This window comes from Brachybacterium tyrofermentans, from assembly GCF_014897585.1.
Lineage (GTDB): Bacteria > Actinomycetota > Actinomycetes > Actinomycetales > Dermabacteraceae > Brachybacterium > Brachybacterium tyrofermentans.
In genome coordinates, this window is the sequence record NZ_JABUXW010000001.1 from 1 (window position 1) to 57,671 (window position 57,671).

The following is a 57,671-nucleotide window of genomic DNA, read 5'->3' on the forward strand; positions in this document are numbered from 1 at the left end:
TCTAAACCCAGCTCGCGTACCGCTTTAATGGGCGAACAGCCCAACCCTTGGGACCAACTCCAGCCCCAGGATGCGACGAGCCGACATCGAGGTGCCAAACCATGCCGTCGATATGAGCTCTTGGGCAAGATCAGCCTGTTATCCCCGGGGTACCTTTTATCCGTTGAGCGACACCCATTCCACAATGGAGTGCCGGATCACTAGTTCCTGCTTTCGCACCTGCCCGACATGTCTGTCTCGCAGTCAAGCTCCCTTGTGCACTTACACTCAACACCTGATTGCCAACCAGGCTGAGGGAACCTTTGAGCGCCTCCGTTACTCTTTAGGAGGCAACCGCCCCAGTTAAACTACCCATCAGACACTGTCCCTGATCCGGATCACGGACCGAGGTTAGGAATCCAGAACGACCAGAGTGGTATTTCAACAATGACTCCACACTCACTGGCGTGAATGCTTCCAAGTCTCCCACCTATCCTACACAAGCCGTCCCGAACACCAATATCAAACTATAGTAAAGGTCCCGGGGTCTTTCCGTCCTGCTGCGCGTAACGAGCATCTTTACTCGTAATGCAATTTCGCCGAGTTCGCGGTTGAGACAGTGGAGAAGTCGTTACGCCATTCGTGCAGGTCGGAACTTACCCGACAAGGAATTTCGCTACCTTAGGATGGTTATAGTTACCACCGCCGTTTACTGGGGCTTAAATTCTCAGCTTCGATCCGAAGATCTAACCGGTCCTCTTAACCTTCCAGCACCGGGCAGGCGTCAGTCCGTATACAGCGTCTTACGACTTCGCACGGACCTGTGTTTTTAGTAAACAGTCGCTTCTCCCTGGTCTCTGCGGCCCTCGGAGCTCTCACTCCTCGGGCCCCCCTTCTCCCGAAGTTACGGGGGCATTTTGCCGAGTTCCTTAACCACGATTCTCTCGAACGCCTTGGTATTCTCTACCTGATCACCTGAGTCGGTTTAGGGTACGGGCGACCGTATTCGTCACGCTGGAACTTTTCTTGGCAGTACAGGATCACTCACCTACGCCCATACGGGATCCCCATCACGTCTCACCCAATACGGCACAGCATTACCTGTGCTCGGGCTGCTCGCTTAGACGGACTATTCCATTAAGTCCGCGGAAGCTACCTCTCTGCGTCATTCCTCGCGCTGACCTACTACAACCTTGGTTCCCAGCCTCACCAACCTCCACACCCCGAAGGGTATGGGGAAAGCTCGGGTGGTTAGCATCGACTGCCTCGGTATGGGTCCTCCTACGATCGGTTCGGGAATATCAACCCGATGTCCATCGACTACGCCTGTCGGCCTCGCCTTAGGTCCCGACTAACCCAGGGCGGATAAACCTAGCCCTGGAACCCTTGATCAATCGGCGGACGGGTTTCTCACCCGTCTTTCGCTACTCATGCCTGCATTCTCACTCGTACAGCCTCCACCACTGGGTTCCCCCGCGGCTTCGCTGGCTGCACGACGCTCCCCTACCCATCCAGACACAAGGTCTGAATGACACAGCTTCGGCGGTGTGCTTGAGCCCCGCTAAATTGTCGGCGCAAAATCACTTGACCAGTGAGCTATTACGCACTCTTTCAAGGGTGGCTGCTTCTAAGCCAACCTCCTGGTTGTCTCAGCAACTTCACATCCTTTTCCACTTAGCACACGCTTAGGGGCCTTAGCTGATGTTCTGGGCTGTTTCCCTCTCGACCATGAAGCTTATCCCCCACAGTCTCACTGCTGCGCTCTCACGTACCGGCATTCGGAGTTTGGCTAAGGTCAGTAACCCGGTGGGGCCCATCGCCTATCCAGTGCTCTACCTCCGGAACGAAACACGCAACGCTGCACCTAAATGCATTTCGGGGAGAACCAGCTATCACGAAGTTTGATTGGCCTTTCACCCCTATCCACAGGTCATCCCCTCCATTTTCAACTGAAGTGGGTTCGCGCCTCCACGCGGTCTTACCCGCGCTTCACACTGCCCATGGATAGATCACTTCGCTTCGGGTCTAGAGCCGGCGACTGAACGCCCCGTTCAGACTCGCTTTCGCTACGGCTACCCCACACGGGTTAACCTCGCCACCGACCACTAACTCGCAGGCTCATTCTTCAAAAGGCACGCCGTCACCCCTCAAGGCTCCGACGGATTGTAAGCGCACGGTTTCAGGTACTATTTCACTCCCCTCCCGGGGTGCTTTTCACCTTTCCCTCACGGTACTTGTCCGCTATCGGTCAAGAAGTAGTATTTAGGCTTACCAGGTGGTCCTGGCAGATTCACACCAGATTTCACGGGTCCGGTGTTACTCGGGAACAGCGTCACGCCGCATGTCAGTTTCGTCTACGGGGGTCACACCCTCTACGCCGTCGCACTCAACACGACTTCGACTACCAACACACGTACACGTCGAACCGCCGGCAGACGGTTCAGACACGTCCCACAACCCCCAACCTGCAACCCCTGCCGGGTATCACACAGATCAGGTTTAGCCTCATCCGATTTCGCTCGCCACTACTCACGGAATCACTATTTGTTTTCTCTTCCTGAGGGTACTGAGATGTTTCACTTCCCCTCGTTCCCTCCACACCACCTATACATTCAGTGGCGGGTACCGCGACATGACTCGCGGTGGGTTTCCCCATTCGGACATCCTCGGATCACAGCTCTGTTGTCAACTCCCCGAGGCTTTTCGCAGACTCACACGTCCTTCGTCGGCTCTTCTTGCCAAGGCATCCACCGTGCGCCCTTTAAAACTTAGGCAACACACAAAGACACAAAATCTTTAAAATTGCTTACAATGATGCTCGCGTCCACTATGTAGTTCTCAAGAAACAACCCCACACCAACCACCCAGCCGCATAAGCAGCCCAGATGACCAGGGAGGACCAGCCACACACCCCACAACACCCCTCACCAAAGCAAGGAACCCGTAGGGACTGCGTGCAGCCTCATAACCCAATAGCGTGTTTCCACCTCAAACCCTCCAGCACACCCCTCGTTCCAGACACCCACAAGGGACGTCGTACTAGAGAGCCATACCGGCTGATGAAGTGCCTATTCGTTGATGTTCCACCCTTGAGCAACCATCCCCACCACACTCGGGCAGGAAAATGGCAACCATAATGGTTATGCTCCTTAGAAAGGAGGTGATCCAGCCGCACCTTCCGGTACGGCTACCTTGTTACGACTTAGTCCCAATCACCAATCCCACCTTAGACAGCTCCCTCACGAGGATGGGCCACTGGCTTCGGGTGTTACCGACTTTCGTGACTTGACGGGCGGTGTGTACAAGGCCCGGGAACGTATTCACCGCAGCGTTGCTGATCTGCGATTACTAGCGACTCCGACTTCATGGGGTCGAGTTGCAGACCCCAATCCGAACTGAGGCCGGCTTTTTGGGATTCGCTCCACCTCACAGTTTCGCAACCCATTGTACCGACCATTGTAGCATGCTTGAAGCCCAAGACATAAGGGGCATGATGATTTGACGTCGTCCCCACCTTCCTCCGAGTTGACCCCGGCAGTCTCCTATGAGTCCCCGCCATAACGCGCTGGCAACATAGAACGAGGGTTGCGCTCGTTGCGGGACTTAACCCAACATCTCACGACACGAGCTGACGACAACCATGCACCACCTGTGAACCAGTCCGAAGAAAGCCACATTTCTGCAGCCGTCCGGTCCATGTCAAGCCTTGGTAAGGTTCTTCGCGTTGCATCGAATTAATCAGCATGCTCCGCCGCTTGTGCGGGCCCCCGTCAATTCCTTTGAGTTTTAGCCTTGCGGCCGTACTCCCCAGGCGGGGCACTTAATGCGTTAGCTACGACGCGGAAAACGTGGAATGTCCCCCACATCTAGTGCCCAACGTTTACGGCATGGACTACCAGGGTATCTAATCCTGTTCGCTACCCATGCTTTCGCTTCTCAGTGTCAGTAATGGCCCAGAGACCTGCCTTCGCCATCGGTGTTCTTCCTGATATCTGCGCATTTCACCGCTACACCAGGAGTTCCAGTCTCCCCTACCACACTCTAGCCTGCCCGTACCCACCGCACGCCCGAGGTTGAGCCTCGGGTTTTCACGGCAGACGCGACAAGCCACCTACAAGCTCTTTACGCCCAATAATTCCGGATAACGCTTGCGCCCTACGTATTACCGCGGCTGCTGGCACGTAGTTAGCCGGCGCTTCTTCTGCAGGTACCGTCACTTTCGCTTCTTCCCTACTGAAAGAGGTTTACAACCCGAAGGCAGTCATCCCCCACGCTGCGTCGCTGCATCAGGCTTTCGCCCATTGTGCAATATTCCCCACTGCTGCCTCCCGTAGGAGTCTGGGCCGTGTCTCAGTCCCAGTGTGGCCGGTCGCCCTCTCAGGCCGGCTACCCGTCATCGTCTTGGTGAGCCATTACCTCACCAACAAACTGATAGGCCGCGAGTCCATCCCTCACCGAAAAACTTTCCAACAACCACCATGCGGCGGAAGTTCATATCCGGTATTAGCCACAATTTCTCGAGGTTATCCCGAAGTGAGGGGCAGGTTACTCACGTGTTACTCACCCGTTCGCCACTAATCAGACCAGGCAAGCCCGGTCGTCATCGTTCGACTTGCATGTGTTAAGCACGCAGCCAGCGTTCATCCTGAGCCAGGATCAAACTCTCCATGAAAATACATAGAAAAATCCTGACAAAAAAACAAACAACTAGCATTTTACTGCTATATCATCCGTTAAAATTTGCCATCAAAATAATGGCATCAACAAATAAACACGCTATTGAGATATCAAACAACACGCGCACTCGGACTTCCAAGCCGTTAAGCTCTTCGCTCCGGGGCAACTCGTATAACTTAACAAGTTCCGGTTCTTCGTGTCAACTCGGTGCGATGTGACCTGCACCGTATTGAATTTTGAAGAGACCTGCTGTGCGCCTTTAGTTCGGGTTTTCCGGGCTGGCCTTCCGGCCTTTCCGTTTTCCCGTTCTCCTGGGCACAAGGAAGAACATTACGCAGATCCGAAGGTGTCGTCAAGCCAGAACGGGCCCTCTGGAGGGTGACCGTCCCGACACTCTCTCGATTGGGTGGATCGGCCCTGTGTCTGGTAGGCGAAACCTGCGTGTATCCGCTAGTCAGCGCGCTCTTCCGGGGCCCGTCGACTGAGCCGGCGCAGGGGCACAGACGACCCTGCTCCCGGGGAGCGTGGGTGAGCATGCGCTTCGAGGTGCCGGGAGCAATGGAGCTCGCGGGCGGCGGGGCCGCGCGATCCCACGGCGGCGGCGTCTGAGCACGGGGTGGAGAAGCCTCGTCGAGTGAGTATCTGGTCGACACGTGGCTCAGTGCACCGGTGCGGTCTGAGGAGGAGTACCGCGGCGCCGCCTCCGCACCACCTGTACACCTCACCGTTGGGGGAGGTGCTCGGGCGGGCGCGTGCGTGCACGGCGCAGCACTCGGGAAGAGGGGCGTACAGGAAGGGCTCATCAGAAGAGGCGGCGCAGGAGGAGCTCACCAGAGGATGGGCGCGTCACGGGAGGAGCTCTTCCATGGGTGGCCCTGCATGCAGAGGTCGCAAACCCGAGGGCCCGCGGCCTCCGGTGCTCACACGGCTCACACGGCTCACAGTGCTCACAGTGCTCACAGTGCTCACAGTGCTCACAGTGCTCACAGCCCATTGCCGCGCGACCCACCTGTCCGGTCTTCAGCAGTCACTCCCCTGCTGTCCGGTCCCCCGCTGCCTCGTGCCTGCTGTCCGGTCCCCGTTCGCCGGCCTTCTCATCGGGCCGGTCCGCCAACGACGTCCGGGTCGCACGAGGCTTCCACCCCGGCGACCGCATCCAGCATCCCTGGCTGGAGACTCGCGTCGTCGCAGGGGCCCTGCCTTCACTGAGCCCATGCCACGGGAGCTGAGGCGCCACCCGTTCGCGCCTCGGCATGACGAAGGCCCCCACCGGAACCGGTGGGGGCCTTCGTGGACCTGGACGATCTCCAGGTCGAGGGCGGTAGCGGCGGGATTTGAACCCGCGGTGGCTATTAACCACACATCATTTCGAGTGATGCACCTTCGGCCGCTCGGACACGCTACCGCCGAACAGCTTAGCGGGCTGGCAGCCCATGGTTCAAACCTGAGGGGCGCAGACGCGAGTCAGGTCACTCGTCGGAGGGCCGTCGCACCACCGCGATGTTCCCCGTGGCGTGCAGAACCGTGGCGTGCGCGGTGGATCCGAACGCCCCTCGGGTGAGGCCACGATGGCCCATGACCAGGATGCGGGCCCCTGCTGCCGCGGTGAGCAGCCCGTCCGCCGCGGACCGACCCTCCAGCATCCTCGTCTCGACCGTGAGCCCGTCGTGCGCTGTTCGGGCACGCTCGGCGGCCTCATCGAGCAGTCCCCGGGATCGGGCACCCCCGTTCCAGGCCTCTGCGACCTGGTCGTACGGCGCATGCTCGTCGTCGCGCACATGCACGATGCGCAGCCTCGAGTCCCAGGTTCCGGCCAGATCAGCGGCTACATCGACGGCCTCGCCGGCAGCCTCGGAACCGTCGTACGCCACCAGGACCGGCCCGCCGACGTGGTGCTCCGACCGGATCACCGCCACGGGACAGCCCGCATCATGCAGGATCCCGCGGCTGACGGAGCCGAGCAGAGCGCCCATCACCGGCCCGAGGCCCCGGGTGCCGACCACGACGAGCTCCGCGGTCTGCGAGAGATCGTCCAGGACGTCCCGCGCGGTGCCGGGGATGAGGTCGGTCTGCACGGTGATCTCGGGGACCAGGAGGGAGACCGTCGCGGCCGCATCCTCCAGCAGCCGTGTCGCCTGGTTGCGTGGTCCCGCGGAGTCCGCCACCGGAAGGCCCGCCAGGCCGCTGCTCAGCAACGGCCAGCTCCAGGCATGCACGATCCGGAGGCCCGTGCCCGAACTCCGGGCGAGATGCGCGGCCCACCGAACGGCCGCGGCGGAGGCCATGGTGTCGTCGTACCCCACGACGATGTTCCTCGTGAAGTCCATGGAACACACCTCCCCGTGCATTCTGCTCGGCGCGACCTGCTCGGTGCCTCCAGACTACGCCGCCCCACCGCGCCTGGCGAGGGCGGCATCTTCCCTCCTGGCGAGGGTGCCGTCACCGCGCCTGGCGAGGGCGGCGTCCCCTCAGCGCGAGGGGCCGGAGAGCGACCCGCGGGCCGTCACGGACGGGGTGTCCTCGACGCGTCGCAGCCGGTCGTGGCGGCCGGCGAGCACCTCGATCGCCACCTCGCCCAGGCTGATCCCCAGCTGATGTGCGCGGTGGCCGAGCACCGCGAGCGGCGGGTCGTGGGTCTGGCAGGCGAGCGAGTCGTCCCAGGACACCAGGGACACGTCCCGCGGGATCTCCAGGCCGAGCTCGGTCATGAGGTCCGCTGCGCCGATGGCCATCGCATCGTTGTCGAACACGAGAACGGTGGGCGGCTGCTCCAGTGAGAGCAGGGAGCGCGCCGCCCGGGCGCCGCTGGCCGCGCTGTAGTCCCCTTCGCCCTGCAGAGAGGGGAGCCCGTGCTGCGCCACGAAGTCCTCATAAGCCTCCAGGCGCCACTGCGAGTGCAGCAGTCGGGCCGGCCCACCGATATGGCCGATCCGCTCGTGACCGCGCGCCCTCAGATCTGTCAGCACGCTCCGCATCGACCCTGCGTTGTCCGTGAGCACGGCGGCGGCTGCGTGGGACTGCCGGAGATCTCCGGCCAGCACATAGGGCAGGCCGACGGCCTGGAGCAGGGGTGGGCGCGGGTCGTCACGGCGGAGATCCTTGAGGATCACCACGTCCACCAGGCGCTGACGTGCCCAGGTGCGGATCACCTCGAGCTCCGCCTCGAGGGTGGCCACCGTCTGGCTGAGCACGGAGCATCCCGCCGGCACCGCGGCCTCCTCGACGCCGCGCAGCACCAGCGTATGGAACTGCTCGAAGCCGGCGGACCACATCGACCGCGGAGCGGGCATCCCGATCCGGCCCGCGGTCATCACCCCACCTGCTCGGCGGCATCGTGCGTGGCACGGCCAGGACCCCGGTCACGGTTCGGGGCGCGATCCCGTGCCCGCGCCACCAGATCGTTCGCGCTCATCAGCACGGTGTTCGCGAGATAGTCCTCCGGAGATCCCTGCCCCGAGGTGCGCACGTGGATCGTGGCGGTCTCTCCGGGCAGCAGCGTCAGCAGCTGCGTCTCCGCGACCGCGTCGGGATCGACCTTGTCGGCGAGCACGCAGAGGTCGCGCACGGTGCTGAGCGCACGGACGGAGATCTCGACCCCGCCCTCGACCTGGGTGGCCGTGGCGGAGTAGGCGTCGTCGGCCAGATCCGAGGCCAGATCCTCGGCGACGAAGTGCACGTGGCGGCCCAGGCTCCCCTCGGCGCCGTCGTGCGCTTCCACGACGAGCACCTGGTCACGGCAGTCAGCGGGCGCGAGCAGGGCCTCCGGCAGCTGGACGGTCGCGGCGGAACGGGCATCCACCTGCAGCGGGAGGGCCTCGACGGCCACGACCGTCCCTGCCAGATCCTGTCGGCGCACCCGGAGCTCCCCGACGAGCGGGGTCGCGCTGTCGTTGACCACGCTCACCACAGGACCGCTCTCCCGGGGCTGGACCGTGATCAGCAGCGGCGCGTAGAGGTCGCGCAGCGCGTACCAGAGCAGCTTGCGACGCCGGTCCCCGTCGACCGCGGCCCAGGAGGTGACCGGCCAGCAGTCGTTGAGCTGCCACACGATCGTGCCGCCGCATCGCGGCCAGTACGACAGGTAGTGCCCGATCCCGCAGATCAGGGCACGGGCCTGATTCAACTGGGTCGCGAAGTGGAAATCGTCGTACCCCTGGACCGCAGGCAGGTGCGGGGCCATGCCGCGGCGGAGCTTGTCCTGCCCGCCCACCGCCTTCTGGTGGGACAGCATCGTCGCGGAGTCCGCCTGCAGCGGGCGCTCGGTGACGGCCCGGGCCACGGTCGCCCAGTTCGCGGGCCCTTGGTACCCGAACTCGGCGGAGAAGCGCGGGATCGTGTCGCGATAGCGCTCGTAGTCGTTGTCCTCCTCCGAGGCCCAGGCCACCCAGTTGTGGATGCTCCCGTGGTCGGGATGGCGGGGCTGGTCCAGCAGCGGCCGCGAGTAGGGGCTGGACGGCGTGAAGCTGCGCGCGGGATCGAGCTCCGCGAGCAGTGCCGGGAAGATCTCCGTGTAATAGGCGTTCCCCCACCCCTGGTCCTCCGGCAGCGTCTCCTTCCAGCCCCAGTGGTAGTAGCCCTCGACGTTCTCGTTGCTGCCGTTCCAGTGCACGAGCGCGGGATGCCAGGCCAGGCGCACGATGTGCTCGCGGGCCTCGGCGATCACCTCGGAGCGCAGCGGCTCCAGCTCCGAGTAGGCGGCGCAGGCCATCGCGAAGTCCTGCCACACCATGATCCCGAGCTCGTTGCACTGGGCGTAGAGCTCCTCGGAGGCGTAGAGCCCGCCGCCCCAGATCCGCAGGATGTTCATGCCGGCGTCGACCGCGTCCGCCACGGCCGCCCGGTAGTCCTCGGCGGTCAGGCGCGAGGGGAAGCAGTCGTCGGGGATCCAGTTGGCGCCCTTGGCGAGGATCGGGGTGCCGTTGACGGTGACGGTGAAGGAAGTGCCGATCTCGTCGGGCAGCTCCACCACTCCGGCCGTGCGGAAGCCGATCCGATGCTCCCGGGCGTCGAGCACGGCTCCGGCGGCATCACGCAGCTCCACGAGCAGGTCATACAGCGGCTGCTCGCCGTAGCCGCGCGGCCACCACAGCTGCGCCTGCTGCACCGCGACCTCCGCGTGAGCGGCGCCCGACGCGACCGGCGCGGAGATCTCCGCCGCGGTGCTGCCGTCCGGCGCGGTCACCTGCAGGCGCACGGTGCAGCCCACGGGGTCGTCTGCCGGAGGGGCCGACGAGCCCGCTGGGGTCGTGCCCGCTGCGGTCTCACCCGTGGCGATCTCGCTCGCCGCGGTGTCCCTCGCGGCAGTGCCTCCCGCCGCGGTGCCTGCCGCCATCTCCAACAGGGCCTCCACGGACACCCGTCCGGTCGTCCCCTCGACGGTGATCTGCGGCCGGGTCTCCCCCAGCCGGGCTCCCGACCACTCCTCCAGCCCGATCGGGCCCGAGATGCCGCTGGTGACCAGCACGGGACCCCAGTCCCAGCCGAAGTTGCAGGCCATCTTGCGGATCGCGTTGTAGGGCAGGTCGTTGCCCACCACGGGGAGCTCGCCGAGCACCTCGATGTTCTCGCGGGCCGTGCGCAGCGGCGAGGCGAAGCGGATCTCGAGCGAGTTCACGCCGTCCCGCAGGGCAGCGGTGACGTCGAAGCGCCAGGAGCGGTGCTGGTTCTGCACCGTGGCGACGACCTCGTCGTTCAGCACCACGGTCGCCGCGGTGTCGAGCTCGGCGGCCACCAGATCCACCCTGTGGGCGCCGCTCGGGGACCAGGTGAACGAGGTCCGGTAGGAGAGGTCGACCTCCCCGGACCAGGCCAGCTCGTGCTCGTTCCGATCCAGGTAGGGATCCGGGATCAGTCCGGCGGCGAGCAGGTCCGTGAGGAAGGTGCCGGGAACGGTTGCCGGCACCTCGGCGACCGCGAAGGGCGCCGGCCCGTCGGTCACGGACAGCGACCACCCCTCATGCAGGTCGCGGCGGGAAATCGACTGGGGCGAAGCGGTCACGTGGTCTCCTCCAGGGCGGCGAGATGATCGGGCATCGGCACTCCGCGACGCGTCGCCTCGGCGAGGAATCGCGGGTTCGTGCCGGGTTCGGGGGCGGCCACCAGCAGCTGCTTGGTGAACTCCGCCTGCGGGTTCAGGATCACGTCGTCGGAGGGCCCCTGCTCCACCACGTCCCCGCGGTACATCACCAGGATCTCATCGGAGAAATGGCGCGCGGTCGCCAGATCGTGGGTGATGTACAGCAGGGCCAGGTTCTCCTCGCGCTGCAGGGTCGCCAGCAGGTTCAACACCCCCAGGCGAACCGAGACATCCAGCATCGACACGGGCTCGTCGGCCACCAGCACGCTGGGTTCCGGTGCGAGGGCGCGGGCGATCGCGACCCGTTGGCGCTGGCCGCCGGAGAGCTCATGCGGCTTGCGGTCGATGAACGACTCCGCCGGGGAGAGGTTCACCCGCTCCAGGAGCGCCAGCGCCTTCTCGCGCACATCGGCCTTGGTGGCCTTGCCGTGCAGCAGCAGGGGCCGCTCGAGGTGGTGACCGATGCTGTGGAAGGGGTTCAGCGAGGCGAAGGGGTCCTGGAAGACCATCTGGACCTCGTCCCGGTACGCCGCCAGCGCCCTGCCGCGCCGGCCCACGGGCTTCCCGTTCAGCGTGATCGTGCCGGAGGTCGGCGTCTCGAGCTGGGCGATCAGCTTCGCGATCGTCGACTTCCCGGAGCCCGACTGGCCCACCAGGGCGACCGTGCGCCCTGGGGTCAGCTCGAAGTCCACGCTCTTGACCGCCTCGAGTCGGCTGAAGCGCAGCCCGTCCCGCAGCAGGTACGTCTTGGTCAGGTCCTTGACGACCAGGGTGCTCATCGGCCCTCCTCCGTATCGAATCCGGCCCGCACGAAGTCGCCGGCTTCCCCCGTGAGGGAGGGGAAGGAGCCCAGCAGCTTGCGGGTATAGGGGTCGCGGGGCTCGAAGTAGAGGTTCTCCGCGGTGTCGATCTCGACGATCCTCCCCTTCCGCATCACGGCGATGCGGTCGGAGATCTCCAGCAGCATCGGAAGGTCATGGGTGATGAAGATGACCGCGAAGCCGAGCTCCTGCCGCAGGCGCAGTATCTCCTGCAGGATCTCCCGCTGGACCACCACGTCCAGCGCCGTCGTCGGCTCGTCCATGATCATCAGCTGCGGGTCCAGGGCGAGGGCCATCGCGATCATGACCCGCTGGCGCATGCCGCCGGAGAGCTCATGGGCATAGGCGTTGATGCGGGAGGGGTCCACTCCCACCAGGTCCAGCAGCTCCTTGGACCTGCTCAGTCGCTCGGCGGCATCCATGTGGGGCCGATGCGTGGTGAACACGTCGCCGAGCTGGGTGCGAATGCTCAGCACCGGGTTCAAGGAGTTCATCGCCCCCTGGAACACCATGGCGACCTTCGACCAGCGGAAGGCGCGCAGCGACTCCCCCTCCAGGGCGAGCACGTCGACATCGCCGCCATCGCGGTCGTGGAAGGTGACGGATCCCGAGGTGATCCGGGCCGGCGGGCGGTGCAGCTGGTTCAGGCCGTAGGCGAGGGTGGTCTTGCCGCAGCCGGATTCCCCGGCTAGGCCCAGAATCTCCCCGCGCCGCAGGGAGAAGGCGGCGTCCTGGACGGCGTGGACCGGGGATTCCACCTCATAGACGACGTTGAGGTTCTCGACGGTGAGGACGGGCTCGCCGAGCTCCGAGCTGCCGCCGCCCCTGCGGTCCTCCTCGAGCGTGGTGCTCAGTGCGGGATCGCTCATGCCATGACCTCTTCCTGCTCTGCCGAGTCGTCGGCCTTGTCGACCTGCTCTGCCTTCTCGGCCTTCTTGACCTGCTTCGGGGCGGTGCGCAGACGGGGATTGATGATGCCGTCGATCGAGAAGTTGATCAGCGACAGGCCGCAGCCGAGCAGCGCGATCATCAGGCCCGGCGGCACGAACCACCACCAGGCGCCGAGGGTGAGGGCCTGCCCGTTCTGGGCGTAGAAGAGCATGGAGCCCCAGGTCTGGGTGCCCACCACACCGATGCCGATGAAGCTCAGACCGGCCTCCCCGAGGATCGCCGTGATCAGCGCGAACACGAAGCCGCTGGACATCACCGGCAGCAGGTTCGGCAGGATCTCCACGGCGATGATGCGGTGCGCCTTCTCGCCGGCGATCCGGGCGGCCTGCACGTAGTCGCGGTTGCGGATGGACAGGGTCTGCGAGCGCAGCACCCGTGCGGCGGCCGCCCACGAGGTGATCGCGAGGATGATCGAGATCAGCAGCAGGCCGCGCTGCTGCACATAGGAGCCGATGACGATCATCAGCGGGAGCCCGGGCAGGATCAGCACCACGTTGGTGAACAGGGAGAACACCTCGTCGAGCCAGCCGCCCAGGTAGCCGCCGAGGATTCCGAAGAACGCGGAGAGGAACAGCGCCAGGACCGCGACGATCACGCCCACCATCAGCGAGCCGCGGGTGGCCCAGGCGAGCTGCGCGAGCACGTCCTGGCCGGTCTGGGTGGTGCCGAGGACGTTCTGCGCCGTCGGCCCGTGCATGCCGGCGTTGTCGACCGCGAGCGGATCCGCGACGAAGAAGGGGGCGATCAGCCCGAACAGGGTGATCACGATGACCAGGCCCGCGCCGATCACGAAGGTCGGCGTCAGGAGGCGTCGGAGGCCGGCGAGGCGGCCGGAGGATGTCTGTGCCATGTCTGCTCCTCAGCCCCGTGCCCGGGTGCGGGGGTCGATGATGCCGTACAGCAGGTCCACCACGAGGTTCGCCGCCAGCACCGAGACGGTGATGACCAGGAACAGGCCCTGCATGAGCGAGTAGTCGTTGTTGTTGACCGCCTGGAGCATCGTGTAGCCGATGCCGGGGTACGAGAACACGGTCTCGACGACGATGGAGCCGGAGACCACGAAGCCCAGCGAGATCGCGAAGCCGGAGACGCTGGGCAGCATCGCATTGCGAGCGGCGTACATGACCATGATCCGGCGGGGGTTGAGACCCTTCGCCTCGGCGGTGAGGATGTAGTCCTCGCTGAGGGTGGAGACCATCATGTTGCGCATCCCCAGCAGCCAGCCGCCCAGGGAGGACAGCACGATCGTCAGCGCCGGCAGGAAGCCGTAGTAGACCGCGTTGGACACGAACGGGTAGTCGAAGGCCGGGCGCACCAGCGAGGGGTCGTAGCCGCCGGAGATCGGGAACAGGTCCATGTTCACCGAGAGCACGTAGATGAACAGCAGCGCGAGCCAGAAGTAGGGCACGGCCTGCATGATCGTGGTGGCCGGGATCAACGAGTCCAGCCAGCTCCCGCGCTTCCAGCCGGCGATGGTGCCCAGCACCATGCCGATCACGAAGGTGATCGTCGTGGCCAGACCCACCAGCACCAGGGTCCATGGCAGCGACTGACCGATGATCTGGGTGACGGGCATCGGGAAGTACGTGACCGAGATGCCGAGGTCGCCGGAGAACAGGCTGCCCAGATACGAGAAGTACTCCTGGAGCAGCGGTTTGTCGTCGTCGGCCCCGAGCATGATCTCGATGGAGCGCCGGGTCCCCGGATCCACCGGGCCGCGCAGGGCGAGCTTGGCCAGCACGGCGTCGACCGGGCTGCCCGGGAGCATCCGGGGGATGAAGAAGTTGAGGGTCACCGCGGCCCAGAGGGCCACCAGGTAGAACCCGAGCTTGCGCAGGATATGCACCGTCGTCGGTCCTTTCGTCGTCTCCGGGAGGGACAGGGCGGGGTCGCGCCGCCGGAGCAGCGGCACGACCCCGCACGGTCACTCGACGGGGGTGACGGTCTTCAGGACGATCGAGTTGTCCGGTGCGGACCAGGACATCGGGTAGGCGTACAGATCATCCGCCGTGGGCCAGCCCGTGGCCCGGGAGGTGTTGTACTCGGTGAGGCTCGAGCCGATGAGCAGGGGGATCGCCGGCATCACCTCGACCAGACGCTTCTGGATGAGGAAGTAGTGCTCCTTCTTCACCTCCGGGTCATCGGTCGCCGCGGCGGCATCGAGGGCGGCGTCCACGTCCGGATCGGAGAACCGGGTGATGTTCTGGTACGGGTTCCCGTTCTCGCCCACGGGCACCGTGCTCTCGGTCGAGAACTGGTTGCGGTACGGGTAGTACGGGTCCGGCGCAGGGCCCTGGCCGACGGAGTCGATGACCAGCTGGAACGTGCCCTTGGCCTTCGCGTCGTTCCATTCGTTGACGCTGACCTGCTGCGGGATCAGCTCGATCCCGATCTCCTTGAACTGCTGGGCGAGGGTGTCCAGCGCGGTGACGAAGTCGGACCAGCCGGTGGGGCACGAGACGGTCATGGAGACCCGCACATCGCCCTTGGCGTAGATGCCGTCGGACCCCAGCGCATAGCCGGCCTCCTCGAGCACCTTCTTCGCCTCCTCGGGCTGGGCGTTCCAGGGGGCCAGCTCGATCGACGGGTCGATGAAGTCGGCATCGCGCTCGGGCAGGGCGAAGGACGGAGAGATGTCGGTGCCGAGGTCGAAGAAGGCGAGCTTGGACAGCTGCTCGCGGTCCATCCCGTAGTAGAGGGCCTTGCGCACCGCGACATCCGTCTGCGGGCCCTCGCATCCCAGCTCCGTGTTCGAGGCGGCGAACAGCGCCGCCTGCGAGATGCCGGTGTTGGTGTAGGCGAGGTCGGGATTCTTCTCGACGTGCCCCTCGAGGTTCGGGATCGCGGCGGACATGTAGTCGATGTCCCCGGCCAGCCATTGGTCGGTCGCGGACTGGTTGCCCGACGTGGTGATCGCGCGGAGGCCGTCGATCCCGGGCCGGCCCTCCTCCCAGTAGTTCGGGTTCGCGAGCAGCAGGTAGGACTCCGGGGTGAAGTCGTCGAGCTGGAAGGCCCCGGTGCCGATCGGATCCTCGTTGGCGTAGGTGGCGAGGTCCTCGACGTCGGTGAAGAGGTGCTCCGGGATGATCCAGGTGCGCGCCAGGGCGTTGGGGCCCTCGAGGTAGGAGGACTCGGCGTAGGTGATGACCACGGTCGCGTCATCGGTGGCCTCGGCCGTGGGGGCAGTGCCGCCGTCGTTCAGCGCGTCGGTCTCGCTGACCCTGTTGAAGGTGAAGGCCACGTCGCCAGCGGTGAAGGGCTCGCCGTCGGTCCAGGTCACACCCTGGCGCACCGAGACCGTCAGGGCCGTGCCGTCCTCGTTCCACTCGTAGCTCTCCCCCAGCTGCGGCACCGGCTCCTGATCGATCGGCTTGAGCGGGTTGAAGTAGAACAGCGTCTCGTAGATGAGGCCCTGGACCATGGGGATCACCGAGGGCGAGTGCGGGTTGAGGTTCCGGGTCAGGGTCGCCTCGGTCGCGTTGGTGGTGAGGATGGTCTTCTTCTCACCATCGGCGCCGGCGCCCGTCTCGAGGTTCGAGGTCTGACCGCAGGCCGCCAGGGCGATCGGTACAGCTCCGATCGCGGTGAGTTTGTACAGGTCACGGCGCTTCAGGTGCATCTTTGCTCTCCTTGTCCACGCGTCGTCGCGTGTGCTCGGAGCCCTGGTCGGTCGACAGGACCCCTCTTTCTTCATTCAGTTAATGAAGTAGCCTCAGTGTGCAAATCAAGCGACTCTCCGTCAAGAGGGCCGGGCGGTGCAGCAAGGTCCCAGATAGGTCACGATCCGGGAAGACCGGGAGAATCCGAGATGATCCAGCGAACGAGAGGTGGGAGATGAGCGGCACCGGCGACGGACGACGTCCCACGATGGACACCGCAGTCCTCGAATTCGTCCGCCGGCGCACCGAGACCACCCGGGTCGAGATCGCTCGTGAGCTGGGGGTCACCGCCGCCACGGTGACCAATTCCGTGAAGCGGCTGCTGACTGCCGGACTGCTCTGGGAGAGCGGCCACGCGCGATCGACCGGTGGGAAGCGAGCCACTCTGCTGCGGGTCGACGACTCCGCCCGCCGCGCCCTGGGCTGCACGATCGATGAGGACCGCCTCTCGCTGGTCGCCGTCGACACGACCGGTGCGCTCCAGGCCCGCGTGGTGCTCCCGCTGCAGGATGCGAAGGATCCGATCGAGGTCACGGACCGCCTACAGGAGGGCCTGGCGGCCCTCGTTCCGGGCGACGAGCTGGGAGCGATGACCGGCATCGGGTTCGCGATGCCGGACCGGCTGCCAGGCGATGTCGCCAGGGCGCTCGAGGAGCTCACCGTCGCCCTCGACGTCCGCTCCGTGCGCGGCAAGGAGTCGACCTGCGCCGCACTGGGCAGCTTCTGGAGCGGTGAGCAGAGCGGGTCGGGCTTCTCCGGCACCCTGCACCTGGGATCGACGATGTCGCTCGCGCTGCTGCTGGACGGCATCCCGTTCCGCCCGGACAGCGGTCACCCCCTGGATCACCTGCGCATCGCCCCCGAGGGGCGGCTCTGTCACTGCGGTCGCCGCGGATGCCTCCATCTCGAGGCAGCCCCCTCCGGGATCGCGGACCTGACCCGCACCGCGCTCGCTGCCGCCCAGGGCGACGAGGCCGCCCAGGATGCCGTGATGGCCGCCGCGCTGCCGCTGACCCGCGTCGCGGCCAATCTGGCGATCGCCCTCGGCCTGGACACGATGGTCCTGGCCGGCTCCCCCACCCAGGCGGCCCCCGGGATCTACCTCGATGCCGCCCGGCAGCATTTCGGGGACGACGCCACCACACGCGTGGTCGTCTCCCAAGTCCAGCCCCACCCCTGCGCCGTCGGAGCCGCAGTGCTCGCCCTGCAGACGTTCCTGACCTCCGTCGAGCGCTGACGCGGCTCAGATCCTGTCGGCCCGCCCGTCGGGGCCTTCATCAGGGCTGCCATCGAGGTCGTCGTCGAGGCCGTCCTCGGCACCCCAGGACCACCGCAGTCCGACGGAGCCCGGTCCGAAGCGGGACTCCGCCAGCTGGATGCGATTGCGATGGTCCAGCCGCACCGGGGTGACGGACTCCGCGGTGTCGGTGCGCCGGTAGCGCTCGCAGTGGAGCGGCTTGAGGGGCCCACGGAACTCGGCCTCGAACAGCACGTCGTGCGCCCGTCGGGCGAGGCTGTAGAAGGTGCCCTCCATGGCCGTCGCCTCGGAGTGGGTCACCACGCGATAGCCGAAGGTCGCGACCTGGCCCGCGTCCAGACGCCCGTCGACCATGAGCTCGACGCCGTAGGTGCGACGATCCGGCCAGCTGACCCGGCGGCCGATGGTGCACCCGTCGAGCGGCTCGTACTCCGGCGCGACGTTGGCCTCGGAGGGGTCCAGGATGTGCACCGCAGGGAGACGGCAGATCCCCGACTCCAGCGCGCGCACCGTGACCCGGGAGACGATCTCCTGGCGCCGCGACGAGGAATCGATGATCGCGAGCTGATGGAATACCCGCTCATGCGCGTACTGCTGCGGCGACTCGAAGCCCAGCTCCAGCAGCGCCCCTCGGAAAGCACTCCTCCCGTCGTCCTCCTGTCCGATGAACTTGGTGCGCTGCACGGCACGGCCCACGAGCCGGGGCCCGCCGACGAGATCCGCCAGGGAATCCGGCGCCATCCCCAGGAGCTCCTCCAGCGCCGCGATCACCCCCAGGGACTGCTCGCCGCCCGGGAGGCTCCGACCCGAGCGCCAGTTGCTCAGCGTGGCCACGCTGACCGGTCGGTTGCTCGCCCGGAGTCGCTGGGAGATGCCGGTCAGGGAGAGACCGCTCCGCTCGATCGCGCTGCGCAGCGCTCGGGCGTACCGCTCATCGTCGTCCACTAACCCCTCCTCACGAACCAGAAGCTGCATCACTGCTGGTCAGCGGGGGCCTCGGGAGTGTTCCACACCTCCGGGCTCCTCACCATTCAATATTTCAGACATACCTGTAAAACACCGAGCGTAACGTCCTGTGCACTGCATCACCCTCCCGATCCGGTTGCGATCCGGCGACTATCGCGAGGGCTTTCCCGGCCATCGGCTTGACATATCGAAAGGGGTGGATCCACTCCATGGAGACGTTCCCTCTCACGGCGAGGACTGCACGTCTCGTCCTGCGGCACCCGTTATCGGGACTGTACGCCGAAGGTCGGACATCTCGGGCGGTATCGGGCTTCCCGAGCGCGACCCTCCACTCTTCTCAGAACATCCACGACGGCCCCGCCGCTCCCTCCCGGACCGCGCGCGTCCGTCGTCGTGCAGGACATCGACTGGAAAGCCGGAACAGATGACTCAGGACATGATCGCCCCCGCCGCAGCTGCGCCCCATGCACTCGGCCGGACCGTCGCGGCGCCCCTCGCGACACGCCACTCCGAATCCCGGACCGTGCACGGCGACACCGCTGTCACCTCGTACGGGTGGATGCGCGACCAGCACTCCCCTGAGACCGTCGCCCACCTCGTCGCGGAGAACGCCTACACGGATCAACGCACCGCGCACCTCGACGGCCGACGCTCGACACTCCTGCGGGCGCTGACCGAGACCGACCGGGACGTCGACCTCTCCGCCCCTGTCTACTCCGGGGGCTGGTGGTACATCGACCGACCGACCACCGGCGCGGACTCCCGCGGTGCGGACCTCAGCTCCGACGCCTCCCTGTCGCGAGTGCGGGCCACCGCCGCTCCGGAGCTGCGCACCGTGCCGGTCATCCGGGACGGGGTGCCCCTCGAGGGCGAGGAGGTCGTGATCCCCGACCGCCAGCTGGTCGTGGGCCTCGCACTGTCCACCGGTCACGACCTGCTCGCTCGGGCCGACGCCTCCGTCGGCGGCTGCGACATCACCGTCGTCGACCTCTCCACCGGCGACGTCGTGGACCGCGCCGTGCAGCAGGCCGGGCCGGATCTCGCCTTCTCCCGCGACTCCCGCTGGCTCTTCTACACGCAGCTCGACGACATCGGCCGCCGCCATCAGGTGCGCCGCCACCGGCTCGGCACACCGGCCGCCGCGGACGAGATCGTCCTGACCGAATCCGATCACTGGGCCGAGCTGAGCATGGCTCGCTCGCGCGATACGTCGACGCTGCTGATCAGCTCGGTCTCGACCACCGCCTCCGAGACCTGGCTGCTGGACCTGGACGACCCCACCGGGGCCGCCAGGTCCGTGACCGGCCGCCACCACGGGGTCCACCAGGTCATCGAGCACGCCGGCGACCGCCTCCTGGCCATCCGACAGGGCGAGGTCGGCGGCAGCGTGCTCTCGGTCGCGCCGCTCGCCGGCACCGACGGCCTGGCCGATGCCACCCCCCTCCTGACCGCCGCAGAGGGCGAGCAGTTCGACGCCGTCGAGGCCTTCGAAGGCTTCGTCGCGCTCCAGGTGCGCACCGGCGGCCTCCCCGGGGTGTGGATCCTGCCGCGACTGACCGACGGGTCCTTCGACATCGCGGCCCTGCGCGCCGTGGACCACGGCGGCGAGCTGGACGCCCTCCACCTGGACGCGAACCCGTCCTGGTCCCAGCGCACGCTCCGCTATCGCCTCGACAGCCTCCGCACGCCGGCGACCATCGCCCAGCTGGACGTGGCCACGGGCGAGACCGAGGTGCTGCGCCGGGCCGCGACGCCCGGCATCGATCTGGGCCGGTACCTCGAACGGCGTCTCTGGGCGACGTCGGCGGACGGCACCCAGGTCCCCATCTCCCTCCTCGCCCGGCACGACGTGGCCACCGATGGCACGGCTCCGGGCATCCTCTACGGCGAGGGGGCCTTCGGCACCTCGAACGATCCACGGCTGCTGCCCGGCGCGCTGGCCCTGGCCGATCGCGGACTCGTCGTCGCCGTCGCCCACGTCCGCGGTGGGGGCGAGATGGGACGGGACTGGCATCGGCGGGGCCGGCTGCTGCACAAGGCCAACTCCTTCGACGACTTCGTGGCCTGCGCGGAGCACCTGGTCTCCCAGGGCTGGGTCGCGCAGGACCGCCTCGGGGCGCTCGGTCAGGGCTCGGGCGGCCTCCTCGTGGCCGCGAGCGCGAACCGTGCTCCTGACCGGTTCCGGGCGATCGTCGCCGGGGCACCCCTGGTAGATCCGCTGGAGACCCTCCTGGACCCCGAGGTCATGCTCACCCTCGAGGAGTGGGCGGAATGGGGCGACCCCGCCGGCGACGAGCAGATCTATCGCCGCCTGCGCAGCTACAGCCCGGCGGAGAACATCCGTGCGACCGAGTATCCGGCCGTGTTCGCCTGGACGTCGCTCGACCACCAGGAGGTGCTTGCCGCCGAGGCCGCCATCTGGGTCGCCGCGCTGCGTGCGCGGGTCACCTCGGATCCGCAGGAGCGGCCCGTGCTGCTGCGCTGCGTCCCCACGGCCGCCGCCGACGCCTCCGCTCTGCAGGCCGAGTCGATGGCATGGCTCCTCGATCAGCTCGAGGTCCCCGAGGTCTCGCACTGACCGCCCGCTGGTCCCCCGCCGGGAGGCGGCGCCGACGACGTCGTCGCCTTCCGTGCGGTTCCTCGGCGCTGCCCTCAAGGCTGCGGCGGCACTGTGCTCGCTGCTCCGCGGCGCGGCTACGCTCGATCCATGACCCGTGAACTTCCGTCGGCCCCGCAGCCGCCCCACCGTCCCATCGAGCGCACCCACCACGGCGACACCGTCGTGGACCCCTATGAGTGGATGCGCGACAAGACCGACCCCGAGGTGATCGCTCACCTCGAGGCCGAGAACGCCTACGCCGACGCGCGCACCGCCCACCTCGCGGATCTCCGCACCACGCTGGTCGACGAGTTCGTCGGCCACACCCAGGAGACCGACCTCAGCGTGCCGGTGCGCCGGGACGACTGGTGGTACATCACCCGCACCACCGCGGGCGACGACTACCCCGCCTTCACCCGCGTGCCCGATACGGGATCGCTGCCGCAGGTCGAGCCCGGGGCGTTGCTCGAGGGCGAGCAGATGCTGCTGGACGCGCAGGCCGAGGCCGCGGGCGCCGAGTTCTACTCGCTCGGCGGCCTCGCCCCCTCCCCCGACCACGCCCTGCTCGCGTACGCAGTCGACACCGCCGGCGATGAGCGCTTCACGATCCGGGTCAAGGACATCGCCTCCGGGGAGATCCTCGACGAGGCCGTCACGGATACCGGCTACGGCCTCGCCTTCTCCGCCGACCAGCAGTGGCTGTTCTACGCGCGGGTGGACGACGCCTGGCGCCAGCACCAGATCTGGCGGCATCGCCTCGGCACCTCCGCGCAGGACGACGAGCTCGTGCTCGAGGAGCCCGACGAGCGGTTCATGATCGGCTTCGACCGCTCGCGGGATGGCTCCACCCTGATCATCCAGGCCGGCTCCACCTCCACCACCGAGGCGTGGCTGCTGGACCTCACGGATCCGACCGCGGCCCCCGTGCCTGCGGGCGGCCGGCGCGAGGGCGTGGACTACGGCGTCGAGCACGCCGGGGACCGCCTGCTCGTGGTCCACAACGACGACGTCCAGGGCTTCGCGCTCGCCCAGGCCTCCCTCCAGGACCCGACGACCTGGGAGGACCTGCTGGTCGCGGGCGAGGGAGAGCGGCTGCTCGCGGTCGAGGCCTTCGCCTCCTTCGTCGCCCTCGAGCTGCGCAGCGCCGGGCTGGCGGGCGTGCGGCTGATCCCGCGCGCGGCCGACGGCTCGCTGCTCGTCGAGCAGGCCGCCGACCTCACCCACGGCGGCGAGCTGGACACCGTCGAGCTCGACACGAACCCCGGCTGGGACAGCACCACCGTGCGCTACCAGCTGACCAGCATGCTCACTCCGACGACCGTCGCCGAGCGGGACGTGCCCTCCGGCGAGACCACGGTGCTGCGGGTGACTCCGGTGCCGAAGTACGACCCCGAGCTGTACGTGGAACGACGCGAATGGGCCACCGCGGAGGACGGCACCGCGATCCCGCTCAGCGTGGTGGCCCGCAAGGAGGTCGCAGCCGACGGCACGGCGCCTGGCTACCTGTACGGCTACGGCTCCTACGAGATGTCCATCGACCCGTCGTTCGTCCCCACCCGGCTCCCGTTGCTGGACCGCGGCGTGGTCATCGCGATCGCGCACGTGCGCGGCGGCGGCGAGATGGGCCGCGACTGGTACGACCACGGCAAGATGCTGGAGAAGAAGAACTCCTTCAGCGACTTCGTGGCGGCCGCGAAGCACCTCACCGACTCCGGACTCGTCGCCGCGGATCGGCTCTCCGCGGAGGGACGCAGCGCGGGCGGTCTGCTCATGGGCGGCATCGCCAACCTCGCCCCCGAGCGCTTCCGCGCGGTGATCGCCGGGGTGCCCTTCGTGGACACGCTCACCACGATCCTGGATCCCTCCCTGCCGCTGACCGTGGGCGAATGGGAGGAGTGGGGCGACCCGCTGCACGATCCGGCGGTGTACCAGTACATGAAGGAGTACACGCCCTACGAGAACGTGCAGGCGGCGGACTACCCCGCGATCTTCGCGTCGACCTCCCTCAACGACACCCGCGTGTTCTTCGTGGAGCCCGCGAAGTGGGTGGCCCGCCTGCGGGAGACCGTGACCAGCGATCAGGCCGCGCGGCCGATCCTGTTCCGCTGCGAGATGGTCGCCGGGCACGGCGGCCGCTCCGGCCGCTACCGCAAGTGGGAGCAGCGGGCCGACGAGGTCGCCTGGCTGCTCGACCAGCTCGGGGCGACCGAGCTGCTCTGAGGGCGGGCCACCGTGGCTGGCTTCGGGGCCAGCCTCCGGGGCGGGCCTGCCGAGAGGGCGGACCGGCCCCATAGGTGCCCGAAAGTTTTCAGAGCGAACTGATCACCGACAAGGGAATCCTTGCTCTTGACGACTGTGTGACGCCTGCCATACGCTCACAGAACCCGAAATGGTACGAAATATTTCGCATTCTGAGTCACAGGAGACGTCATGAAGCGCCGCCAGATCCTCACCGCCGGAGCGGTCACCGCTGCCGGCACCCTCTCTGCCGGAGGTGCCGCCTCCGCAGCCCTGTCCGGAACGGGGAAGACGCCCGGGAACGGGACGACTACCCCTCCAGGGCTCGCCGCGAAGGACACCCTGGCATGGGCCGCCGGGTCGACGATGAAGATCGGCACCGCCGTCGCCGGCGGCGGGCACCACACCGACGACCCGGACTCACCGTCCTCCACCGAGGCCGCCGCCTACGCAGAGGTCCTGAACCGGGAGTTCAGCTCGGTCTCCGCCGAGAACCAGATGAAGTGGGAGTACCTCCACCCCGAGCGCGACACCTACGCCTTCGAGGACGCCGACGCGATCCGGGACTCCGCCCGTCAGCACGGACAGGTCGTGCGCGGCCACACCTTGTTCTGGCACAGCCAGAACCCCACCTGGCTCGAGGAGGGCGACTTCGGCGCCGAGGAGCTGCGCACGATCCTCAAGGACCACATCGACACGGTGGTGGGCCACTATCGCGGAGACATCCAGCAGTGGGACGTGTGCAACGAGATCTTCACCGAGGAGGGGGAGCTGCGCGAGAACAACATCTGGCTCCGCGAGCTGGGCCCCGGCATCATCGCCGACGCCTTCCGCTGGGCGCGCGCCGCGGATCCGGGCGCCCTGCTGTTCTTCAACGACTACAACGTCGACGGCATCAACCCCAAGTCCGATGCCTACTACGCGCTCATCCAGGAGCTCCTCGCCGAAGGCATCCCGGTGGACGGCTTCGCCACCCAGGGGCATCTCTCCACCCGCTACGGCTTCCCTGCGGACCTCGCCGAGAACCTCCAGCGCTTCGCCGACCTCGGGCTGGAGACGGCGATCACCGAGCTCGACGTGCGGATGGATCTGCCCGAGAGCGGGCGGCCCACCACCGAGCAGCTCGAGAAGCAGGCGGAGTACTACCGTCGCGTGACCGAGGCGGCCGTGGCCGTGGACGGCTGCAACTCGCTGACCCTGTGGGGCTTCGCGGACTCCTACTCGTGGGTCCCCGGCACCTTCCCGGGTGAGGGCGCCGCGACGGTCATGTGGGAGGACTTCACCCGCAAGCCCGCCTACTACGCCGTGCAGGACGCGCTGGCCGAGGGCAGCGGGCGGGCCGGTCACCCGGCGCTGCGCCGCTGAGGCACTGCGGCACTGCGGCACTGCGGCACTGTCCGTCCCCGCACCCCTCTCCCAGCGGCGGCTGCCTGATCAGCGGGCCATCCGGTCAGCTGACCAGGTAGCCGCCGTCGACCGGGATCTCCGCGCCGTTGACCATCGAGGCGGCGTCCGAGGCGAGCCACACTGCCACGTCGGAGACCTCGCGGGGCTGCGCGAAGCGGGCCTGCGGGATCCGCGCGAGCATCGGGGCGGCCTTGGCCGGCTGCTCGCCCCACACCGTCTGCCCCATGTCGGTGAGCACCACGGTGGGACAGATCGAGTTCGCCCGCACCCCGCGGGAACCGAGCTCGAGGGCGAGGGTGCGGGTGGCCATCACCAGCCCCGCCTTCGCGGTGCTGTAGGCATAGTGCTCGGCCAGCGGGCGCAGCGCGGCGGCCGAGGCGATCGTGACGATGGCCCCGCCGCCGGCCTCCGCCATCGCCGCTCCGGCGCGGGCGGCGAGCAGCGCGGGGGCGCGGAGGTTCACGCGGAGCGTCTCGTCGAAGTGGGCGGTGTCCAGCGCGTCGACCATCTCGGGATGGGAGAGGCCGGCGTTGTTCACGAGCACGTCGAGGCCGGTGGCTCCGGCCCCTCCGTCGACCCGTCCGTCGGCCCCTGCGGTCTGTGCGAGCAGGGCGGAGGCGTCGTCCCAGAGGGTGTCGGGGACGTCCGGGTCGGCGAGGTCCGCCGCGAGGACCGCGATGCGCACCCCGTGCTCGGCCGTGAGCTGTCGAGCGGTCTCCTCGAGCGTCGCGGCGTCACGCGCGGTGAGCACGAGATCAGCGCCGGCCGCGGCGTAGGCGCGGGCGATGTCGGCGCCGATCCCCCGGCTCGCCCCGGTGATCAGGGCGCGACGCCCCGCGAGGGGGCGCTCAGGCGTCTGGAGAGCTGCCGCGGGGCCGGCAACGGGGCCAGCAGGCGACGGGCGGCCGACGGAGGAGGGGCCGGAACCTGGCTCGATCGATGTCATCGACCCAGGTTACGGCCCCTCGGGGCGAGCGCGCGGGGTGGCTCAGAAGGCGGGGATGACGCCACCGGCGTAGGTGTCTTCGATGAACGTGCGCACGTCCTCGGAGTGCATCAGCTCCTCGAGCTTCTTCAGCGCCGAGTTCTCCACGTCGGCAGTGCGGATCGCGAGCAGGTTCGCGTACGGGTTGCCGTCCGGAGACTCGAGGACCAGGGCGTCTTCGGCGGGCTTGAGATCCGCCTCGAGCGCGTAGTTGCCGTTGATCACAGCTGCCGCGAAGTCGCCCTTGGTGCGAGGCAGCAGGGCCGGATCGATCTCGGAGAGATTCAGCGACTTCGGGTTGTCGACGATGTCGTCCTTCGTCGCGTCGGTGGGCTCGATGCCCTCGGTCAGGGTGAACAGGCCCTGCTCCGCGAGAAGCGCGAGTGCACGTCCACGGTTGGACGGGTCGTTGGGGACTCCGATCTCATCGCCGTCAGCGAGATCGTCGAGGCTGGAGAGGGAGTCGGAGTAGATGCCCAGCGGCTCGAGGTGGACGGGCTCGAGGGCGGTCAGCTCGTAGCCGTTCTCCTCGATCTCGGTATCGAGATAGGGCTTGTGCTGGAAGAAGTTCGCGTCGACCTCGCCGTCGTTCAGCAGACGGTTCGGGATCGGGTACTCCGTCTGCTCCTGCAGGTCGAGCTCGAGGCCCGCATCCGCGGCGAGGTTGTCCTTGACGAAGGTCAGGATCGCCATGTGCGGCACCGGGGTCGCGGCGATGCGGATCGTCGTGACACCGTCCTTCTCCTCCAGTGCGGTGTCGTCCCCGCCGCAGGCGGCGAGGGTCAGAGCGGCGAGACCCGCTCCGGAAGCGAACAGGGTACGGCGGCTGAACGTGCTCATGAGGGGTCCTCCTGGGGACGGGGTCGGGGAGTGGGGAGGGATATCGACGCGTGGTTCACGCGGTGCGAGCGCGGTGGTCGACGGCTGTGGCCAGGCGGGACCCGAGGAGCTGCACCAGGATCACGATGATGACCAGCAGGACCACCGTCGCGATGATGACCTCGGTCTGGTAGCCGGTGTATCCACGGTTGTAGGCGAGCTGGCCGAGGCCGCCCGCGTTCACCGAGCCGGCCATGGCGGTGTAGCCGATCACGGCGATCGTGGTGGTGGTGATCGATCCGATAATCCCGGGCAGGGCTTCGGGGATAAGCACCTGGCGGATGATCTGCCACCGACTCGCACCCATCATCTGCACGGCCTCGATCTTCCCGGCGGGAATCTCCCGCAGGTTCAGCTCGAAGAGCCGGGCGGCGAAGGGCACAGCGGCGATCGTCAGGGCGATCATCGCCGCGTTGGGGCCCGTCGAGCGCCCGGTGACCGCCGAGGTGATCGGGATCAGCGCGATGATCAGGATGAAGAACGGAAAAGAGCGCAGCACGTTGACGATGAAGCCGACGACCTGGTTGACGGTGCGCACTGGGCGCGACGTCGACCCGTCGGTCTCGAACAGTGCCACGCCGAGCGGGAGGCCGAGCACCACGGTCAGCGCCATGGTCACTGCCGTCATATAGAGCGTGATCAGGGTGTTCTGCCAGAGGCCGTCCTCCCAGCGGTGGAACAGCGGGTTCTGCAGCCACTCCTGAAGGGTGTCCATCATGCCGTCACCTCCTTCGCGACCACGCCGGCCGCCTCGAGCTCGGTCAGGAACTCCGCCAGGCCCTCGGCGGAGATCGGCTGGTCCGAGCGGTTGCGGAGCGCCAGCTGGACACGGCCCACCTGACGGCCGCCGAGCGTCTCGATGGTGCCGGCGACGATCGTCGCCTCGGCCTCATAGGTCTCGGCGAGGCGCACCAGATCGTCGCTGGTGCGGATCGTCGGCGAGTCGCCGTAGTCGCAGTTGACGATGAGGGCGTTGATACCGGTGGGCGCGGGGGGCAGAGGGATCAGCTCGGCCGACAGCGGCCCGTGCGGATCCGCCGCCACGTCGACCAGGTCGCCGGTCTGGGTGATCGCGCCGTTCTCGAGCAGGGTCACGGTGTCGCAGACCTCGCGCACCACGGCCATCTCGTGGGTGATGATCACGACCGTGATGCCGAGGCGTTCACGCAGGTCGGCGATGAGATCGAGGATCTGATGCGTGGTGGTGCCGTCGAGCGCACTGGTGGGCTCGTCGCACAGCAGCACCTTGGGCTCCGCGGCGAGGCCGCGGGCGATGCCGACGCGCTGGATCTGGCCGCCGGAGAGCTGTGCGGGGTAGTTGTGCTCCCGGCCCGAGAGGCCCACGAGCTCCACGAGCTCGGCGACGCGACGCTCGCGCTGGGCGCGGGGCACCCCGGCGATCTCCAGCGGATGGGCGATGTTCTGGGCGGCGGTGCGGGAGTCCAGCAGGTTCGCGTGCTGGAACACCATGCCGATGTTGCGTCGGGCGGCGCGCAGGGCCTTGCCCTCGAGGGCGGCCACGTCCGTGCCGTCCACCTCGACGCGCCCGGACGTGGGCTTCTCCAGCCCGGTCAGACAGCGGATGAGGGTGGACTTGCCCGCACCGGAACGGCCGACGATGCCGTGCACGCGCCCCGGTTCGAGGTGGAGGTCGATCCCGCCGAGCGCGACGACGGGGTCTCCCCCGCCGGGTGCGGGAAAGACCTTCGTGAGGCTGTCGAGTGTGATCACCTCCGAAGTGAATCATTCGGACACGCCGAGGCCGGAGTACTTGTTCATCTGACGAAACACAGCTCACAGACCAGCGGGGACGTGTGTGCACGGCGTCACGTCGGCCCGGTGGCCCGAAGGTCCGGTGGCCCGGCCTCTACGCGCGCTGCCGGGCCACGCGGGACTCGTCCCAGACCGGCACGTCGGACTCGTAGACCTCGCCATCGGCGCCGAACACCACGAAGCGGTCGACGTCGCGCACGAACCAGCGGTCGTGCGTGACCGCGACGACGGTCCCCTCGAAGGCGGCGAGCGCCTGCTGGAGGGCGTCGGCCGATTCGAGGTCGAGGTTGTCGGTGGGCTCGTCCAGCAGCAGCAGTGTGGCGCCGCCCAGCTCGAGCAGGAGGATCTGGAAGCGCGCCTGCTGACCGCCGGAGAGCGAGTCGAAGGTCTGCTCGGCGGCGCGGGCGAGCTCGTAGCGGGCCAGCACCCGCGCCGCCTCCTCCTGCGGCTTCCCCGCTCGATGCTCGTCCCCGCGATGCAGGATCTCCAGGAGCGTGCGTCCGGCGAGGTCGGAGCGGCCGTGGGTCTGCGCGAACCAGCCCGGGCGCACCCGTGCCCCGAGCCGTGCCGTGCCCGTGTGCTCGACAGGATCGATCGGCACCTCGGAGACCGGCAGATGCTCGGGAGCGGGATCGCTGCCGCCGGCGGCGAGCAGACGCAGGAAGTGCGACTTGCCCGAGCCGTTGGAGCCGAGCACCGCGATCCGGTCCCCGAAGCGCACCTCGAGGTCGAAGGGCTGCATCAGGCCGGTCAGCTCGAGGCTCTCGCACACGATTGCCCGCTTGCCGGTGCGCCCGCCGCGCAGTCGCATGCCGAGCTTCTGCTCGCGCGGCTGCTGCTCGGGCGGGCCGGCGCCCTCGAACCGCGCCAGGCGGGTCTGCGCCGCCCGGTAGCGGGCGGCCATATCCGAGTTGTAGGCCGCCTTCTGCTTGTACATCTGCACCAGGGCGCGCAGCTTGGCCTGCTCCTCGTCCCAGCGCCTGCGCAGCTCGTCGAGCCGTTCGAAGCGCTTCTCTCGGGCCTCTTGGTAGGTGGCGAACCCGCCGGGATGCGTCCAGGAGGTGTTCCCGACGGCCCCCAGCTCGAGGGTGACGATCGCTGTCGCGGTGCGGGCCAGCAGCTCCCGGTCGTGGCTGACGAACAGCACGGATTTCTCGGAGGCCACCAGGCGTTCCTCGAGCCAGCGTTTGCCGGGCACGTCGAGGAAGTTGTCCGGCTCGTCCAGCAGCAGCATCTCGTCGGGCCCGCGCAGCAGCGCCTCCAGGGCGAGTCGCTTCTGCTCGCCGCCGGAGAGCGACTGGACGTCCCGCTCTGCGCAGCCCTCGTACGTCGACCCGAGCGCCGCTATCGTGCAGACGTCCCACAGCACCTCGGCCTCGTAGCCACCGGCCTCGCCCCATCCGGTGAGCGCCCTCGCGTAATCCATCTGCGCGGCGGTCGAATCGGTCTCGACCATCGCCTGCTCGGCGCGGTCCACCGCGGCGGCGGCCCGACGCAGGGCCGGGGGCGAGACGGCCAGCAGCAGCTCGCGCACCGTGCCGCCGGCGAGGAACTGGCGCATGACCCCCAACGTGCCGTCCTGGGTGATGGCCCCTGAATCCGCGCTCAGATCACCGGTGATCAGGCGCAGCAGAGTGGTCTTGCCGGCGCCGTTGGCCCCGATGAGCGCGACCCGCGCGCCCTCGCCCACCCGGAAGGAGACGTCGCTCAGCAGCGGTCTGCCGTCGGCCAGCGTGTAGTCGATGCCGGCGATGTCGAGGTGTGCCATGCCCCCAGGTGTATCCCAGAAGCGCCACGGAGTCAGGTGAATATACGGTCGTTGTTGCGCCCCGGCGGAGGCACGCCACGTGGCCTCGGCCCGCCGTGCTGCCCAGGCGCGCGGCTCGACCTGCTCACGACGAGAGCTGCGCACGATAGCGCTCGGCGAGCGCCTGCGGCCAGTCCGTGAAGGTGATCAGGGTGTCGTCGGCGTGCGTCAGCTGGTCGAGGGAGCCGACCCGCGGGAGGTCCCGCAGCGCCCGGTCGCTGATCGAAGCGACGCTCGCGTCGATGTACTCACCAGTGTTCAGCACGGGATAGGGGCGCACCGCGTCTCCGATGCCGACGGTGAACTGTTCGATCCGAGGGCCCACCCGTTCGATGATGCCCAGCTCGTCATGACGGTGCCCGAGCAGCAGCAGCGCCTGCGCGAAAGCGTCGTCGTCACGGCCGACGAGGATCCGATCGATCAAGGGGCCGAGATCACGCGCAGCCCGGAGGTCCGCAAAGGCACGACCGAACCACTTCGCGTAGGGGCGGTAGACCTGCTCCTGCAGGAAGGCCATCCCCATCATCAGCTCGGCGAGCCGGCCGGCGAGGAGCTGCGCGCCGCGATCGTCCGCGGTCTCGACCGAGCGCCCGTGCAGCGGGAGCGCCTGACCGATCAGGTGCCATTGGCACGCCAGCAGCCACCGCCACACATCGGTCGGATACCAGGCGAAGTCGGCGCGCAACCGGCTCAGCTCCCCCAGCCCGTCATGGAACACGACCCCCGCAGTGAGCTGACGCAGGTGCTGCTGCGGTATCGCGAGCCACGCCGCGGTGTCGGGCTCGAGGGTCGACACCGTGGGCAGCCGCGTCGACATCCACAGCTCCGTCGTCGTGATCTCGAGATGGTCGCTGACGCGCCCCTCTGCCAGCGAGAACCAGCGTGTGGGATAGCCACGATGCTCCGGAGGCAGCTTGGAACGGACGGCCCGGGAGACGTCGTCGACGTCGGCGGCCGCGACGAATAGCTGCAGCCGCGGACCCCACTCGTGGTCCCTGGACCGTTCGTCGTCGTACCCCTGCACCTCCGAGCCCTCCCCGATCAGGCAGGCCGTGTGAGGACGGTCGACCGCCCCGGCAACGACCTCGGCGTAGAAGGTGCGTGCCAGGTCCGAACCAGGGATGAAGTCAGCCATGCCGGGAGGCTAGGCCCCGACTCCAGATCCGTCATGCCCTTTTCCGATCTGACATATCTCATGGGTGACCGATGACGGACCCATCGATGCAGGTGAGAGGGCGCTCTACTGGCAGCCGGCCCGCCGACGGAGAGTGGAGGCATCAGCCAGACCTCGACATCGGTCCGGCCACCCCGATCCCCGAAAGGCCCTCTCATGTTCCAGGACCTCCTCGCCCAGCTCCACACCCTCGTCTCCGGCCTCGAACCGTGGCAGCAGGTGCTCGCCCTCGTGCCCGCCGGAGCGATCCCCTTCATCGAGTCCTACCTCGGCAGCTTCCTCGGCTCCTCCCTCGGCATCCACCCCGCGCTCGCGATCCCTGCGGCCGTGGCCGGGAACCTGATCGCGACCTTCCTCGCCATCGCCCTGTCCGGCCGGGCCCGTGACGCGGTCACCGACGGCCGGCGTCGGCGCAAGGGCGGGGCGACCGGACGCGACGCGAAGCCCTCGCGGTTCCGCGCGAAGGTCGCCACCGCCCTCGACAAGTACGGCGTGCCCGGCGTCGCCCTGCTGGGCCCGTTCGTCGTCGCTTCGCAGCTGTCGGGCCCCGCACTCGTGGCCCTCGGAGCAGCTCGCCGCAAGGTGTACCTGTGGATGGGGATCTCGATCGTCGTCTGGGGCATCGCCTTCGGCATCTTCGGCAGCCTGTTCCTCGCCGCGATCGCCTGACCCGATAGGCTCCCCACCAGGTCGTCCGCCTGTTCGGCGATCACGAGAGGATTGATGTGGACACCAGCGCCGGTCGACAGTGGAGCGTGTTCTACGCCTACACGGCATGGACCCTCGTCGGGGTCGTGGCACTGCTCCCGCTGGGCATCGCACTGTTCCTGGACCTGCGGATCCCGGTGGCAGCCGCTTCCGCACCGCTGACCGTCGCCGTGCTGTGCGGGCAGATCGCGCTCGGGGCCTGGTCCGCCTGGCGGGCCATGGAGGCCTGGGCCGCGGCCGATGCCCACTCCGAGCGGGACCGCTGGGGCATCCGTCAGGTGGGAAACCTCCCCTCGGACCTCTCCTTCCTGGCCGCCGTAGCACCGTCGGCCGTGATCGCCGGGACGTCGCTGCTCGGCGACGCCGATCCGCGCCTGCTGATCATGTCCTTGTCTCTGGTGATCACCACGGCCGCGGTCCGGTGGCGCTGGGAGATCGGTGTGGGGCTCGCCGTGGCATTCGCCGCCGTGTCGGCGCTGCTCCTGGGCTCTCTGCCGGGGGCCCTCTCCAGCGGCCTCCTCGTGATCGCAGCCGTCCTCACCGCCCGGCTCTCCCTGTGGCTCGCCGCGATGGTGCGCGAGCTCGACGATGCCCGCGAGGCCCTGGCCCAGCTCGCCGTCGCCGAGGAGCGGCTGCGCTTCGCCCGGGACCTGCACGACGTCACCGGACGGGACCTCTCCGTGATCGCGGTGAAGTCCGAGCTGGTCGCGCAGCTGGCCGAGCGCGAGGACCCGCGCGCCGTGGAGCACGGACGCGAGGTCGCCCAGATCGCGCGTGCCTCGCTCACCGAGATCCGAGCTCTCGTGCGCGGCTACCGCGAGGTCGACCTCGCCACCGAGCTGCGCGGCACCGCGTCCCTGCTGCGCTCGGCACAGGCGGAGGTCACCGTCTACGGCGCGTCGGAGGACGTTCCCGCCCGCCATCGCGGCACCGCTGCCTGGGTGCTGCGCGAGGGAGGCACCAACGTCCTTCGCCATGCGGATCCCTCGGCCGTGACCATCACCCTCACCTCGGGCGGGGTCACACTGGTCAACGACGGTGCCCCCGGCGACTCGGAGGTGATCGAGGGCAGCGGGCTGATCGGGATGCGCGAGCGCCTCGGCGCCGGGTCCATGCTGACCATCCGCCGCGAGGGCGGCATCTTCACCCTCGATGTCCGCTTCGATGCCCCTGGAGGCACCCGATGAACGCCGACCCCTCCGCCGCAGCGACTGCCGCCGCCCCGCTGCGGGTGATCCTCGTCGACGACGAGAACCTGATCCGCTCCGCGCTGGCCACGATGCTCTCCCTCGAGGACGATCTCGACGTGCGCGGGGAGGCGGCGACCGTGGCGGACGGTGCGCGCCTGGCCCGGGCCGAGCAGCCCGACGTCGCCGTGCTCGACCTCCAGCTGCCTGACGGGGACGGCCTGGGACTGGCCGCCCGGATCGCGGAGCTCTCCCCCGCCACCCGCACCCTGATCCTCACCTCGCACGCCCGGCCCGGATACCTCAAGCGCGCGCTGGCCCAGGGCGTTCTCGGCTTCCTGCCCAAGACCACCTCGGCCGATCAGCTGGCCCGCGCCGTGCGTTCCGTGGCCGCCGGGCGCCGGGTGATCGATCCCGAGCTCGCCGCGGAGACCATCTCCTCCGGGGATTCTCCGCTGACCCCGCGGGAGGCCGATGTGCTGGAGTTCGCGGCCGACGGCGCCGCCATCGAGCAGATCGCCCGACGCGCACACCTGGCCGAGGGCACCGTGCGCAACTACCTCTCCAGCGCCCAGGCGAAGCTGCAGGCCGCGAACCGCCACGAGGCCGTCGCCATCGCCCGCCGCCAGGGCTGGATCTGACCCCGGCCCGAACCGGACGCGCCGCATCCACTAGCGCCAGGCTGCGCCGCATCCACTGGCGCCAGGCGAGGTGGCAGCGCTATATATCGCGCTCCCTGTACGCCACACGCCACTGGATGCGCTTGCCCACCCATCGTCTGGGTGCGCATGCCCACCGATCCACTGAGTGCGCGTGCCCATCCATCCCCTGGGGGCGCATGCCCACCCATCCACCCGCCCCAGGTGCGCTCCTCGGCAGTGCACCCGTGCAGCTCACATCAGCAGCAGGACCACCAGGAGCACCAGCACGCAGGCCACCGTCGCAGCGAGCCCTGCACCGATCCCGACGGCCACCCCCGGCAGGCGCGTCCAGCGCAGCAGGGCGGCGACGGCCGCTCCCCCGAGGACGAGCATGGCGACGAGCGTGGGCAGGCCGATGATCACCCCGAGCAGGACCAGGCCGTCCCGCGGCGACGGGGTGCACCCGAACCCGATCCCTGTGCAGGCGCCGTTCGCATGTTCCGTCGGCGCGAGGAGCACGCCCAGTCCGTAGAGGACCACCACGATCGCGAGGACCCCGAGCAGAGCACCGATCGCGCGACGTCGCCGGGATGCCGCGGCACGGCCGACCGTCCTGGCCGGCTCCGCTGGGCTGGACGAGATCGCCGGGTTCGCCATACCTGCCGGGCGCACGGAACAGGGCCGGCTCGTCGGCTCGTTCTCGTCCGTCGGATCGTTCTCGTCCGTCGGATCGTTCTCGTCCGCCCGACCGTTCTCGTCCGCCCGACCGTTCTCGTCCGTCGGATCGCTCGGGCCCATCGGATCCCTCGGCTCTGTCTGCATGGCTACATGGTCGGCGGCGGACACCCCGCCGTCCATGGGGAGTTCGCCCCATGATGCGCGGAGGGCCCTCCCGTGATCCGACCCCGGCCAGCACGGCCCTGCCCCGACCCGCCCGGCCGTGTCAGCCAGGCCAGGCCACGACAGGCCGGGTCACGCGGAGGCACCCTCGGCGAAGCTCGCGTCGACCACGGTGGTCACGTCGATCGGCTCGGTGTAGGTGATCTGTTCAGCGTCGATCCACACCGTCTGCATGGCCTCTAGCTGGTCGGGCTGCGGGGCGAGATCGGGCAGGTAGGAGTACATCGGCGCGGACTTCAGCACGTCGCTCTCCTGGCCGAGGGTGTCGGCGAGGATCTGGTAGACCTCGTCGGTCTGCGCACCGTCGGCCGAGAGCTCCTGGGATCCCTTGGCCAGCGCGGAGAAGAAGTCCTGGGCGAGATCCGCGCCGACGAACGTCTCGGAGTAGAGGACCCCGGTACCGGTGGTGCCCTTCTTCGGCACGGCGAGCGGTGAGGCCACGCCGGCCTCCTCCATGGCGGTCGAGAACGGGGCCGACGGGGTCGCCGCCTCCACAGAGCCGTTGGTCAGCGCCGGCTCCTGGTCCGGGGTGGAGAGGTTGGAGACCTCGACGTCGTTGAGGGTCAGCCCCTCCTCCTCGAGCATCGCGGCGAGCAGGTAGCCGCCGGTGGCACCGGGCCCGCCGGCAACGCCGATCTTGCGACCCTTGAGGTCGGCGATCGAGGAGACGGAGCCGTCGTCGAGGAGCTTCTGGCTGACCTCGAGCGCCGTCGGGGAGTTCTCGGGGTCCCCCGGGGAGATGCCCATGGAGCCCACGATCTTGAAGGCCAGGCCCTGGTCCAGGGCATTGAACATGCCGGCGCTGAAGCCGGCGATCATCACGTCGAGCTGGTCGTTGGAGAGCATCGGGATGCCGTCCTGACCGGACTTCAGCGGGGTCAGCTCGATGGTGATGCCAGCGTCCTCGAAGTAGCCCATCGCGTCTGCGACGTAGAGCGGGGCGAAGAGCGAGGAGGGCACGTGGCCCACCCGGACGGTGCCCGAGGAGGAGGATCCGCCGCCGGAGCCCGAGCCGGTGTCCTTCCCGGTGACAGCGGGCCCGCAGGCGGCGAGCGCTCCGCCGAGCACGCCGACCGAGGCGAAGGAGAGGAGGGTACGACGACGCATGGTGTGTCCTTAGAGGTGGTGGAGGGGGTGGAGGGTCAGCCGCGTCGCCAGGGCAGCAGCAGCTTCTCGGATCGACTGAGCAGGGTGGTCAGGACGGCGCCGATGATGCCGATCACCAGCAGTCCCACATACAGCTTCTCCGGGATGAACAGCTGCCAGGAGTTCCAGATCAGGTAGCCGAGCCCCGTGGTGGAGGCGCCGGTGAACTCGACGGCGGTGACGACCACGACGGCGGTGCCGGTGGCGGTCTTCAGCCCGGAGAACACGAAGGGCATCGCCCCGGGCAGCACCACGAAGCGGAAGCGGGCGAAGCCGGTCGCGCCGTAGGCCGTCCCGGCCTCGAGCAGCTTGCGGTCGATCGCCCACACGCCGGAGACCGTCGCGATCTGCATGACGAAGAAGGTCGTGATGAACACGGCGATGATCTTGGGCAGCTCGGTGGGGCCGAAGATCATCAGCAGGATCGGGAAGATCGCGATCTTCGGCAGCGGGTAGAGCGCACTGAACAAGGGCCCGAACGCGGCGTTCAGGGCTCGTGACGAGCCCATCAGCAGCCCCACCACGATGCCCGCCGAGGCGCCGAGGCCGCCGCCCACGAGGAGTCGCAGCAGGGTGGGCCCGGCGTGCTCCCACAGCTCGCCGCTGGCCAGCATCTCCCCCAGCGCGGCGAGGATCGTGGTGGGGGCCGGGAAGAAGCGCGGGTCGATGATCAGCAGCCGTGCGCACACCTCCCACAGCACCAGCAGCACGATCGGCGCGGCGATCGAGAGCACCAGGTCGCGGGTGCGCAGCCGACGGTCGCGGGCACGCTGGGCGCGGGCGGCGACCAGGGTGCGCTGCTCTCGGTCAGCGGGAGTGCTCTCCGTGCGTGCACGGTCTGCGTCGGTCCGCTCCGTCGTGGTTCGGCTCGTGCTGGTTCGGTCCGCGCTCTCCCCGTCCGCACCCGCGCTGCCCGCGCTGCCCGTGCTGCCCGTGCTGGTTCGGTCCGTGAAGCTCATGCGGTCTCCTCCGCGCTGCGCACATCCTCGCGCAGCAGGTTCCAGATGCGGGAACGCAGCTCGCCGAACTCGGGGCTGCGCTCGATGTCGAAGGAGCGGGGGCGCTCGAAGGGGACGGCGATGTCCTCGCGCACCGTGCCGGGGCGGCCGGACATGACGATCACCCTGTCGCTGAGGATGATCGCCTCGTCGATGTCGTGCGTGACCATCAGGACCGTCTTGCGCTCCTGCTCCCACAGGGCGATGAGCTCCTCCTGCATGAGCATGCGGGTCTGCGCGTCCAGGGCGCCGAGCGGCTCGTCCATGAGCAGCACCGGGGAGCCGGTGGCGAAGGCACGGGCGATCGCGACGCGCTGGCGCATGCCGCCGGAGAGCTGGTGAGGGTACGACGACGCGAAGGATTCCAGGCGCACGCGTCGCAGCCAGTCCATCGCGATCCCGTGCCGCTCACGGGTACCCTCGCCGCTCATGCGCAGGCCGAAGGCGACGTTGTCCAGCACGTTCATCCACGGGAAGACGCCGTGCTCCTGGAACACGAACGCCGCGGGCACGGGGTGATCGGCACCGCTCATGGTCACCTCGCCGACCGTGCGCTCCTCGAGCCCGCCGAGGATGCGCAGGAAGGTCGACTTGCCGCAGCCCGAGGGGCCGACGATGCAGGTGAAGGATCCCGGCTCGATCGTCAGGGAGAAGTTCTCGAGGGCCCACACGGGCTCCCCGCCGGAGAAGAAGACCTTCGAGACGTCCTCGGCGACGACGGTCGCGTGGTCGACTGGCTGCATGGGCGCTCCTCCACCGTCCAGCGGCGAAGTCGACGGCAGGCGGTGCGGTTCTCGGACGGGCGGGGCGGACCCCTGGGTGCGGACTGCCCCACTGTAGGTCCCAGGCACAGGACGGCTCACGCGTTCTCACGGATCGGACGCGATGAGACACCGTGCCGGAGCATCGGTGAGGGCCGCACTGCAGGAGCCGATGGAGTCGGCGTCAGCGCTTGCGGCGGGCGCGGAAGAACTCCCGCAGCAGGTCGCCGCATTCCTGCTCGCGCACCCCCGTGGTCAGCTCGACGCGATGGTTCAGGCGAGGCTCGCGCACCAGGTCGTAGAGGGACCCGGCCGCGCCTGCCTTGGGATCCATCGCGCCGACGACGACGCGCTGCGTGCGGGCCAGGACGATCGCGCCCGCGCACATCGTGCACGGCTCGAGGGTCACCACGAGCGTGCAACCCGTGAGGTTCCAGCGTCCCGTGGCCGCGGCGGCCCGGCGCAGGGCGAGGAGCTCCGCATGCGCGGTGGGATCCTCGTCGGCCTCGCGACGGTTCCCGGCGGTGGCGAGCACCTGCCCGTCCGGGCCGACGACCACCGCACCGATCGGCACGTCGGACGGTTCGCGGTCCGCCGCCGCCCGCGCCTCGTCGATCGCCAGGCCCATCAGCTCGTCATCGGTCATGGGGCCATTGTCGCGCGCGGCGGTCGGTCCCTCTCCCCGACCACGGCGTACCGCGCCTCCAGCAGCGCCCCGTTGACCCCGTGCTCCTGCAGGTCGAGGTCGAAGCGGCCGCCCAGCAGCGGCCGGCCGGTTCCGAGCGTCACCGGCGCGATCGACACGAAGAGCTCGTCGAGCATGCCGGCCCGTGCGAACTCCGCGGCCAGGTCGCCGCCGCCGACGATCCACACGTCCTTCCCCTGCGCCGCCTCCTCGATCGCCGTGCGGTGCTCCGCGGGCGAATCGGAGACCTGCGTGATGCCGTCCGGCAGCTGGGTCGGTGCACGGTGCGTGAAGAGGAAGGTCGGCTGGGTGAAGACCCAGGCGCCCTCCACGGTGTCCGCGTGGCTCTGGACCCAGTCAAAGGTGGTGCGGCCGGTCACGATGGCTCCGACGCCGGCCATGAAGTCGTCCATCGGGAGAATGCTCTGGTCTCCGGTGGGCTGGGACAGCAGCCAGTCGAGGCTGTCGTGCTCATCGGCGAGGAAGCCGTCGAGGCTGGTCGCGGTGTAGAAGCGGTAGGTGGGCCGGGTCGGTGCGGTCATGGTCGTTCTCCGATCTTCCTGCGGTGCCACAGGATGGGGTCCGGGTCGAGGTGCCGGGCCTCCAGGGAGAGGCCGGCGTCCGTGAGCATCCAGCGCAGCAGCTGCCGGCGGTGCGTCGAGTAGGTCAGCTCGTGGGCGAGGATCTGAGAGAGCAGGAAGGATTCGGGCGGGTCGCAGAGTGCGTCGATGATCGAGTCCTGCCAGGCTCCGCGTCGGTCGACGTCCCGCACCGTCGCCAGCCAGCGCGGTGACACCTGGTGGTGCCTCTCGAGCAGCGCAGGGACGTCATCGGGACCGGTGAGGTCCGGGGCGGACTCCCCCGCGATGGCTGCCAGCCATGGTTCCTTGCTGAGCACCAGATGGCGTGCCACCTGGAGGATCGACTCGTCGGCCCCGTCCCCACCGCGCGGCCGGCTGCCCGGCAGACGCACCGCTCGCAGCTCTCCAGCTGGGAGGTCGCGAGCCGCGTCGAGCAGCGCGTCGATGTCCTCCAGATCGTGGTCGACCAGGAGAGCCAGCACGTCACCCGCGGAGTGCTCGTGGACCTGGCCGGCGTCGACATACAGCACGGTCGGGGAGTGGAAATGGATCCCGTTGGGCGCGGGCAGCCAGTGACCGCGCTCCGAGCGGGCGGGCAGCTCCGAGGGCGCGCACCCGAAGGCGCGGCGGAACGCGCGGGAGAAGCCCTCGAGGGAGTCGTAGCCCGCCGCGAAGGCCGCATCGGTCGCGGAGCTGCCCCGCTGGAGGTTCCACGCCGCCTGCTCGAGCCTGACCCGTCGACGGAGCGCGGAGGGGCTCTCTCCTGCATACGAGCGCACCATGCGCTGGAAGTGGAAAGCGGACAGATGCGCCCGGGACGCCATCTCGCCGAGGGAGCCTCCGCCGACGTCGAGGACCGCGTCCAGGAGTCGCCGCATCGGATCGGTATCAGGCATGGAAGCAGTATCCGCGCCGACGGGAGGTTCGCGCTTGACCGAACGTGCGGTCCTCGCCCACGGGCCGCCCCCGGCGTGACAACCCCCTCGCGCCCACGGCGACGCGGCCGATCGGTGCGTGCCCAGCTCGACCCTCCGGTAGATTCACCCCTATGCGCGTCCTGGAGATAGACCACCCCCTCGTTGCCCACAAGCTGTCCGTGCTGCGCGATCGCGCCACCCATTCCTCCGTGTTCCGTCAGCTCGCCGATGAGCTGGTGACCCTGCTGGCCTATGAGGCGACCCGCAACGTCTCGGTCTCGCCGGTCCAGATCGAGACCCCGGTGACCACGATGACCGGCACCAAGCTCTCGAACCCCAAGCCGATGGTGGTGCCCATCCTGCGCGCCGGCCTCGGCATGCTCGACGGCCTCACCCGCCTGCTGCCCACCGCCGAGGTGGGCTTCCTGGGCATGGTCCGCAACGACGAGACCCTCGAGGTCACGACCTACGCGAACCGGCTCCCCGACGACCTCTCGGGCCGCCAGTGCTTCCTGCTGGACCCGATGCTCGCCACCGGGCACACCCTCATCGCGGCCACCGAGTACATGCACGAGCGCGGCGCCCGTGACATCACCTGCGTGACCCTGCTCTGCGCCCCCGAGGGCCTCAAGGCGATGGAGGAGAACATCGATCCTTCGATCGACCTCACCATCGTCACCGCCGCGATCGACGAGAAGCTCGACGAGAAGGGCTACATCGTGCCCGGCCTCGGCGATGCGGGCGACCGGCTCTTCGGCGTCGTCGACTGACCTCCTGCACCTCCGGCAGGTCCCTGCCCCGCCCGAACGCCCCCGCCCCTCGGCGGGGGCGTTCCGCATCTGCGCTCGGGTGGGCGCAGTCGCGACATACGCCGACACAGTTCTCCGCCGTGGCGACACATTCCGTCACACGCGGGCGCCGGCACCGCCGCCGCCCGCCTGCGGCGTATCGACATGTGAACACCCCCTTGCCCGATCGATCCTCAGCAGGCATTGTCTGGGGCATGACGTCACCCATCGCGCGCTTGGAGACCACCCACCGGGTGGTCCGCTCCGCGATGCGCCGAATGATGTTCATGATGATGATGCCGATGATGCATCGTCAGCCGAGCCTCTGAGCGCTCAAGACACCTCCGGGGTCGGCTGACAGGAGCCGGCCGGAAGGCGCGGGCCCCAGGTGCTACCGGGAGCACACCCCTGAACGATCCGCCGACAGGCGTCGATCCCAGGGATCCCGGGTCCACCACCCGCCGCGCTCAGTGCGCCGCACCTCGGAGAACTCTCATCATGACCATCGCCCTGGAACGTCCCACCACCCCGTCCCGCTACGCCACCTCGACCCGCGCCCTGCACCGCGCCGGCACCGGAGCCCTGCAGCCGCAGACCTCGGAGGACGGCGTCACGGTCACCCTGTCCGTCACCCTCCCCGCCGGCACCGGCGACGTCGAGGCCGCCCTGATCGCCGACGACCTGCGCACCCACGCCCAGCGCCTCACGGCAACCCGGCAGGGCCGCACCACCGTCGCGGTCAACAGTCCGCACGCCTTCGCGGCGACCGGCACCGGGACCCGCTCCGCCGTCCGAGCCCTGCCGCCGCGCAGCCAGTCCCCGGCCGCGGTGAGCCCGCTGCGCCCGCGCCGGGCCGGCGTCGTCTCCCCGAACTCGCCCGCTCGCAAGGACGCCGAGAATGCCCGCCGCCGAGCACTGCAGGCCACCGCCGTGAGCCCGTCGACCCCGTCGGTCGCCACCGAGGACAGCCTCGTCATCGACCTGTTCGGCCGCCGCGTGCGGATCGACGGCCAGGATGTCGACCTGACCTACAAGGAGTTCGAGCTGCTCGGGCAGCTGGCCCAGAACTCGCGTCGCACGATCTCGCGCGAGGAGCTCATGGAGACGGTGTGGGCCGAGTCGCCGGCGGAGACCGGGGAGCGCACGGTCGACGTGCACGTGCGGCGTCTGCGCACCAAGCTGGGCCGCTACCGCCGCCTGATCTCGACGGTCCGCGGGGCCGGCTACCGCCTCGACCCGGGCAGCGACGTCGCCATCCTCGGCTGATCCGTGAGGTCGATGGGCCGCCGCGAGGCGGCCCATCGGCCCCGGAATGCGACGAGCGGCCCGGAGCACTCAACCGACACTGTCGGGGGCTCACGGACCGCTCGTCATGCCTGTCGTCCGTCAGGGGTGGGTGCGGGCGATCAGGCTGGACGGGCTGCCAAAGTGGGGGAACCTGGCGTGGTGCCCGTCCGGCCGCTCCCCGTGAGGGGGGTCTCGAGAAGCGACACATCTGTTAAGTTTTCAACGTACTCGTTCAGCCGGAACACTACCAGCCCAACCGGGGGATCGCGCCACCCGGTCGCTGATCGCCTCCGTCGTCCCGATCATGCCTCGCACTGCTGTGCGGGCCTGCTCGCCACGACGACGCGCTCCCTTGGAGTCTAGGCCTTCTCCGGCATCGTGTAAACGCGCCACGCATCCCTGTTTTCGCAGGTGGCATGCAGGTTCAGCGGCATCCTCAGGTGTTGCTCGGGCCAAACATCTGTCATCAAAAGACCAAACCCGAAGGCGAGGCCCCGGTTCTCCACACGGCGCTCGTCCTCGCCGCGTCACCGGTGCTCCCGGGGCGCGATCAGCAGGGATTCAGGATCCGCCCCGCGAGCCGTCCTCGTCACGGACGAAGTGTGAGCACCGTCGCATCATCATGGAGCTTGCGCGGGCGTCGAGCGACCTCGAGCGACCGCTCCCCCGCCCGGATCCCCTCGATCACGCGACGCGGGTCGGCCTCCAGCGCGAGCGCCAGCGACGTGTCGTCGTCCTGATCGAGTAGGTCCACGGCCCGGGTGATGCCGTCGGAGACGAGATGCACCGATCCCAGCGTCGCCCGCGGCGTGCGCCCGACCAGTGCCTGCTGCGCTGCCTCGCTCTCGTGCCGCACCACCCAGAACCCGCCCGTGGCGTTGCGCCGCGCCTCGACGGCCGTGGCCTCCCGCTCCCGGGCGACCACCTCGTCGACCCGTTGATCAGTGATCCGCGCGACGCGACCATCCGTGCCTCGCAGCAGCAGCGAGGAGTCGCTCAGCACCAGGTGCTCGAGGTGCTCTCCGACCCGTCGTGCGACGACCACGGTGGCCGAGGGTCCGCCCAAGTCCAGATCGCACTCGTGCTCGTGCAGTCCGCGCACATCGGCGATGGCACCGGCCAGCGCGCTGCGCAGATCGGTGGAGCGGTCCTGGGCGCGGATCAGCAGGCGCCCGGCGACGACATGGGAGAACCAGGCGACGCTGTGGTGGCAGCCGGCGCGGAAGCGCTGCGGCACCCCGGCCCCGTCCAGCAGCACGGCCACCTCGCCGAGCGCACCGGCGGCGTCCTCGTTCTCGCCCGTGCCCGCGGGCTCGGACAGCAGGAAGGTGTGCACGTCGCCACTGTAGGCAGGCCCGGGACGTCTCGTCGAGGAGCGCCCGATGGCCCGCCCCCCGTACAGTAGAGCCGACCCCTGCCACCCGGTCGCACCCGGCCGGGCGGGCATTCAGGATCCGGAAGGAACTCATCGATGATCGCGCAGGCGCGGATCACCTCCGACACCACCGCCACCGTGCACCTCGCCGACGAGACCGTCGAGGTCACCGGGGCGGATCTGCCGGAGATCCGCAATCGGGTGAAGCAGGTCTTCATCACCACCGCCCGTACCGGGGAGAAGGCCGTGGATGTGGTGATCGTCGAGCCCGACGTCCGTCACCACCTGCGGGTCGAGCCCACCGGCCGGATCGCCGGCCGTGCGGCGGACGACCAGCCGCTGTACGGTCCCCCGATCGATTCGCCCCTGATCGCTCCGCCGGTCGTCGAGGAGGAGCTGCCCACGGACGACACCGTGGACCTCAGCTCGATCGATCCGGCGATGCTGACGACCGTCGGCGCGAAGCCGGCCCCCGTGCCGAGCTCCGACACCGCCTCGAGCCCGGTCACCGGCGAGCATGCCGCCATCGGCGCCGACGAGACCGGGGAGCTCCCCGCCGTGCGGTCCCGCGCACGCCGCCGCCGCGCGGCCGCGATGCCCGCTGCCGAGGGCCAGAGCAGCTCGACCGACTCCGCCCCGTCGCCGCACTCCGCGACCTCGGCGGCTTCTGCATCTTCGGCGACGTCGGCGACATCGCCGAGCTCCGCCGGGCACAGCCATTCCGCCGCCTCGTCGAGCTCGCCGTCGCCCGCCCCGTCGGCCGCCTCGGCGGAGTCCGCGCTCTCCGCGTCGTCGGCCCCGGCGGCTCCGTCGGATCCGTCGGATTCGTCGGCGTCGTCGAATTCGTCAGTGCCCGGCACACCGGTGCCGTCCCCGGTCCCGGCCGCCACCGGCCCCATCCCCTCCCCCGCGTCGAAGCGTCCGCTGCCGGGGCGCACCGCCCCGGAAGCCGAGTCCCGACCCACTCTGCAGGATCTGCAGAGCTCGACCTCGAAGCCGGAGAAGATCAAGGCCACCCGCGGCATCCCCGGGTTCATCACCCGGGTCACCGGCGGCGCGATCTCCCCGCGGCCCGGCACGGCCGAGCGTCGGGACACCGAGCGCCTGGAGCGCGTGCGCCAGCCGCTCGACGGACCGCGCAACATCGCCGTCGTGAACCTCAAGGGCGGGGCCCACAAGACCACCGCCTCCCTGATGATCGCCGCGTCGCTCGGCGTCACCCGCGGCGGCAACGTGCTGGCCTGGGACAACAACGAGACCCGCGGAACCCTCGGCTGGCGCGGCATCCCCACCGACCACCACCGCACCGCGGTCGACCTGCTGCAGGACATCGAGAAGCTGCGCGCCCCGGACGCGAGCAACGCGGACCTCGATCCGTACGTGCGCCCCCAGGGCGAGATGCGCTTCGACATCCTGGCCTCCGACGAGGACCCCGGCTCGGCCGCCTCCATCGACGGCGAGGCGTTCGCGGACCTCAACGACGCTCTCTCCCGCTTCTACCGGATCAAGGTCATCGACACCGGCAACAACGTGCGCGCCTCGAACTGGCTGGCCGCTGTGCGCAACGCCGATCAGCTCGTGATCGTCTCGACCGTGCGTGAGGACACCTTCAACGCGGCCGCGTGGATGATCGACGAGCTGCGCGCGACGGGTCTGGCCGAGCAGGTCGACCACGCGGTGACGATCCTGTCCCACTCCTCCAAGGGCAAGGTGGATCCGACGCTGCGCGACCGCCTGCTCGCGCACTTCGGCGCCCACACCCGCGCGGTGGCCGAGGTGCCCTACGAGCAGCAGTTCGTGGACGGCTCCCACCTGGACTGGACGCGCGTCTCGCCGAAGACCAAGGAGGCCTGGCTCGACGCCACGGCACTGATCATCGACGGGCTCTGAGCTCCCCGTCCACAACGCGGGCCCCGTCGGCCCGGACGTCGGTCGCGGGGCCTAGGCTGGGACCATGCCCACCCGCCGCCTCAGCCTCGTCGTCGACGAGGACCTGGGACCCTCCCTGTGGGTGCGGGAGGAGACCGGTCCGGGCCGCTCGAAGGCCCTCGAGGATCTCTCCGACCTGCGGCGGGAGGCCCCAGCTGCTCTCGCAGAGGCCCTCGCCGACGCCCCGGACCAGCTGCGCCACCGGGTGCGGATCGCGGGCCGTGCGGGGGATCGCCGGGTCCCCGCCCTGCCGCTGAGCGGCACCGCCCTGACCGCCGTCGTGGGTGCGGCCACCGAGCTGCTCGAGGCACGGTTCGGCGACGCCTTCGCCGAGCAGGTCTCCGCGCTGCTCGCCGACGGCGCCGCGGCCCGGCTCGGCGGCGAGCTGATCGCCATGCCGGACCTCATCGCGGCCACCGTGCTGCATCTGCGTGCGCAGGGCGTCGTCGCCGACCGCGCGATGCGGGTGCGCGCCCGCGAGCGCTTCGGCCGTCCCGTGCTCGAGTGGCGCGCCCCGGAGCGGGACGCCCCGCCGCTGCTCCACGCCCTGGTGGACGGGCACGCCCGGTCCGCCTTCGCGGAGCACCTGCGGACCGTGCAGGCTCCCGCCGAGGATCGCCTCGGCGTGCTGTGGGCGCTCGCCGACGACGGGGACCTGCGCGCCGACCTGCCCGCGCAGCGCCGGATCACCGCCGCCTTCGACGCCTTCGTGGACTCCGGCCGCCCCGGCGTGCAGCTCACCTCCACGGACAGCGAGCTGGTGGTGCGACTGTTCCAGCCGCCGGTGGGCACCGCCTGGCCCCTGCAGACCTGCCTGCGGGAGCACGACGGGACCGTGCATCCCATCGCCGATCTGCGCGCCGTCGGAGACCTCACCGCCGCCGGGGCCGCCGAGGCCTCTGCCGCGGTGATGCGTTTGGCTCCGACGGTGCGCAGCGCATCCGTCGACGAGACCGGGGTGGACTGGCTGCTGACCACCGCCGAGGCCGGCGAGTTCCTCTCCCGGGACACCCCGGCCCTCGAGGACGCCGGGGTCACGGTGCTGCTGCCGCGCGACTGGACGAAGCAGCGCACGACTCTGCGCCCGCAGGAGGCCGAGGAGGAGGGCAGTCAGGAGAGGAAATCCTCCGGCGTGGGCCTGGGCGCGATGGCCTCGTTCCGCTGGCGGGTCGCCGTGGGCGACACCGAGCTCACCGAGGAGGAGATGGAGCAGATCCGGGAGGCGCAGTCCGAGCTCGTGCAGCTGCGCGGCCAATGGGTGCGCCTGGACGCCACCACCCTGCGCGCCGCCGAGCGCTTCCTCGACGCCTTCACCTCCCGCACCCGCGACCGTCGCCTGCGCACCGGCGACGACGGGATCGTGCAGGACGCCCCGCCCCTCACCTCGCCCGGCGGCCGCCCGTCGGCCCCGTCAACCGCGTCAACCCCGTCGGCCCCGTCGATGCCGGATCTCCCGCCCCCGCCGGCCGAGATCGCCGGGCAGGCGCCCTGGCTGGAGATGTTCTCGCTGATCCTCTCCCCCGACGCCGCCGACGTGGACTTCGGGCTGGCCGCAATGGTCTCCGGGGGCCGCCACGGGCTGGCCCGGCTGATGCCCGGGGCCGAGGGCGCCTTCCCCCACCCGCAGCCCCGTTCCCTGCAGGCCACGCTGCGGCCGTATCAGGTCGACGGCCTGAACTGGCTGTGGGCGCTGGACCGGATGGGGCTGGGCGGGATCCTCGCCGACGACATGGGGCTCGGCAAGACGATGCAGGTCCTCGCCCTGCTGTGCCGTGAGCGGGAGGGCACCGACGCCTTCGGGCACGAGCGGTACTCCGTCGAGGTCCCCGATGTCGTCCCGGCGGCGACGCCCGGGAGCGTCGGCCCCACCCTGCTGGTGTGCCCGATGTCCGTGGTGGGGGCCTGGCAGCGCGAGGCGGCGACCTTCGCCCCGCACCTGGCGGTGCACGTGCACCACGGCGGCAGCCGCCTGCGGGACGAGTCCTTCGTGGCCGGCGCCGGCGATCTGGACCTCGTGATCACCACCTACTCGCTGCTGGCCCGCGATCTCCCGGTGCTCTCGGCCGTTCCCTGGCACCGCATCGTGCTCGACGAGGCGCAGCACGTGAAGACCCCGGGCACCCAGGTCACGCGCGCCGCCCGCACCCTGCACGCCCCCCATCGCCTGGCGCTGACGGGCACCCCGGTGGAGAACAAGCTCGCCGATCTGCACTCCCTCATGGAGGTCGCGAACCCCGGGCTGCTGGGCAGCGCGAACAGCTTCCGGGACCGCATCGCCACCCCGATCGAGGAGGAGGGGGACAGCGGGGCGCTGAGCCGCCTCAAGCTCGTGACCTCCCCGTTCATCCTGCGCCGGGTGAAGACGGACCGCTCGATCATCAAGGACCTGCCGGAGAAGAGCGAGCTCACCCGGGTGGTGAACCTGACCCCGGAGCAGGCCGGCCTCTACCAGGCGCTGGTCGACGAGCTGATGGCGAAGATCGACGGGGCCGACGAGAAGACCCGGCGCACCCTCGTGGTCTCCACCATCACCCGCCTGAAGCAGGTGTGCAACCATCCCGCCCACTACCTGGGCGACGGCTCGGCGATCCTGCGCGACGGCCAGCACCGGTCCGGGAAGCTCGAGCTGATCGACGACGTGCTCGAGGCGGCCTTCGCCGAGGGCGAGAAGGTCATCCTGTTCACCCAGTTCACGACCTTCGGGCATCTGCTGGTCCCCTACTGGGAGGAGCGCTTCGCCGAGATGGGGGTCTCCTCGGTGCCTTTCCTCCACGGCGGCGTCTCCAAGCACGACCGCGATCAGATGGTCGCCGAGTTCCAGGAGCATCGCGACCGCCCCGGGCTCATGCTGCTGAGCCTGCGCGCCGGCGGCACCGGCCTCACCCTCACCGCCGCCAACCACGTGGTGCACCTGGACCGCTGGTGGAACCCGGCGGTGGAGAACCAGGCCACCGACCGCGCCTTCCGCATCGGCCAGCGCCGCGACGTCACCGTGCACAAGCTGGTCAGCGCCGGCACCGTCGAGGAGAAGATCGACACGGTCCTCGCGGACAAGCAGTCCCTCGCCGATCTCACCATCAGCCCCGGCGAGGACTGGCTCTCCGATCTCGACGACGACCGTCTGCTGGACCTGCTGACCCTGGACGAGGACGAGACATGAGGGACGGTCGATGAGCATCAAACTGGTCTCGCGCCGCGGCGCGATCGGGAAGGGCTGGCACGCCGTCGCGCTGCGCGATGCCGCCGAGCGTCTCCTCGGCGTGGGCCGCTCCGGCAGCGGGAGGGCCGACGCCCGCGCGGGGCGCGTGCAGTGGCTGGACGTCGAGGCGGGGATCGCCCGCGGCGACGTGCTCGACGCCGACGGCGAGCTGTATCAGGCCCGCCTCGACCTGCCCGTCTACTCCCCGTCGGACCGCGAGGTGTTCCTGCAGGTGGTCCGGGCCCGCCCCGAGCTGCCCGCCCGGCTCGCCGCCGGAGAGTACCCGCAGGAGATCGAGGGCGCGCTGGCCCCGCACGAGATCTCGCTGCTGCCGCGCGACGCCTCCGAGCTGAGCCACGACTGCTCCTGCCTGGACTGGCCGGGACCCTGCCGCCACGTCGCGGCCCTGGTGTACGTGCTGGTCGAAGCCGTGGACGAGCACCCTGTGCACCTGGTGACCCTGCGCGGCCTCACCCTCGAGGATCTGATCGCGCCGCGGGAGAGCGCAGCGGCGAGCAGTTCCGCCGAGCGGGCCGATCCCCAGGACGACGACGGGACGGACGCCGAGGGGGCGGACGCCGACGATGACGCCGGGTCCTCCCCCGGTCCCGCACCGATGCCGGCCCCTTTCGATCCCGGGCGCACCGACCCCTCGCTGCTGGCCGCGGCGATCGGCGCGGAGCCGGCCCGGATCATCGCCGAGTTCTACGGCTCGCGCGGCCCGGCGGCCCCGGAGCCGTCGGAGTCCCCGGAGTCGCCAGACCACCCCACGCCGCCCGACGTCCTAGAGTGAGATCCATGCCCTCCAGCTCCACCGCTCCCCGTCCCAGCACGCCCGGCACCCCCAGCACCACGGTGCCCCCTGCCGCCCTCGCCGCGATCTCCGCCCTGTTCGAGGAGGCCGTCGCCGGCCACAGGACCTCCGGGGTGACCTGGGCGATCATCGGCGGGCACGACCACGAGCAGGCTGTCCTCGCGCACGGCGCCGCCGGCTACCGCGAGCTGGACGCCGGACAGCTCGCCGCCGGGTCCGCCCCCATGGACGGGGCCACGATCTCCCGCATCGCCTCGATGACGAAGTCCTTCACCGCCGCGACACTCCTCGCCCTGCGCGATGAGGGGAAGCTCCGCCTGGACGATCCGGTGAGCGCCTACGTGCCCGAGGCCGCCGGGGCCTTCGAGCTCGCCTCCGACGACCCCGAGCCCACCCTGCGCCACCTGCTCACCATGGGTGGAGGTCTGGTCACCGACAACCCGTGGGGCGACCGGCAGGAGGCCATGACCCGCGAGGAGTTCGCGGCGCTGCTCGCCGGCGGGCTCGGACATGTGCACCACCCCGACACCGGCTTCGAGTACTCCAACACCGGATACGCCCTGCTGGGCCGCGTGATCGACGAGGTCACGGGCTCGGACTACACCGCGCAGATCCGCGAGCGCTTCCTGGAGCCGCTGGGCATGGCGGACACCGCCTTCGAGACCTCCACCCTGGACGCCTCCCGCGTCGCCACCGGTCACCGCCTGGCCGACCGCACCGACGCCACCCGCTTCGAGCCGGTGCCGCTGGACTCCCCCGGCGTGTACGGCGCGATGGCCGGCCTGTTCTCCACGGTCGACGACGTCGCCACCTGGGTGCGCTTCCTCGCCGCCGCCGATGCCCCGGATTCTGCGACCCGCGAGCAGGCACTGCTCTCGTCGGCCTCGCGCCGCGAGATGCAGCAGCTCAAGCGCCACCACCGGATGCCCGCCCTCCCCGCCGGCGAGGACGGCCGTTCGCCCGGCTTCGACCGGATCCGAGGGTACGGCTTCGGGCTGGTCGTCGAGCAGTTCCCCGACCTCGGCGAGATCATCTCCCACTCCGGCGGATACCCCGGGTACGGCTCGTTCATGGTGTGGCACCGCCCCACCGGCGTGGGCATCGTGGCGCTCGCCAACTCCAAGTACGCCCCCGCCGTCCCGCTGTCGATGCAGGCCCTGCGGATCCTGCAGCGCGAGGCCCCGGCCCTGCTCGCCCCCGCCGCGACGCAGGCGGCACCCCGCACCCTCGAGGCCGCCTCGGCCGCCCTGGACTGGCTGCGCACCGGGGAGGACTCCGTGGCCGACGCCTGGTTCGCGGACAACATGGACCTCGACACCTCCCGCGCCGAGCGCCGCCGACGCCTGGACACTGCCCTCGCCGCGACGGGTCTGGGCACGAACAGCTCGGACGCCCTGGCGTCCCTGCGCGCGGAGGATGCGACGGCGATCAGCCGTGCGCAGCTGCGCTGGGTGCTGCCCGGTGTCGGGGACGGCGCCCCCTCCCTGCGCATCGACCTGCTCATGGACCCCCGGCGCGAGGCGCTCGTGCAGTCCCTGGACACCACGGCGGTCGCACCGCGCTGAGGCCGGTCGGCCGCTCAGGCGAAGGCGTACCCGTCGCCGTCGTCGGCGAGGGTGCAGGAGATGTAGTCACCCTCGGGCGTGAGGGCGATGACCCCTTCGTCCTGCTCAGCGCATTCCTGGCCGGGGTCGACCTCGGCGAAGGCCGCGTCGATGCTGCTGGTGCCAGCACCGGCAGCGCCCGCACCGTCGCCGCCTGCGCCGAGTGCGGAGTCGTTGGGGAAGATCATCAGCAAGGTGATGGCCACGATCACGCCGAGCACGACCGCCGCGGCGATCCCGAGGCCCACGGCGATCAGGGTGCTGCGGTCCTTGACCCCGTTGACCCCACCGTGGGAGGTGGCGGCGCCCGACGGGGACTGGACGCCCGGACGGGGGCCGGACGACGGCGAGTACTGCTGCGGCGAGTACTGCTGCTGCATCCCGCTCTGCGGCCCCGCTCCCTGCTGCGGTCCCGGTCCCTGCTGCGGAGCCCCGTACGGGGCTGTCCCCTGCTGGGTGGGGGCGTACTGACCGGGCTGGCGCTGCGCCGACGTCTGCTGCCCGGCCCACTGCGGTCCTGTCTGCGGGGACGGCGAGCCGGAGGAGAAGCCCTGCTGGACCTGGCCGGCTCGGATCGCCTCGAGCGAGGAGGGGTTGACCTGGGGGACGGGCCGCTCGGGTCGCACCGCCCCGGGAGCGTCCGCCGGCAGCGGGTCCAGGGTGTCGCGGAGATCGAGCGGACTGCCGTCGGCGTGGGCCAGGGGGTAGCCCTGCGGCACGCGCGGCAGATCGCGGCGCACCGAGTCGGCGTCCTGGTAGCGGTCCTCGGGCTGGGCGGCGACGAGCTTGCGGATCACCGCGGACAGCTTCGGGGTCACCCCGCGCAGGTACTGGGTGAGCTCGTCGGGCCGGAAGGAGCCGTCATGGAGCTTGATCGGGCCGTTCAGGGCCACCATCGCCACCACGCCCGCGGCGTAGAGATCGTGGGAGGGCACGGGCTCGGCCATCGCGAACAGCTCCGGTGCCATGTAGCCGGGGGTGCCGTTGACCATGCCCACATGCGTGAAGCGCACATCGGTCTCGTGCACGGCGATGCCGAAGTCCGCGAGTCGGGAGACGGGCGCGGCGCGGCCGCGCGGCTCGAACATGATGTTCGCCGGCTTCACGTCCCGATGGATCCAGCCCTCGGCGTGGATATGGGAGAGCCCGTCGAGCAGCTGGTCCAGGAGCACGACCACGGCGGGCTCGGCGAGCTTGCCGCGCGTCTTGACCACGGATTCGAGGGTGCCGCCGGAGGCCAGCGGCATCGCGATCACCACGTGCTCGTCCTCCGCACCCCAGCCGTAGGGGGTCAGGAGATGGGGGTGGTCGAAGCTGACGCCCTTCTCGCGCACGAAGCGCATGAGATCGGCGGAGTCGCGCTGGCGCAGCACCTTCGCCGCGCACAGCTCCTTGGTCTTCGAATCCCAGGCACGCCAGACAGACCCGGAACCGCCCTTGGCGATCAGGTCGATGAGGGCGAAGCGCCCGACGATCACATCAGCCATAACTTCCCCAGCATAACCACGAAACGCCCGACAGCTATGCTGACCTTCATCTCTGTGGGCCCGGGACCGTCCCCGGGCCCCTGCGCACCACGACCGGATGGGGGTTCTCGTGGTCCTGGCCGCACCCTTCCGGAGCGATCCGTTCTGGGATCCCGTCGCCTTCTCCTGGCCGATCCTGGGCATCCTCCTGGCCCTCACCGCCGTGCTCACCATCGGCCTCCTGGCCTGGGCTGTGCTGCAGTCCGAGGAGCCTGGCCACGACACCCGGGAGCTGGTGGACCGGGCCACGCGGCGCGACCGAGGTCGGGCCGACGACGTCCGCTACCGGCTCGACGCCGAGGCCGGGCGCGCGGATCCCTCCACCCCCGGCCGGCGATGACCCCACGACCACCGATGACTCCGCAGTCGACGACGGCTCCGCACGCGATGACAGCTCCGCCCGTCTCCTCGCTGCGCCGACGGGACCTCGCCGGCCTGGTCGCCGCCTCCGGTGCGATCCTGCTCGCGGCGGGATGCGGTCGCGATCCGGCTCCGGTCCCCACCTCGGGCGATGTCCCACGGGACCCGCTGGCCCACCTCGATGAGGTGCGCTGGGACGGGCGCACGGCGGACGACGTGCTGGCCCTGCCGATCGCCGGCGCGGCGTCGGAGCTGGAGACCTGGGGGGAGCTCGGGGACGACGATGCGGTCCTGGACCCGGCCCGTCAGTCGCTGATCTCCTTCCTCGAGGCCGCCTACCTCTCCCCCGGCGCGGTCCGCGGGCTCGACGACGCGGCCACCCTCGAGCATGTCCGCTCCGCGAGTCCCGAGTACTGGCGGGACCTCCTGCAGTCCGCCTGGGACGGCGGCGATCGCCAGGTCTACTGCTTCGCCCCCGCGGAGGGTTTCGCGAGCGTCGGACGCCCCGCGCTGTCGATGGACTGGTTCCGCGCCGATCACGACGGCGCCCCGGCGCTCCTGCTGGGCGGCACCATCGCGTGGACGGTGCTGGACACCGCCACCCGCGCCGTGGGCGTGGTCGCCTACCGCGTGGGCATCGTGGCGACCCTCCGCACCGGGACAGAGACAGAGGCAGAGTCAGAGACGGACACAGGAACCAGGGCTGTCGCGGGCTCCATCTCCACCGCCGCCCTCCGCGCCACCATCCATGGTCTGGATGCATGCGCCGTCGGCGAATCCGGCGGGCTCGTCGTGCCGGCCCTCGCGGACACCGTGGAGCAGCGCGCCGCGCAGCGGGCCACGATGGCGACCGTGATCGCGGCTCCCCGCATCGCGCGGGAGGACCTGCTGGATCCCGGGTCGGCGGCACTGACCGGGGACGACGCGACGAACGCGGCCTGCGCCTGACCAGGCGTCCGCCGAGGCGCACGGTGTTCACCAGGAGGTGGCCACGTGCTCACCCCGACCTCGCGCCCCGGCAACACCCCCGCCCTACGGTGGTCGGGACACCGTCCGTCGATCCCGCCGAGAGGGGCCCTTGTGACGTCCGGCCGCACGCTGATCATCGCCGTCGACGGACTCGACGAGCAGGACCTCCCCCACCTCGCCGAGCGAGCATCGCTGCGCGGGGGACTTTTCGGGGGCGTGTCGGAGGGGCCGTCGGGCGCCGCCACGCGCCTGCAGATCCCCCCGGGCGGCTCCACCGAGTCCGTCCCGACGCTGCTCTCCCTGGTCACGGGAACCTCTCCCGCTCGGGCCGGGGTGACCACCCAGCATCCCTTCTCCACCGGACCGGCCACGGCGCGCTCCGACTGGTACGCGGACTCGCTCAGGGTGCCCACCCTGTTCGACCAGGCCCGCGAGCAGGGACTGGTCACCGCCGCCCTGCAGTGGCCGGCGACGGCCGGCGCCGACATCGACCTCTGCCTGCCGTTGACCGAGGATCCGCACCGCTATCGCCATCGCTGGGAGATGGCCGAGGCCACCAGCTCGCCGCGGATGGTCGCCGAGCACCTCACGGCACGACGGGAGGCCGGGGTGCAGCTCTCGCAGGTCCCGCCGGACGACCTGGTCGCCGAGATCGCGGCGGACTGCCTGCGGCTCGGACCCGTCGATCTCCTCGCCCTGCGCCTGACCGGCCTCGGGTCCGTGCGCCGTCGGGCGGGCATGACCGGCCCCGATCCCTCTCGCGCTCTCGCCGACACGATCGATGCCCTGGACCAGGTGCTCACCTCCTTCGCCCCGGACGACGCAGACCGTGTGGTGCTGGTGCCGGGCAGGCCGCTGGTCCCGACGGATCTGCGGGTGCATCCCAATGCGGTGCTCGCCGAGCGCGGTCTGCTGCGCGCCGACGGTCCGCGGCTGCAGGATGTGCGCGCGCTGGTGTGGCCCGACGGGCCGCGCGGCGTGCTGCACGTGCGCCGGGACGAGGGGGAGGCCGTGCGGGAGTCCGCTCTCGCGGCGCTGACCGATCTCGTCGACCTCGCGCGGCGGAACGACCTGGCCGCACAGGAGGCGGACGACCGGCGCGACGACCTTCCCCGGCTGAGCCTGCGCCGGGTTGACGGCGGAGCCGGGGCGTCCGCGGAGACCGACGTCATCGCGGTGCTCGAGGGCTCCCCGGGAACCGTCCTCGGGCTCTCGGCCACGCGGCGCTCGCTGGTGGACGGCGGTGATCCCTACGACGACGGGCCCCGCGCCGCCACGGATCCCTCGGCCCGCACGGTCGCGGTCGCCCGCGGGCCCGGGCTGCCGACGTCGGACGTCGAGGGGTCATGGGCCGATCTGGGCGTGACACTGGCACGGGCCATCGGCGTGGAGCTGCCCGCGGCGACCACGCAGGGGATGCGCCCGATCTGAGGCGTCCGGTCCGAGGCGCCGCAGAAGTCGGCTCAGCCGGAGGGACGCAGCCACCCGCGCACCAGGTCACGGCCCCGTCGCAGCAGGCTGGGCGGAGGGCCCGCGAGCCGGTCCCGCAGGTCATCCAGCGCAGGCGACTCGTGCGAGATGTGGTGGGCTCCGTCGCGGAGCGCGAGGTGGGCGGCCGCATCCTGCGGGGAGATCTCCAGCCCGCTGTCGACGCTCACCCGGTGCCGCCCGTCCCCGTCGAGGATCACGACGAGGCTGTCGATCGGTCGTGCCGGGTCGGCGGCGATGTCCTCGCGCAGCCGACGGATCGCCGCCTCCAGCCGGGCCTCGTCCTGAGGGTCGCCGTGCACGGAGGCCCGCAGGGAGAACGTCACGAGGTTGCCGCCCACGTCGGTGACCGCATCGATCACCTCATGCACCCCGACCTCGCGACCCTCGTCGCGGAGGGTCAGCTGCTGGAGCACGATCCGCAGGGTCCCCGCGGAGGTGTGCGCGAGCAGCAGGTCACGGATCTCGGGGACGGCCGACGAGCTGCCACCCCGGATCGCCTGGTCATCAGGAGGCTGGTCGCCGCGGGTCATGGGATCAGATTAGCGGGCGTCCACGACGTCCTCTGCCCCGGCTGCCGCCTCCGTGGTTGTCCCCACCCCTGCTGCCTCATTCTCTGCTGCCTCAGTCCCTGCCGCGTCAGCCCACCGCGACCAGCCGGCATAGCTGCCCTCGAGCTCGACGATGTCGTAGCCCGCACGGCGCAGTGCGGAGGAGACCACCCCGGCACGCAGCCCGGACTGGCAGTACACGACGATCCGCCCGCCCTCGGGGAGCTCCTCGAGCTCCCACAGGGCCCGCCCGCCGTGGAGCTGCTGCGAGCCGGGAACCGCCCCGTCGGCGTGCTCGTCGCGGCCGCGCACATCGAGCACCAGGTCGTGCCGGTGACCCTCGAGGTCCGCCGGGGCGACGGTCTCCGGGACGAAGCCGGGCAGGTCACCGAGCGCGGTGACATACCCGGCCACGGCGTCGATCCCGACGCGCAGCAGGTTGTCGCGCAGCTCCTGCGCCTGGTCGCCGTCGCGGGCCAGCAGGATCACCGAGGTGTCCTCCCGCTCGGGATCGAAGGTCCAGGCTGCGTAGGTGGAGCGGCTGGCCGTCGCGGGCACCGTGAGGGCGCCGATCACGGCGCCGCTGTGCACCTCCTCGAGGCTGCGGGTGTCCAGGAGGACCGCCGAGCCGGCGGCGAGAGCGGAAGCGACGTCGGCCGGATCGAGCTCGGCCAGCGGCTCGACGGCGCCGCGCACGGCCGGCCCGTCGCGGTTCTGCCGCTTCATCCGCGCGAAGTAGGCGTGCGCCTCGGGCTGACCGCCCAGCAGCTGAGCCACGAACCCGTCCTCGTCGCCCGCGGCGACGAACGGCGCCCACCAGGCGAAGCGCTTCTCGTAGCCGACGCTCGTGGACGGCACCGCGCCGAGCGACTTCCCGCAGGCGGAGCCGGCGCCGTGGCCGGGGAACACCTGGAGGTGGTCCGGCAGCGTCACGAAGCGGTCCCGCAGCGAGGCGAACATGGTGCGGGCGGAGTCCTCGCGGGTGTCCTCTCCTCCGGCGACCTCGTCGAGCAGGTCGGGCCGCCCCAGGTCCCCGGCGAAGATGAAGTCACCCGAGAGCAGGTAGCCGGGCTCGTCGGCGACGCCCCCGTCGGTGACCAGGAAGCTCAGGTGCTCCGGGGTGTGCCCGGGAGTGTGCAGCGCGCGCAGCCGCACCTCGCCGAGGGCGATCTCGTCGCCGTCGTGGAGCAGGTGCGCGTCGTAGCCGTAGGACCAGTCCGCGCCGCCGTGGCCGGAGACGTGGATCGTGGCGCCCGTGGCGGCGGCCAGCTCCCGGGTGCCCGAGAGGTAGTCGGCATGGATGTGGGTCTCGGTGACATCGGTGATGCTCACGCCGTGCTTGGCGGCGAGGTCCAGATATCCCTGCACGTCGCGGCGGGGATCGACGACGATCGCGCGACCGGCGTCGGTCGAGGCGATCAGATAGCTCGCCTGCGCGAGATCGGTCTCGAAGTATCGTTCGAGAAGCATGATGCGCCTTCCGCTCGACGGTGCCGACGACGCAGACGGTGCTAGCACTGCAGACAGTGCTGGCCGACGGCTCTACGAGACGTATCGTCACACATGTTCATGAATGCCGGTCGACTGCGGGGTGTCCTGCGTCCCAGCGGCCGACGGACGGCCCGCTCGCCGACGCTCCTTTTCCGCCACGACCAGCACGATGAGCGCTCCCGCGGTGAGCGCGGCCCCGACCCACAGCGGGGACGTGTACCCACCGCCGGCGGTGATCGCGAGGCCGCCGAGCCAGGCCCCGAGGGCGTTGCCCACGTTGAATGCGGCGATGTTGGCGCCCGAGGCCAGGGTGGGGGCCTCGCCCGCGTCCCCCATGATCCGCATCTGCAGCGCAGGGACGGTGGCGAAGCCGAAGGCCCCCATCGCCATCAGCAGCAGCACGGTGGCGATCTGCGATCCCGCGAGCAGGGCGAAAGCGACCATGACCACCAGCAGGGCGGACAGCACGACGACGAGGGTGCGGGGCACGGAGCGGTCCGCCGCCTTCCCGCCGAGG

At 69.7% G+C, this 57,671-nt stretch carries 43 protein-coding genes, 1 tRNA gene and 2 rRNA genes (1 of these 46 running past the window's edge); 16 read left to right on the forward strand and 30 right to left on the reverse strand.

The window, feature by feature from the left end; all coding sequences use genetic code 11:
- From INT49_RS00005 to INT49_RS00055, 11 genes are all read right to left on the reverse strand, one after another.
- A 23S ribosomal RNA gene (locus INT49_RS00005) occupies positions 1-2,753 on the reverse strand; the annotation flags it as partial.
- Positions 2,754-3,132: 379 nt separating this feature from the next.
- Positions 3,133-4,651, reverse strand: a 16S ribosomal RNA gene (locus INT49_RS00010).
- Positions 4,652-5,975: 1,324 nt separating this feature from the next.
- Positions 5,976-6,061: transfer RNA gene (locus INT49_RS00015), tRNA-Ser, on the reverse strand.
- Positions 6,062-6,125: 64 nt separating this feature from the next.
- The gene (locus INT49_RS00020) at positions 6,126-6,983 is read right to left on the reverse strand and encodes a universal stress protein (RefSeq protein ID WP_193115687.1); all 858 of its coding nucleotides are present in this window, start codon (positions 6,981-6,983) and stop codon (positions 6,126-6,128) included.
- A gap of 141 nt (positions 6,984-7,124) precedes the next feature.
- Positions 7,125-7,967, reverse strand: coding sequence for a LacI family DNA-binding transcriptional regulator (locus INT49_RS00025; protein ID WP_193115688.1), 843 nt, complete (start codon positions 7,965-7,967; stop codon positions 7,125-7,127).
- Complete coding sequence (locus INT49_RS00030; RefSeq protein WP_193115689.1) at positions 7,967-10,654, reverse strand: glycoside hydrolase family 2 protein; 2,688 nt, start codon at positions 10,652-10,654, stop codon at positions 7,967-7,969. The genes INT49_RS00025 and INT49_RS00030 overlap by 1 nt, the downstream gene beginning before the upstream one ends.
- Positions 10,651-11,511, reverse strand: a complete 861-nt coding sequence (locus tag INT49_RS00035; protein WP_193115690.1) for an ABC transporter ATP-binding protein — start codon at positions 11,509-11,511, stop codon at positions 10,651-10,653. Before INT49_RS00035 ends, INT49_RS00030 begins: the two co-directional genes overlap by 4 nt.
- Positions 11,508-12,422: an ABC transporter ATP-binding protein gene (locus INT49_RS00040; protein ID WP_193115691.1), complete on the reverse strand. Its 915-nt coding sequence runs from the start codon at positions 12,420-12,422 to the stop codon at positions 11,508-11,510. Before INT49_RS00040 ends, INT49_RS00035 begins: the two co-directional genes overlap by 4 nt.
- Complete coding sequence (locus tag INT49_RS00045; protein WP_193115692.1) at positions 12,419-13,354, reverse strand: ABC transporter permease; 936 nt, start codon at positions 13,352-13,354, stop codon at positions 12,419-12,421. The genes INT49_RS00040 and INT49_RS00045 overlap by 4 nt, the downstream gene beginning before the upstream one ends.
- 9 nt (positions 13,355-13,363) lie before the next feature.
- Positions 13,364-14,350, reverse strand: coding sequence for an ABC transporter permease (locus INT49_RS00050; protein WP_193115693.1), 987 nt, complete (start codon positions 14,348-14,350; stop codon positions 13,364-13,366).
- A 78-nt stretch (positions 14,351-14,428) separates the two neighbouring features.
- Positions 14,429-16,123, reverse strand: coding sequence for an ABC transporter substrate-binding protein (locus INT49_RS00055; RefSeq protein WP_193115694.1), 1,695 nt, complete (start codon positions 16,121-16,123; stop codon positions 14,429-14,431).
- A 215-nt stretch (positions 16,124-16,338) separates the two neighbouring features.
- Here INT49_RS00055 and INT49_RS00060 point away from each other — a divergent pair, with 215 nt between their 5' ends.
- Positions 16,339-17,400, forward strand: a complete 1,062-nt coding sequence (locus INT49_RS00060) for an ROK family transcriptional regulator (protein WP_193115695.1) — start codon at positions 16,339-16,341, stop codon at positions 17,398-17,400.
- A 6-nt stretch (positions 17,401-17,406) separates the two neighbouring features.
- Here INT49_RS00060 and INT49_RS00065 read toward each other — a convergent pair whose 3' ends face one another.
- Complete coding sequence (locus INT49_RS00065) at positions 17,407-18,366, reverse strand: helix-turn-helix domain-containing protein (RefSeq protein WP_319021452.1); 960 nt, start codon at positions 18,364-18,366, stop codon at positions 17,407-17,409.
- 457 nt (positions 18,367-18,823) lie between these two features.
- Between INT49_RS00065 and INT49_RS00070 the strand changes: the two genes are divergently transcribed.
- The 3 genes from INT49_RS00070 to INT49_RS00080 all read left to right on the forward strand — a co-directional run bounded on the left by INT49_RS00070 (position 18,824) and on the right by INT49_RS00080 (position 24,589).
- Positions 18,824-20,965: a prolyl oligopeptidase family serine peptidase gene (locus INT49_RS00070; RefSeq protein ID WP_193115697.1), complete on the forward strand. Its 2,142-nt coding sequence runs from the start codon at positions 18,824-18,826 to the stop codon at positions 20,963-20,965.
- Between the two features lie 129 nt (positions 20,966-21,094).
- Complete coding sequence (locus INT49_RS00075; protein WP_193115698.1) at positions 21,095-23,206, forward strand: S9 family peptidase; 2,112 nt, start codon at positions 21,095-21,097, stop codon at positions 23,204-23,206.
- A gap of 210 nt (positions 23,207-23,416) precedes the next feature.
- Positions 23,417-24,589, forward strand: coding sequence for an endo-1,4-beta-xylanase (locus INT49_RS00080; protein WP_193115699.1), 1,173 nt, complete (start codon positions 23,417-23,419; stop codon positions 24,587-24,589).
- An 85-nt stretch (positions 24,590-24,674) separates the two neighbouring features.
- Here INT49_RS00080 and INT49_RS00085 read toward each other — a convergent pair whose 3' ends face one another.
- From INT49_RS00085 to INT49_RS00110, 6 genes are all read right to left on the reverse strand, one after another.
- Entirely contained in the window at positions 24,675-25,577 is a 903-nt protein-coding gene (locus tag INT49_RS00085; protein WP_193115700.1) for an SDR family NAD(P)-dependent oxidoreductase, read from the reverse strand.
- Positions 25,578-25,619: 42 nt separating this feature from the next.
- On the reverse strand, positions 25,620-26,456 hold the full coding sequence (locus INT49_RS00090; protein WP_193115701.1) for a MetQ/NlpA family ABC transporter substrate-binding protein: 837 nt from the start codon (positions 26,454-26,456) through the stop codon (positions 25,620-25,622).
- Positions 26,457-26,511: 55 nt separating this feature from the next.
- Positions 26,512-27,213 carry a methionine ABC transporter permease gene (locus INT49_RS00095; RefSeq protein WP_193115702.1) on the reverse strand — a complete coding sequence of 234 codons (702 nt, stop codon included), beginning with the start codon at positions 27,211-27,213 and terminating at the stop codon, positions 26,512-26,514.
- Positions 27,210-28,226 (reverse strand): methionine ABC transporter ATP-binding protein, encoded by a 1,017-nt coding sequence (locus tag INT49_RS00100; protein ID WP_193115703.1) that lies wholly within the window; start codon positions 28,224-28,226, stop codon positions 27,210-27,212. The genes INT49_RS00095 and INT49_RS00100 overlap by 4 nt, the downstream gene beginning before the upstream one ends.
- 136 nt (positions 28,227-28,362) lie before the next feature.
- The gene (locus tag INT49_RS00105) at positions 28,363-30,036 is read right to left on the reverse strand and encodes an ABC-F family ATP-binding cassette domain-containing protein (RefSeq protein WP_193115704.1); all 1,674 of its coding nucleotides are present in this window, start codon (positions 30,034-30,036) and stop codon (positions 28,363-28,365) included.
- A gap of 124 nt (positions 30,037-30,160) precedes the next feature.
- Positions 30,161-31,210, reverse strand: a complete 1,050-nt coding sequence (locus INT49_RS00110; RefSeq protein WP_193115705.1) for a DUF4037 domain-containing protein — start codon at positions 31,208-31,210, stop codon at positions 30,161-30,163.
- 195 nt (positions 31,211-31,405) lie between these two features.
- On the opposite strand from INT49_RS00110, the gene INT49_RS00115 reads away from it, so the two are divergent.
- The 3 genes from INT49_RS00115 to INT49_RS00125 are packed head-to-tail and all read left to right on the forward strand — an operon-like array spanning position 31,406 to position 33,785.
- The gene (locus INT49_RS00115; RefSeq protein WP_193115706.1) at positions 31,406-31,918 is read left to right on the forward strand and encodes a hypothetical protein; all 513 of its coding nucleotides are present in this window, start codon (positions 31,406-31,408) and stop codon (positions 31,916-31,918) included.
- A gap of 56 nt (positions 31,919-31,974) precedes the next feature.
- Positions 31,975-33,144 (forward strand): sensor histidine kinase, encoded by a 1,170-nt coding sequence (locus tag INT49_RS00120; protein ID WP_193115707.1) that lies wholly within the window; start codon positions 31,975-31,977, stop codon positions 33,142-33,144.
- Positions 33,141-33,785, forward strand: coding sequence for a response regulator transcription factor (locus tag INT49_RS00125; protein WP_193115708.1), 645 nt, complete (start codon positions 33,141-33,143; stop codon positions 33,783-33,785). Before INT49_RS00120 ends, INT49_RS00125 begins: the two co-directional genes overlap by 4 nt.
- Positions 33,786-34,037: 252 nt before the next feature.
- On the opposite strand, the gene INT49_RS00130 is transcribed toward INT49_RS00125, so the two are convergent.
- From INT49_RS00130 to INT49_RS00160, 7 genes are all read right to left on the reverse strand, one after another.
- Positions 34,038-34,607: a hypothetical protein gene (locus tag INT49_RS00130; protein ID WP_193115709.1), complete on the reverse strand. Its 570-nt coding sequence runs from the start codon at positions 34,605-34,607 to the stop codon at positions 34,038-34,040.
- 150 nt (positions 34,608-34,757) lie between these two features.
- Positions 34,758-35,792 carry an ABC transporter substrate-binding protein gene (locus INT49_RS00135; protein ID WP_193115710.1) on the reverse strand — a complete coding sequence of 345 codons (1,035 nt, stop codon included), beginning with the start codon at positions 35,790-35,792 and terminating at the stop codon, positions 34,758-34,760.
- Between the two features lie 35 nt (positions 35,793-35,827).
- The gene (locus tag INT49_RS00140) at positions 35,828-36,790 is read right to left on the reverse strand and encodes an ABC transporter permease (protein ID WP_193115711.1); all 963 of its coding nucleotides are present in this window, start codon (positions 36,788-36,790) and stop codon (positions 35,828-35,830) included.
- Positions 36,787-37,572 (reverse strand): ABC transporter ATP-binding protein, encoded by a 786-nt coding sequence (locus INT49_RS00145; RefSeq protein WP_193115712.1) that lies wholly within the window; start codon positions 37,570-37,572, stop codon positions 36,787-36,789. The genes INT49_RS00140 and INT49_RS00145 overlap by 4 nt, the downstream gene beginning before the upstream one ends.
- Before the next feature lie 202 nt (positions 37,573-37,774).
- Positions 37,775-38,236, reverse strand: a complete 462-nt coding sequence (gene tadA, locus INT49_RS00150) for a tRNA adenosine(34) deaminase TadA (protein WP_193115713.1) — start codon at positions 38,234-38,236, stop codon at positions 37,775-37,777.
- Positions 38,233-38,817, reverse strand: coding sequence for a dihydrofolate reductase family protein (locus INT49_RS00155; protein ID WP_193115714.1), 585 nt, complete (start codon positions 38,815-38,817; stop codon positions 38,233-38,235). Before INT49_RS00155 ends, tadA begins: the two co-directional genes overlap by 4 nt.
- Positions 38,814-39,752: a helix-turn-helix domain-containing protein gene (locus INT49_RS00160; RefSeq protein WP_193115715.1), complete on the reverse strand. Its 939-nt coding sequence runs from the start codon at positions 39,750-39,752 to the stop codon at positions 38,814-38,816. Before INT49_RS00160 ends, INT49_RS00155 begins: the two co-directional genes overlap by 4 nt.
- Before the next feature lie 152 nt (positions 39,753-39,904).
- Here INT49_RS00160 and upp point away from each other — a divergent pair, with 152 nt between their 5' ends.
- Positions 39,905-40,543: a uracil phosphoribosyltransferase gene (upp, locus tag INT49_RS00165; RefSeq protein ID WP_193115716.1), complete on the forward strand. Its 639-nt coding sequence runs from the start codon at positions 39,905-39,907 to the stop codon at positions 40,541-40,543.
- 516 nt (positions 40,544-41,059) lie between these two features.
- Positions 41,060-41,827, forward strand: coding sequence for a winged helix-turn-helix domain-containing protein (locus INT49_RS00170; RefSeq protein WP_193115717.1), 768 nt, complete (start codon positions 41,060-41,062; stop codon positions 41,825-41,827).
- A gap of 610 nt (positions 41,828-42,437) precedes the next feature.
- On the opposite strand, the gene INT49_RS00175 is transcribed toward INT49_RS00170, so the two are convergent.
- Complete coding sequence (locus INT49_RS00175; protein WP_193115718.1) at positions 42,438-43,184, reverse strand: protein phosphatase 2C domain-containing protein; 747 nt, start codon at positions 43,182-43,184, stop codon at positions 42,438-42,440.
- A 135-nt stretch (positions 43,185-43,319) separates the two neighbouring features.
- Between INT49_RS00175 and INT49_RS00180 the strand changes: the two genes are divergently transcribed.
- The 4 genes from INT49_RS00180 (at position 43,320) to INT49_RS00195 (ending at position 50,730) form a co-directional block, all read left to right on the forward strand.
- Complete coding sequence (locus tag INT49_RS00180) at positions 43,320-45,113, forward strand: MinD/ParA family ATP-binding protein (RefSeq protein ID WP_193115719.1); 1,794 nt, start codon at positions 43,320-43,322, stop codon at positions 45,111-45,113.
- A gap of 64 nt (positions 45,114-45,177) precedes the next feature.
- The gene (locus tag INT49_RS00185) at positions 45,178-48,312 is read left to right on the forward strand and encodes a DEAD/DEAH box helicase (RefSeq protein ID WP_193115720.1); all 3,135 of its coding nucleotides are present in this window, start codon (positions 45,178-45,180) and stop codon (positions 48,310-48,312) included.
- Between the two features lie 10 nt (positions 48,313-48,322).
- Complete coding sequence (locus tag INT49_RS00190; RefSeq protein ID WP_193115721.1) at positions 48,323-49,144, forward strand: SWIM zinc finger family protein; 822 nt, start codon at positions 48,323-48,325, stop codon at positions 49,142-49,144.
- A gap of 5 nt (positions 49,145-49,149) precedes the next feature.
- Positions 49,150-50,730: a serine hydrolase domain-containing protein gene (locus INT49_RS00195; RefSeq protein WP_193115722.1), complete on the forward strand. Its 1,581-nt coding sequence runs from the start codon at positions 49,150-49,152 to the stop codon at positions 50,728-50,730.
- A 14-nt stretch (positions 50,731-50,744) separates the two neighbouring features.
- Here the strand turns inward: INT49_RS00195 and INT49_RS00200 are convergent, their stop codons facing one another.
- Positions 50,745-52,256 carry a serine/threonine protein kinase gene (locus INT49_RS00200; protein WP_193115723.1) on the reverse strand — a complete coding sequence of 504 codons (1,512 nt, stop codon included), beginning with the start codon at positions 52,254-52,256 and terminating at the stop codon, positions 50,745-50,747.
- A gap of 97 nt (positions 52,257-52,353) precedes the next feature.
- Here INT49_RS00200 and INT49_RS00205 point away from each other — a divergent pair, with 97 nt between their 5' ends.
- The 3 genes from INT49_RS00205 (at position 52,354) to INT49_RS00215 (ending at position 55,055) form a co-directional block, all read left to right on the forward strand.
- Positions 52,354-52,635 carry a hypothetical protein gene (locus tag INT49_RS00205; RefSeq protein ID WP_193115724.1) on the forward strand — a complete coding sequence of 94 codons (282 nt, stop codon included), beginning with the start codon at positions 52,354-52,356 and terminating at the stop codon, positions 52,633-52,635.
- A 47-nt stretch (positions 52,636-52,682) separates the two neighbouring features.
- A complete protein-coding gene (locus tag INT49_RS00210; protein WP_193115725.1) occupies positions 52,683-53,603 on the forward strand; it encodes a hypothetical protein in 921 nt (306 codons plus the stop codon).
- A gap of 132 nt (positions 53,604-53,735) precedes the next feature.
- Positions 53,736-55,055: an alkaline phosphatase family protein gene (locus tag INT49_RS00215; RefSeq protein WP_193115726.1), complete on the forward strand. Its 1,320-nt coding sequence runs from the start codon at positions 53,736-53,738 to the stop codon at positions 55,053-55,055.
- 32 nt (positions 55,056-55,087) lie between these two features.
- Here INT49_RS00215 and INT49_RS00220 read toward each other — a convergent pair whose 3' ends face one another.
- The 3 genes from INT49_RS00220 to INT49_RS00230 all read right to left on the reverse strand — a co-directional run.
- The gene (locus INT49_RS00220; protein WP_193115727.1) at positions 55,088-55,645 is read right to left on the reverse strand and encodes a hypothetical protein; all 558 of its coding nucleotides are present in this window, start codon (positions 55,643-55,645) and stop codon (positions 55,088-55,090) included.
- A gap of 9 nt (positions 55,646-55,654) precedes the next feature.
- Positions 55,655-57,133 carry an MBL fold metallo-hydrolase gene (locus tag INT49_RS00225; RefSeq protein ID WP_193115728.1) on the reverse strand — a complete coding sequence of 493 codons (1,479 nt, stop codon included), beginning with the start codon at positions 57,131-57,133 and terminating at the stop codon, positions 55,655-55,657.
- An 87-nt stretch (positions 57,134-57,220) separates the two neighbouring features.
- Positions 57,221-57,671, reverse strand: the final stretch of a protein-coding gene (locus tag INT49_RS00230; protein WP_193115729.1) for an MFS transporter. 761 nt of this gene lie beyond the right edge of the window; 451 of the gene's 1,212 nt are visible here — the last part of the coding sequence; its start codon lies beyond the right edge, outside the window; the stop codon is at positions 57,221-57,223.

Bases quoted from the DNA above. Each gene is read 5' to 3' on its own strand.
- INT49_RS00130 (WP_193115709.1), bottom strand. From the start codon at position 34,607: ATGCAGACAGAGCCGAGGGATCCGATGGGCCCGAGCGATCCGACGGAC.
- INT49_RS00105 (WP_193115704.1), bottom strand. From the start codon at position 30,036: ATGGCACACCTCGACATCGCCGGCATCGACTACACGCTGGCCGACGGC.
- INT49_RS00135 (WP_193115710.1), bottom strand. From the start codon at position 35,792: ATGCGTCGTCGTACCCTCCTCTCCTTCGCCTCGGTCGGCGTGCTCGGC.
- INT49_RS00225 (WP_193115728.1), bottom strand. From the start codon at position 57,133: ATGCTTCTCGAACGATACTTCGAGACCGATCTCGCGCAGGCGAGCTAT.
- INT49_RS00220 (WP_193115727.1), bottom strand. From the start codon at position 55,645: ATGACCCGCGGCGACCAGCCTCCTGATGACCAGGCGATCCGGGGTGGC.
- INT49_RS00205 (WP_193115724.1), top strand. From the start codon at position 52,354: ATGGGGGTTCTCGTGGTCCTGGCCGCACCCTTCCGGAGCGATCCGTTC.
- INT49_RS00025 (WP_193115688.1), bottom strand. From the start codon at position 7,967: ATGACCGCGGGCCGGATCGGGATGCCCGCTCCGCGGTCGATGTGGTCC.
- INT49_RS00045 (WP_193115692.1), bottom strand. From the start codon at position 13,354: ATGGCACAGACATCCTCCGGCCGCCTCGCCGGCCTCCGACGCCTCCTG.
- INT49_RS00055 (WP_193115694.1), bottom strand. From the start codon at position 16,123: ATGCACCTGAAGCGCCGTGACCTGTACAAACTCACCGCGATCGGAGCT.
- INT49_RS00070 (WP_193115697.1), top strand. From the start codon at position 18,824: ATGATCGCCCCCGCCGCAGCTGCGCCCCATGCACTCGGCCGGACCGTC.
- INT49_RS00090 (WP_193115701.1), bottom strand. From the start codon at position 26,456: ATGAGCACGTTCAGCCGCCGTACCCTGTTCGCTTCCGGAGCGGGTCTC.
- tadA (WP_193115713.1), bottom strand. From the start codon at position 38,236: ATGACCGATGACGAGCTGATGGGCCTGGCGATCGACGAGGCGCGGGCG.
- INT49_RS00125 (WP_193115708.1), top strand. From the start codon at position 33,141: ATGAACGCCGACCCCTCCGCCGCAGCGACTGCCGCCGCCCCGCTGCGG.
- INT49_RS00170 (WP_193115717.1), top strand. From the start codon at position 41,060: ATGACCATCGCCCTGGAACGTCCCACCACCCCGTCCCGCTACGCCACC.
- INT49_RS00080 (WP_193115699.1), top strand. From the start codon at position 23,417: ATGAAGCGCCGCCAGATCCTCACCGCCGGAGCGGTCACCGCTGCCGGC.
- INT49_RS00040 (WP_193115691.1), bottom strand. From the start codon at position 12,422: ATGAGCGATCCCGCACTGAGCACCACGCTCGAGGAGGACCGCAGGGGC.
- INT49_RS00210 (WP_193115725.1), top strand. From the start codon at position 52,683: ATGACAGCTCCGCCCGTCTCCTCGCTGCGCCGACGGGACCTCGCCGGC.
- INT49_RS00200 (WP_193115723.1), bottom strand. From the start codon at position 52,256: ATGGCTGATGTGATCGTCGGGCGCTTCGCCCTCATCGACCTGATCGCC.
- INT49_RS00185 (WP_193115720.1), top strand. From the start codon at position 45,178: ATGCCCACCCGCCGCCTCAGCCTCGTCGTCGACGAGGACCTGGGACCC.
- INT49_RS00085 (WP_193115700.1), bottom strand. From the start codon at position 25,577: ATGACATCGATCGAGCCAGGTTCCGGCCCCTCCTCCGTCGGCCGCCCG.
- INT49_RS00035 (WP_193115690.1), bottom strand. From the start codon at position 11,511: ATGAGCACCCTGGTCGTCAAGGACCTGACCAAGACGTACCTGCTGCGG.
- INT49_RS00145 (WP_193115712.1), bottom strand. From the start codon at position 37,572: ATGCAGCCAGTCGACCACGCGACCGTCGTCGCCGAGGACGTCTCGAAG.
- INT49_RS00180 (WP_193115719.1), top strand. From the start codon at position 43,320: ATGATCGCGCAGGCGCGGATCACCTCCGACACCACCGCCACCGTGCAC.
- INT49_RS00160 (WP_193115715.1), bottom strand. From the start codon at position 39,752: ATGCCTGATACCGATCCGATGCGGCGACTCCTGGACGCGGTCCTCGAC.
- INT49_RS00060 (WP_193115695.1), top strand. From the start codon at position 16,339: ATGAGCGGCACCGGCGACGGACGACGTCCCACGATGGACACCGCAGTC.
- upp (WP_193115716.1), top strand. From the start codon at position 39,905: ATGCGCGTCCTGGAGATAGACCACCCCCTCGTTGCCCACAAGCTGTCC.
- INT49_RS00110 (WP_193115705.1), bottom strand. From the start codon at position 31,210: ATGGCTGACTTCATCCCTGGTTCGGACCTGGCACGCACCTTCTACGCC.
- INT49_RS00075 (WP_193115698.1), top strand. From the start codon at position 21,095: ATGACCCGTGAACTTCCGTCGGCCCCGCAGCCGCCCCACCGTCCCATC.
- INT49_RS00020 (WP_193115687.1), bottom strand. From the start codon at position 6,983: ATGGACTTCACGAGGAACATCGTCGTGGGGTACGACGACACCATGGCC.
- INT49_RS00155 (WP_193115714.1), bottom strand. From the start codon at position 38,817: ATGACCGCACCGACCCGGCCCACCTACCGCTTCTACACCGCGACCAGC.
- INT49_RS00195 (WP_193115722.1), top strand. From the start codon at position 49,150: ATGCCCTCCAGCTCCACCGCTCCCCGTCCCAGCACGCCCGGCACCCCC.
- INT49_RS00140 (WP_193115711.1), bottom strand. From the start codon at position 36,790: ATGAGCTTCACGGACCGAACCAGCACGGGCAGCACGGGCAGCGCGGGC.
- INT49_RS00190 (WP_193115721.1), top strand. From the start codon at position 48,323: ATGAGCATCAAACTGGTCTCGCGCCGCGGCGCGATCGGGAAGGGCTGG.
- INT49_RS00115 (WP_193115706.1), top strand. From the start codon at position 31,406: ATGTTCCAGGACCTCCTCGCCCAGCTCCACACCCTCGTCTCCGGCCTC.
- INT49_RS00095 (WP_193115702.1), bottom strand. From the start codon at position 27,213: ATGATGGACACCCTTCAGGAGTGGCTGCAGAACCCGCTGTTCCACCGC.